Below are 57,671 nucleotides of genomic sequence, written 5' to 3'. Positions count from 1 at the left end.
GCATGAGCTGCCACTTCAGGCCAACCCGTGGCTCCAGGCTGCTCTTCCCGTTCAGGGCAAAGTAGGTGGCGTGCACACCCGAGTTCAGCGTCAGCTTTTCTGAAAGGCGGTACTTCCACTGGCTATAGGCTTGTACCATGCTGGTGCTGCCGTCCTGCTGTATAAAGCGCACAAACTGGTAATCGTCGTTCTGCCCTTCGGAGCTGGCATCGTAGCCCAGCTGGCTCAGGATGATGCCCGACCGCAGGGTATGCTGGTTATTGAACTTGCGGTTGTAGAGGGTAGAGAGGCGGGTAGTGTTGTAGGTTATACGATGCCGATAAATCGGGAACGGCTCGTAGCTGTTCGACAGCGAATCGAAATCGACTTTGGTGAGTTTGGCAGCGTAACTGAGGGTGGTCTCCAGGTAGTCGTCTTTGCCCAGGAACAGCATGTGCGTGAGGCCTGTGGCTCCCATGTTAGCCGTATACACATCGTCAAAGCGGTCGTAGTAATCTTCCCATTTAGCGGCGTCTCTTTCAGCCCGCAGGTTCTGGCTGCTCAGTCCGCCTAAGCCCCAGAAAGAGAAAATGCCAGTCTTTGCTGTAGGAATACGTGTCTTAAACGAAAAGTCCTGAAATACCGGGGTCGCGTCGCCTGCAATCTTAATGCCCGCCGCATTCAGCAAGGCGAGGGTAGAATAGCGGTAGTTGGCCAGGTAAGAAGCTTTGGAGCCCTGCTTAAAGGGACCTTCGGCCGCAAAATCAACGCCGAGCACACCTGCCTGAAATGCATACTCCCGCTTTTCGTTGTTGCCGTTGCGCAGCCTGATGTCGAACACGCCGGAGAGGGCGTTGCCGTACTCGGAGGGGAAGGCGCCCGTGTAGAAGTCGGAATTATCGAGCATGTTCACGCTCAGGATACTCACTGCGCCACCTGCAGCGCCTTCTTCGGCAAAGTGGCTCGGGTTGGGTACCTCCACGCCTTCCACACGCCAGAGCACACCTCTTGGGGAGTTGCCCCGCACAATTATCTCGTTGCCCATGTCCTGGCTGGCGCTTACGCCGGCATAGTTCAGGGCGGCGCGGGCCGGATCGTTTATGCTGGCCGCATAGCGTTTGGTTTCCTCCACCGAAATGGAGCGGGCACTCAGCGTGGCCATCTCATTCAAAGGAGCGCCCTTGGCCTGCTGCCCGGCGCTTACCACCACCTCTTTCAGGCTTCGGAAAGATTCGGTCAGGCCAATGGTCAGGATTATCTCCTTGCCGGAGCCCAGCAGCAGTTCGGGCAGCACCTGCTCCTCGTAGCCTACAAAGCTGATGCGCAGCGTATGCCGCCCCACCGGCACCTGCTCCAGCCTGAAGTTGCCGTCCAGATCGGTTGTGGTGCCTATGGCCGGGCTGAGGTTGTAGATGGCTACCGTAGCGCCCGGCAGCGGCTCCTGCGACTCTTTGTCGATGATGCGGCCGCGGATGGTCTGTGTAAGCTGCTGGGCAACAGAGAAGGAGGGAATGCCTGCGAGTAAAAATAGGAATACCAGCAGACGGAAAACGATTGGCTTTTGTAACAGGTTCATAGTTTTATTTTGTGTAGTGAATGGGTGCGTAACTGTGGTGCAAAGCTACAAAAACCATGCTTATATAGTAAAAATACTATGTAGTGAGTGGTAACTATTATACCAACAGCCGTCTTTTTCAGATAAACTCCCTTTTTAACAGGATAGAAAGTTTCGGATGGTAGCCGTTTTGCGCAGCGCAGGTGAGTGGCTGTTGAGCTGAACCTGTCTGATAATCAGTTGAAAGTGATTGAGGGAAAGCCTTTTATGTTTTTCCAGTTTTTAACATTCGCGCTCTGCTTCTCGTTTAGCAGCAAAGGCAATAACCAAATCTATATGAAATACACGGCATTGATTACAGGCGCGTCAGGTGGCATTGGCTACCAGCTGGCAAAGCTTTTCGCAAAAGACGGGCACAACCTGGTGCTGGTGGCACGGTCGGAAGACAAACTGCAGCAGATGGCGCTGCAGTTTGCCATCAAATACAAAATATATACAAAAGTGATCGCGCAGGACCTGGCAAAGCCGGAGGCCCCGCAGCTTATTTTCGATGAACTTAAGAGAGAAGGGCTGCAGCTGGATATACTGGTGAACAATGCCGGCTTTGCCAACTACGGCTACTTCCGCGAAACCGACGTGCAGAAGGAACTGGCCATGATGCAGGTGAACATGCTCGCCCTGACGCACCTCACCAAGCTTTTTCTGGCCCAGATCCGCACCGACAGACCTGCCAAGGTGCTGAACATTGCCTCTACGGCTGCTTTTCCGCCGGGGCCGCTCATGGCAGTGTATTATGCCACCAAGGCCTATGTGCTATCGTTTTCGGAGGCGCTGGCGGCAGAGCAGGAGGGAACTAACGTGAGCATTACCGTGCTGTGCCCCGGCGCCACCGCCACCGACTTTAAAGAGCGCGCCAACCTGGATGGTTCCGGCATATTCAGGGATTCGCTGCTAGCCGATGCAAACGATGTGGCCAAAGCCGGGTACGAGGGCATGATGGCCGGTGAGGTGCTGGTGTTCCCAAGCCTGAAAGACAAACTTACGGCTTTTTCTGTGAGGCTGGCGCCACGCAGGCTCGTCCGGAAACTAGTGAAGGTGATACAGGAAAAAAGGTAGGACGCTGTAAGAGCTAAAAGTTAAAAGTTGTGAGCTGACTGGTGTTCTCTGCTGGTGCGAGCTTGCAGCTCGTACTTTCATGCCACTGGATTAAAGATGGGCAATACCAGGTTATTTTGGGCTTGCTGGAACCGGAGGAGAAAAGCGATATGAATTGCAGGCTCGCACCAGCGGTTTTAAAAAATACACATTAACGGGTGTTTATTACCAGGTGATCTTCAAATCTCCATACCAACCATTCAACCAGCAACAATCAGCAATTATTCTAATGAAAATGCCCCTCCATAGATTCTGCTGCTGCTAAAGGACTCATGCCGCAGGACTCTCCTAAAAGGTGAGAGTAAATTTTATTCACTCACTGAAAATTTTTATGCTGGTAACGCTGGTCCATTAGCTCTAACTCCTGTGGCAAGAGGAACGTGGTTATGGCGACATCCGCTTAGCAGGCTGCTTCCTAAAATCAGGAAGCAGGCCTGAAGCATCAATATAGTTTGTCTCATGGCCTGTGGGGCACGCTTATAGCTGCTTGGTCATTTTGAAATGTTGAATGCTGCCAAACAGCAGATAGGTTTTTTCTACCACCTCATACTCGTTTCGGCGGTAAAAGTTTACGGCGTAGTCGCGGGCCTGCAGCGTCATCAGGGTAGCTCCCATGTTTCTGGCCTTCTCTTCCAGGTAGGTTAGCAGCAGGTTTCCGAGGCCCTGGCCCTGCATGTCTTCCCGGATGCCCATAAAGCGGAGCTGCCCCTCCTGCGGCGTGTTCAGGTGCAGGCGGCAGACACCGACCGGCTCTCCGGCATCGCTGAGGAGCATGGCGTGCAGCGCAGAATCGTCATCATCTGCACGCTCGCTGCCGGGCGGCTGGTTCCAGGGGCGACGCAGGGTGTCGTAGCGGAGCTGGTAGTATTGCGCCAGCTCTTCTGGGGTGCGGGGTTCTATAATGGTCATAAGGCAAGTTAGCTGATTTCGAAATTACCAGTCAATAATTTTCAAATTAGAATAACTTTGTCGACAATTACTCGTGTAATTCTAACCTTCTAACAAGAAAAAAACAGCTATGGCCTCTTTCGATATTGTAAGCAAAGTTGATCCGCAGATGATGGACAACGCTGTGAATACAGCCCGGAAAGAAATCATGAACCGCTACGACTTCCGCGACACCAAGGGCTCCTTGGAGTACGACAAGAAATCGAGCGAGGTGCACATTTCTATGGAAAACGAGATGCGCCTGCAGCACACCGAAGACGTGCTGATCGGCAAGATGGTGAAGCAGGGCCTGGACGCCACGGCACTCGACTTCTCGAAGGAGCATTACCAGTCGGGCGCGATGGTGAAGAAAGAAATCAAGGTGAAAGCCGGCATCGACAAGGAAACCTCCAAAAAGATCATGAAGCTCATAAAAGACAGCAAAGCCAAAGTGTCGGCCGCTATTATGGATGAGCAGATCCGGGTAACAGGAAAAAAAATAGACGACCTGCAGGAGGTTATCGCCCTGATGAGAAGCAAGAGCGATGAGATCGGCATGCCGCTCCAGTTCGTCAACATGAAGTCTTAAGATTTTGCCGATTGTTGATTTGCCGGATTTTTTGAACAGGTTCAAACGCCTTCGTTTTACAAGTTCATTTGGCCGGGTTTGCAAATCACAACAATCAGGAAATGGTAAAACAAGCAGCCATTAACAAGTAGCAAACAAAAACTATGGAAATATTCGCTAATCCCGACACCTGGATAAGCCTGCTGACCCTGACCTTTATGGAGGTAGTGCTCGGCATCGACAATATTGTTTTCATATCGATTATTGTGGGCCGGCTCCCGCCTTCGGAGCAGGGCAAAGGTCGAACCATTGGCCTAACCCTGGCCCTTGTTTTCCGTGTTATCCTGCTGTTGGGTATTTCCTGGATCGTGAGCGCCAACACGCCGCTGTTCACCATCAACCTGCCCTTCACGCCAGAAGATTTTCCAGTTTCCTGGCGCGACATCATCTTGTTTGCAGGCGGTTTGTTCCTGCTGGCGAAAAGTACCACCGAAATACATAACAAGCTCGAAGGCGAGGAGGAAGGGCATGGCGGCGCCATAAAACACGCGACCATGTCAAAGGTGCTCGTACAGATCGTGCTAATCGACATCGTGTTCTCTTTCGACTCCATTCTGACGGCCGTAGGGCTGGCGCAGCACGTGGAGGTGATGATCGTGGCCGTTATTCTGGCCATGGGCATTATGCTCATTTTCGCCAAAATGGTGAGCGACTTTGTGAACAAGCACCCGACTGTGAAGATGCTGGCGCTCTCGTTCCTGCTCCTGATCGGTTTCATGCTGGTTATAGAGGCCCTGCACATGCACATCCCGAAAGGCTATATCTACTTTGCCATGTTCTTCTCGCTGCTGGTGGAGTTCCTGAACATGAAACTCCGCAAGAAGACACCTCCTGTGCAACTGCGGCAGAACGAGGTAATAGAACCTGGCGTAACGAGTGCTGAGAAGTGATCTTTAGTTCTGGCATAAACAGCAGCGGCTCCACCTACGGCAGGTGGAGCCGCTGCTGTTTGCAGAAGCAATTGTAGCGTGCTTTTGTTTTGCGATAGTAAATTATTCTAATGAAAAAGGCCCTCCGGAGGTTCTGCTGCTCGTGTTGCTGCGCCAGTATTTTACAAACACCTATTCTCTTTTATATAGCATCGATAATTTGTAATATTAGAGCTTGCTGAAATTCCGTTTTTGCAAGCGCAAAAGATACCTGTTAAACGAGCTCTCAAATCAGCAGGCACAGGTAAGTAGCCGAAGGGCAGATGCTCGTTTCATTAAATTTTACAGTATTGCCGTGTGCCTCAAAATAGTTCAGCCACCGTTCAACGCTTTCCATGGCATTCCGAAACCACTCCCTCGCCGTTTTCCTCCTGCTGACCCTCACCGCTATCGGCTGGCTGAGTATATACCTGCTGCGGCCTCCGGAGGCCTTGCCTGCCGATGCGCCTGCCCGGGAGTTTTCGGCGATCAGGGCCATGCAGCATGTGCGGCAGATTGCCCAAAAGCCGCATGCCATGGGTACAGCAGCCCATGCCGAAGTGCGCGAGTACCTGGTGCGGGAGATGGAAGAACTGGGGCTGGAAACGCAGGTGCAGGAGGCGATGGTGCGCAGTGCGCTGGTAGGCGGGGCCATGCCGGGGTATGTCTACAATGTTGTGGGGCGCCTGGCAGGGAGTGGCGGCAGTGGCAAAGCAGTACTCCTGATGGCGCACTACGACTCGCAACCCAATACCCCTGGCGCAGCCGATAATGCCGCCGGAGTGGCAGCCCTGCTCGAAACAGCCAGGGCGCTGCAACAGGAGGAGCCTCTGCGGCACGATCTCATCTTTTTGCTCACCGATGGAGAAGAGTATGGCTTGTATGGTGCCTGCGCTTTCTTGCAGCACCCCTGGGCCAGCGAGGTAAGCGTCGTGCTCAACCTCGACTCCAGGGGAAACACTGGCCCCAGTATGACCTTCGAGATGAGCCCCGAAAACGGGTGGATGGTGGAGCAGTTTGCAGCGGCGGCCCCTTATCCTTTTACCAGTTCGCTGATGTATGAGGTGTACCGTATGCTGCCGAACAACACCGACTTTACGCCTTTCCGGCAGGCGGGCTATACAGGCTTAAACTCAGCAGCGGTTGATGGTTTTGTGCACTACCACAAAATGACCGACTCACCGGAAAACCTGGATCCAGGCACCTTGCAGCACCACGGCAGCAACCTGCTCGCGCTGGTGCGGCACCTGGGCCATATTTCTTTAGACAATACCAAAGCACAGGACAAAGTATTTTTTAACCCCGCAGGCAGCTGGCTGGTACAGTACCCGCTTTGGCTAAATTATGTGTGGGTGGCCCTGCTGACCCTGCTTTTTATAGTTACTTGGGTAGTAGGGGCAAAGCGGCAGGCACTGACGGGGCTACAGGTAACCGGCAGCTTTTTTATGTATCTGTTGCTGCTGGCCCTCCTAGCAGGGGCTATGTATTTGCTAAACAATTCTGTGAACAGCCAGCTGCCTTACGCGCATGGCTTTAACGGCATGTATAGTGCTGATCAGTTTTTTATGGCTTATCTGCTGCTCACACTTGGCCTGTTTCTGTTGCTCAGTTGGCTGGCCCTGCGCTGGGTAAGTCTGTTCTCCATGTTGATGGGCGTTTACCTGCTGCTGTTAGTGCTTGTGCTGGCGGTTTGTTTCTTGCTGCTCTCCGCCACGTACCTGTTGCTCTTTCCGTTGCTGTTTTGCCTGGCCGGCACACTGCTCATTTTTCTGCGCGGCCTGCACCAGCAGCCTGACCGTTGGGGCACCGTGCTGATTCTGCTGGTGGCAGCCCTGCCGGCTGTTTTTATGCTGATGCCTTATGTACACTTTCTGTTCGTGATTTTTGAGCTGCAGTTGCCGCTGCCCATGATAGGCCTGCTCCTGCTGCTGGCTGGCTTGCTGCTGCCTTTGCTGCACCTGTTGGAGCAAAGCTACAGCTGGCGCATGTGGCCTTTGCTGCCGTTTGCGCTGATGCTGGCCGGAGGCATCCAACTTCTCATCGCCATCCGCAGCGAAGCTCCTTCGCCACAACAGCCGTTGCACAGTTCTGTTTCCTATTATTTAAATGCAGATAGCGGAGAGGCTTTCTGGGTTTCTCCTTTTCAGAAAACAGACGAGTGGAACAGTCAGTTTTTCCCGAAGCCTACTACAGGTTCCTTAACGGCGCTCTATCCTTTTGCTTCCCGCACCTACCTCCTAAATGCTGCCGACTCTGTGGCCGTGCCAGTGCCGCTTGCGGAGGTGCTGCAGGATTCTGTTGCGGGGGGAGAACGGTTTCTGCAGGTCAGGTTGTCTTCCCCGCGCGGAGCCGCACACCTGGAGCTGGCGCTGCAACCACAGAACGACAGTTTACATAGTGCCTCCCTGAACGGCGTGTCGCTGGATCTGACACCTGTAGAAGTAGCAGAAGAGCTACCCTACTATTTTGCCAGACTGTATGGCTTGCCTGTATCCAAAGAGGTTGTGCTGGAGGTGAGGGTAAAAGAGTCCGATCAACTACGCCTGCTCCTCTACGACCAGAGCATTGGCCTGCCGCCGCAACTGGTTAAAAAGCCCATGCCCGCCCATGTAATACCAGAACAAGGCCGCGATAGTAACCTGCTGGTGGTACGGAAAGGGTATCTGTTTTAAAGGAATAAAAAAGAAGTGAATTTAACCACGCAAAACCCTGAAGCAGAAGAAAATATAACAACGCTCCGAAGGCTGCTGCTGCAGCTGCAATAGACTTTACTGCAGCTGCTTTACTTCCACAGTTCTGTGGCTTTTTTGGCCATCCGGAAGAATACGTCGCGCTCCAGGCTGGCTACTTGGCGGGCCTCTTCTTCAGAGTAGCCGTTCTCTATGGCGTTCAGGTAGTCGTAGTAGAGTTGTGCCAATTCCAGCGAATCATCTTCGAAGGCCTCTACAAACTTCTCGTGGAGCATTTTATCCGGTTCAAAAACCTTGGATGGGTAAAGCTTGTCGAGCTGGTAGATCAGGTGTTTGCGGGAGGTGCTATCAGGCTGGCTGCCAAACAATTGCTCTATCGGCAACTCGTCGTTATCTTCCAGTTCCTCGTCTGCGTCGTCTTCCACAGCTACCGGCTCGTACATGATAATGTCGAAGCCCAGCAGTTCCAGGTATTCCTCAAACTGCTCTTTTATCGGGATGAGCGTCGGGGTTTCGTAGGGGTTGTTCAGGACTTCGGCCAGGTGCAGGGCTATCTCTTTCCCCTTTTCGCCGGCTCCGATCAGGATCTGGTTAAACTGTGTAAAATCGCAGCCGAGATATATGAATTTATACTCCTCGTCGAGCAGGGTAAAGCACCAGAGGGTTAGAAACTCCGTATCGTCGATCACAACGGTGTCGATGTAGAGTTCATTTATTTGTACAAAGTGCGGTGTATATTCCGGAGCATCCATAGCTGTTCGGTCGTTCAATGGTTCAGAAAGCAGCCTGTCGGTCCGGGGGGCAGGATGCTGCATCTAATGTCAATTTGTTATACGAATGACTCCAAAAGGCAGTTCTCCGTCGTAAAAAAGCTCCAGAGCTAGTCGTCTCGGTAAACAAAGTAAAGTATGGCGCCCAGCACTACCGCACTAACACGAATAGCCCAGCTGGCAGCGCCGCCCCATTGGCTTAGGCAGTTGAGTACCACCAGGTTAACGCCTAAAAACTCCAGCAGCAGGGATACGAAACCAAGGGTCAGGAGGATCATACCCGGGAACTTCATGAGTGGCGGATGATAAGGTGAGGCCTAATAGTAAACTTTTTACGGAGGCCAACTTTATATATGAAACAAACCGCTGTCTAAATATATAAATTTTTATTTGAAAATAACAATTATTTAATTGTCTCTATTTACAGAGCGAAATTGTGCCAGACAGGTGTCGTTTTGCTGCTGGGCTTGTTACAAGGGCCCTGAATAAGGATGGGATTTTAAAAAAGCAAGGACGATAAAGTTGGATGGCCCACTCTTGCCGCAAAATAACTTTATACGGGGCCATTTACTGGTCCGGGCCCGGTTGCCTGCCACAACACAGGTCATAAGAAAACTGCCACACAAGCGGATTTTTCTAATGAAATAGTGCCTGCTGAGCTGCTGCCGAAGTACCTCCTCAGATGCCCGGCTGCAGCTCAGAGCCCGTCTTCCATATCGCTGGTATCGTCTCTGTCTTCCTGGTTGTCGCGGTTGCGTTGGTTGTTGCTTTCGCGGTTAATGCGGTATGTAAAGCCAACATACACCATCTGGGTCTGGCGCTTGTTCCGGTTCAGCATTTCGAAGTTAGGGCCAAAACTCAGAAAGTTAAATTCCCTGGTATCAAAAATGTCTGTTACGCGCAACGATACGGTTCCCTGCTTTTTCAGCACGTCTTTCTTTATCCCCAGGTCTACGCCGTACATCTGCTCCATACGGCCCTGTATAGTTACCATCGGGGCCCGGTACTGCGCAGATAGCTGTATGGACAGGTCTTTCCACACGTTCATGGAGGAGTTGAGCTTGGTGTTCCAGCTAAACTGGTTGGTGCTGAGTTCGGTGTCGCCCTGGCTGTCGTTCAACTCTGTGCGGAAGCCGGAAATGCTGCCGTTTAAGCGCCACCAGTCGGTTAAGGCATGAGTGGCCACTACCTCCACACCATAATTGGAACCGGTGCTCAGGTTGATAAAAGAAGTAGCCGTTACGCCGGTTTCAGGATCGAACTCCCGGAAACGTTGCACCTGGTTGGTGGTGCGCCGGTAGAAAACGGTAGAGTTAAGCGAGGAGTTTTCCCAGTACTTCAGGTGCCCCAGCTCCAGCGAGTTAATAAACTCCGGGTTTAGCATTGGGTTGCCAAACCGGATGTTGAGCGGATCGGTGTAATTGATGAATGGGTTCAGGCTGCGGCTTCGGGGCCTGTTGATGCGGCGGCTGTAGCTGAACTGCAGCTTGTTGTCTTTGTCGATATCGTGGGTGATGAACACGCTGGGGAACAGGCTGAAGTAGTTGTTGCGGTACACCTCCTGCTGCGTGCGCTGGTCCGAGGTGGTGTTCGTCTGCTCGGCCCGTAGCCCTACCTGGTAGCTGATGCTGTTCCACTTGTTACTATAGTTGCTGTACAGGGCATGCACATATTCATCAAACACAAAGTGGTTGCTGCGCCCGGCATCATTGGCCCACTGCCCAGAGGTGTGGTCGTAGTTAAAGAAGAGGTTGTCGGTGTCCATGCGCTGGATGGAGGTGCGGTAACCGGCTTCTATTTTACTGTTTTCGGAGATCGGGTGCACGTAATCCGATTGAATGACGATACGGCGGAACATGTTGTCGGCGCCAGTGTGCTGGAGCAGCGGGAGCCTGCCGGCCGCTTCGTACACTTCCTCAAAATTGCTGAACTCGTCTTCGAGGTGATTGGTGTAGATAAAATCGGCTGTCAGTTCCTGCCCCTTCCGATCGAAAGTCTGGCGGTAGCCTAGCACATAGTCCATCGAGAAGTCCTCTTCGCGGTCGGTGCTGTTGCGGGTCTGGGCAGAGTCCAGGGCCTGGCTTTCGCCCAGGAAGCGGTATAGAATACGGTTGGTGCCTCTTTCTTTGCTGGTCCGGAGCAGGGTGGAGGCCGAGAGCGTATGCTTTGGCGTAAGGTAATAATCGACACCAAACCGGATGTTGTGCGAAATGTCGAGGTTGGTTCTGCTCTGGTTCTGGTTCAGGAAGCTCAGGCGATCGGGGTTGTTGCCGTTCGGGTGATAGGTGGTCCGGAAGCTGGAGCTGGTGCCGGGGCGGTTGCGCTGCCTGAAGTCGTAGCCACCATTCAGCGAGAGCTTGTTGTAGCGGTAGTTCAGGTTAAGCGAGCTGTTGTAGTTGTCGTAGGTGCCGGCGTTAAGGGAGGCAATGCCGTTGAAGCCCGATGTTTTGTCTTTTTTCAGGATCAGGTTAATAATGCCGCCCGTGCCTTCGGGGTCGTATTTGGAGGAAGGGTTGGTGATAAGCTCCACACGCTCGATCATGTTGGCCGGAATCTGGTCGAGGCTGAGGTTGGCGAGGGCGGTGCGCTTGCCATCTACCAGAATTGTGACATTGCTGCTGCCACGCATGCTCACGTTGCCGTCAATGTCTACCTCCACCGATGGCGCATTTTGCAGGGCCTCTGCCACAGAGCCGTTTTCAGCGGCAATATCCTGGCTGATGTTTACTACTTTCTTGTCCAGGTCGTACTGCACCAGCTCCCGCTGCGACACCACCTCCACCTCTCTCAGGGTAGTAGCCTTGGGTTTTAAACGGATGGTGCCTGCCGCCACCTCAGGCGCACCCTGCGAAACAGAGATGCCGGAGAACCGCGTAGGGTAGCCCACCACCGTAATGCGCATAATATAGCGGCCAAAAGGCACGCGCTCCATCACGAAAAGTCCGTCGAAGTCGGTGTTGGCGCCAGTTACCAGGCTGGAGTCGTCTGGCGTTAAGAGCACCACACTGGCCATGCCCACAGGTTGTTTGGTAGTAGCATCTACCACCGTGCCCGATATCTTGCCGGTTGCGCTTTGTGGTTGTGCAGCAAGTAAGCCCGGCATGCTAAGGAGGAGGCAAAAGGTAAAAAAAGTATAAATCAGTTTCATAGTTTCATAAAATAGAAAGCTCTCTGGGAGAGCTGTAGTTTTACTAATAGGGGCAGGGTGTGGCTAAATAAAAAAGGTGTTTCTGGTTCAGCAAAAGGTCAAAACCTGGTCAGTTTCGGAATAAATGCTGCCCGCTGGATCTTCAGCCTGTGTAAGTAAGACAGCTTAGCGCTCCATAAGTTTAACGAGCGTATCAGGTTTTTGTGATAGTTTTTGGTGGCGGGCCGCTCAGGGCCTGTAAAGGTTAGAAGGGCCTGAGTGACAGGCGTGACACGTGGGCAAAAACGCTTGATGTGCCCACTGCTAAGTTCGGGCGGGTATAAGCCAGTTCAGCAGCAGGCGAATTAGGCTCTGGAGGGCTGATTTCATTGAAATAATCCGAAAGCCAAAATCGTTTTTTCGTTACGGACTCCCACAACAGAAGCGGGTGGACAGCCCCAAGAAGCTCCTAAGGGGTTGCCTGTTAGGTTTGATGGAATTATTCTAATCAAAAAGCCCCTCCAGCGGCATTTAGCGCTGCTGCTGCACACAAACCAACCTTTCGATCCTGCTGAGGCATCAGGAAATCGATTTGCTCAGAAAATCCCACACCACCACACCAGTGGCTACCGATATGTTAAGCGAGTGTTTGGTCCCGAACTGCGGAATCTCCAGCACCACATCCGAAAGGCTGACTACTTCCTGCTCCACGCCAAACACCTCGTTGCCCAGCACAAAGGCATAGCGCTGCTCCGGCTCCGGCACAAACTCGTGCAGCTTGGTGCTGTTCTCGGCCTGCTCCACCGCCACCACCTTGTAACCCTGCGCCTGCAGCTGCCTGGTCAGGTCCAAAGTATTGGGCACATGTTCCCATGCTACTGATTCGGTGGCACCCAACGCTGTTTTCTCTATGTCGCGGTGAGGTGGCGTGCCGGTAATGCCGCAGAGGTAAATCTTCTCCACCATGAAGGCGTCGGCTGTCCGGAACACCGAGCCCACGTTATTGAGGCTGCGCACATTGTCCAGGATCAGCGTGAGCGGCAGTTTTTCTTTGCTTCGGAAGTCCTCCACCGAATCGCGGTTGAGTTCCTCCATCGAGAGTTTTCGCATGGTTAAAAGGCACAGGTTTTAGAAGACACGAGTATCCAGAGGTAAGACACGAGGCTTCTTTTTGATAAACGATGTAGCGGCCATTGGCACAGCTACATGCTGCAAAGGTCAGGGGAACAGGGGAGAAATCATAATCCTGTAGGGAAGGAAAAGGAGCAGCCTGGCAACTGATAAATTATTCGAATGAAAATGGCCTTCCGGAGCTTTCTGCTCCTTCTGGTGCTGCTGCTCCTTTTGTAACTACCTCATCTGTCAAAATTCAATTCTCCTCATGTCGCCCAGGCTGTAAATTCTGATTCAGACAAGCAGCAGCACCAGAAGGAGCAGCGCCTCCGGAAGACCATTTTCATTCGAATAATTTCCCTCAAAAACCCCTCATTTCATTCCGATGCTCCTGTAAGCCTGTTATCTTTGTAAGCTAAGCTGTGCAAATGCAGCCAACAATCATCAATCAACAACCAACAATCAATCGCATGAAAGGTGGAGATAACAGTACCGTAACCCCGCTGATGAAGCAGTACAACGCCATTAAGGCGAAGCATCCGGGCGCGCTGCTGCTCTTCAGGGTAGGCGATTTTTACGAGACCTTTGGCGAAGATGCCATCCGGGCCAGTAAAATTCTCGACATTGTGCTCACCAAGCGCGGTAACGGCTCTGCCTCCGAAACGGCGCTGGCCGGTTTCCCGCACCACTCCCTCGATACCTACCTGCCCAAGCTGGTGCGGGCGGGCGAGCGCGTAGCCATCTGCGACCAGCTAGAAGATCCGAAGTCGGTGAAAGGCATTGTGAAGCGGGGCGTAACGGAGCTGGTAACACCCGGCGTGTCGTTTAACGATCAGGTGCTGGAGCGGCGCAGCAATAACTACCTGGCGGCCATCCATTTCGGCAAAAACGAAACCGGCATCTCCTTCCTCGATATTTCTACCGGCGAGTATATGACCGCCCAGGGCGATAAAAGCTACATCGGGAAGCTGCTGCAGAGTTTCTCTCCGGCCGAAGTGTTGTTCTGCAAACGCGAGAAAGAGACCTTTTTTGAGAACTACGGCCCCGACTTCCGCTACTATGCGCTGGAGGAGTGGGTGTTCAGTCACGACTTTGCCTACGAGTCGCTGACCCGCCACTTCGGCACCACCTCGCTCAAAGGCTTTGGAGTGGAAGGCATGTCGGCAGCTATTATCTCGGCAGGTGCTATTTTGCATTATCTTTCTGAAACGCACCACAAGGAAGTCAGCCACATCGCCACCCTCTCCCGCCTCGAAGAAGACAAGTACGTGTGGCTCGACCGATTTACAGTACGTAACCTGGAACTGATTTTTACGCAGCATCAGGAGGGGGTGCCGCTCATTCAGGTGCTCGACCAGACCGTGACGCCAATGGGGGCGAGGCTGATGAAGAAGTGGGTGGTGCTGCCGCTGAAGGATGTAGCCCAGATAAAACGCCGCCTCAACACCGTGGAGGCGCTGACGCAGCACAGCGAACTGCTGGGCGAACTGACGCACCACCTGAAGCAGATAAACGACCTGGAACGCCTGATCTCGAAGGTGGCCGTGCGCCGCGTAAACCCCCGGGAGCTGATGCAACTGGTAAAAGCCCTCGATGCCATTGAGCCGATCCAGCAAAGCCTCGCCATGAGCGATATCCCCGCCCTGCAGAAGCTGGCCGCCCAATTAGCCCCCTGCGACGGGCTGCGGCAGGAGATCAAGAAAATACTGCGCCCCGATGCCCCGATGCTCACCAACCAGGGCAACATGATCAACGAAGGGGTGCACGAGGAGCTGGACGAGCTGCGGGCCATCGCTTTCTCGGGCAAAGATTACCTGGCGCAACTGCAGCAGCGCGAGATGAAGAACACCGGCATCAGCTCCCTAAAAATAGCTTACAACAAAGTGTTCGGCTACTACCTGGAAGTAACACACGCACACAAGGACAAGGTGCCCGCCTCCTGGATACGGAAGCAGACACTGGTGAACGCAGAACGCTACATCACCGAAGAACTCAAAACCTATGAGGAGAAGATTCTGAATGCCGAGGAACGCATCTACACCATCGAGTTCAGCCTTTTTAACGAACTGGTGCTCTACGCCGTGGACTTTGTGGCGCAGGTACAGCAGAATGCCCGTGTGGTCGGCATCATCGACTGCCTTAGCTCCTTTGCCAGCATCGCGTTAACAAATAACTACGTGAAGCCCGAGGTAAGCGAAGCACACGTGCTTGACATCAAAAAAGGTCGCCACCCGGTGATAGAGAAGCAGCTGCCGCTGGGCGAGAGCTACGTGCCCAACGATATTTACCTCGACAACGAGGTGCAGCAGATCATTATTATTACGGGGCCTAACATGGCCGGAAAAAGCGCCCTGCTGCGCCAGACAGCCCTGATCGTGCTGATGGCCCAGATCGGTTCTTTTGTACCTGCAGAGGCAGCTACTTTAGGTATTATCGATAAGATCTTTACACGCGTGGGGGCTTCCGATAACCTTTCCAAAGGCGAGTCTACGTTTATGGTGGAGATGACGGAGACAGCCAGCATCCTGAACAACCTCTCGGACCGCAGCCTGGTGCTGATGGACGAGATCGGCCGAGGCACCAGCACCTACGATGGTATTTCCATTGCCTGGGCCATTGTGGAGCACCTGCACAATCACCCCAAATGCAAAGGCAAGACCTTGTTTGCCACGCATTACCACGAACTCAACCAGCTGGCCGAAGACTTGCCGCGTGTGAAGAACTACAATGTGTCGGTGAAGGAGGCGAACGGCAAGATCCTGTTTATGCGCAAGCTCGTGGAGGGCGGCAGTGAGCACAGCTTTGGTATTCATGTGGCGCAGATGGCCGGTATGCCCAACAGCGTGGTGCTTCGGGCCAACGAGATCATGCATCACCTGGAGCAGGACAAGATCTCGCACCCCGAGCAGCAGCCCGACATGCAGGCCCTGCCCAAGAGCAGCTACCAGCTCAGCATGTTCGAGGCCCAGGACCCGCAGCTGCAGCGCCTGAAGGAAACGGTGGAGCAGCTCGACATAAACACCATAACCCCGGTAGAGGCGCTCCTGAAGCTAAATGAGCTCAAGCTGCTGCTGGATAAGAAGAAGAAAGACAAGGTACGGTAACAGAGGCAAGGCATTTCAGGCACAAGCAAGCCCTGGAAGGCCTTTTTCATTAGAATAATTGACAGGCTGCGCCAGATTAGTAATTATGGGCGGCCTGCTAGCTGAAGCTGTCAGAACCGCTTCAGCAGCTTCCAGCTGAAAAAGGCCCGGAAATGCATCTGTAAGGGGCAGTACGATCCTATTTCGAGAATTCTAATTTTGTATTTCTAGTTTTGGATTTGGTGAAGCCTCTTCATGTCCCGATTCAGGTAATAAAGCTAGCATCTAAAATCTCACTAGAAGGCCGATTTCATTAGAATAATTTGCCTTGCTACCTGGTGGAGGCAAGGTAATGGCGGTGTCGCTAAATTTTTCTTCCTGAAAATCAGCGAAAAACGAAAAAGTGAAGAAATTTTTTGCCCAGACTCTTGACAAGTGAGATTTTGTCTATATCTTTGCATCACTAAATCATTAGAACGGTTTAGGAAATGACTAAAAGCGGGAGTAGCTCAGTTGGTAGAGCGCGACCTTGCCAAGGTCGAGGTCGCGAGTTCGAACCTCGTCTCCCGCTCAAGTAAAATGTAAGATAAAGACGTTGTGCTGAACAACGTCTTTGTTTTTTAAGGAAACCACTTCGGACCTTGCTCCGAATGGCTGCCGGGATGGTGGAACTGGTAGACACGCAAGACTTAAAATCTTGTGAGCGCAAGCTCGTGCGGGTTCGATTCCCGCTCCTGGTACAGAACCCCTCAAAAAGGGAAACCAACAGAAAAGAAAAACCCGCTTTAAACACTGTTTGAGCGGGTTTTTTCATTTTCAGCCCTTTCTTACTTTCCTTTGTTTAGCTCATGTTTTGTTACTTTTTGTTACTCGTTTGTTACTCGGGTAACATAGCCTATCAACTATTTTATTATATTTGATAACAAGTGAATACAAAAGCATAGCAAGTGAAAAAGAAAGCCACAAAAGAACCTGTAAGGCTTAGAGAGAAAAAGCTGACTAATGGAAACCTGAGCCTGTACCTGGATTACTACAATGCAGGGGAAAGGCAGTATGAGTTTTTAAAGCTCTATTTAATGGATAAGCCTAAAACAGCCTTAGACAAACAGTCTAATCAGGCTACTTTAGAACTTGCACAAAGGATAAAGGCCAAAAGAACAGAGGAGGTACTGCTGGGAAATTTTGACCTGCAATCAAAGAGCCTAAGCTCAACCGATTTTATAAAGTTCTATCAGGCTTACATCACGACCTACACCAAAGCTGATAACAGGGTTCTGTCTGCCAGCCTGAACAAATTTAAAACCTACCTGAAGGAGGCACACGGCAAAGAAAAGCTATCCTGTAAAGATCTTACCCAAAACCTGATTCTAGGCTACAAAGATTACCTAGAGGCAAAGCTAACAGGTGAAGGCCCACAGACCTACTATAACCGCTTTAAGAAAGTAGTAAAGCATGCCATTAGGGAAAATCTGTTTTCCAAAAGCCCGCTGCCTGAAAACCTGAAGTTCAAAGGCGGGGGCATGAATAAAGGTGTGCTGAGCCTGGAGGAGGTAAGCCTGCTTTACAAAACCTCATGTGGCAACGAGGTAATAAAAAGAGCCTTTCTATTTTCCTGCAATACCGGTTTAAGGTTTGGAGATATAAAAGCCCTGCAATGGCAGGATATAAGCGGTACTGAGCTTGCCATTAAGCAGAATAAGACACAGGAGGTAAACCGCCTTAGTCTCAATAAGAATGCCATAGCCCTTATAGGGGAGCGGGGTAATGGCAAAGACCTTGTATTTCCTTTACCCTCTTTTGAAGGCTCAGCCAAAACTATAAAGAATTGGGTAAAGCGGGCGGGCATAGATAAGCGCATAACATGGCACAGTGCCCGCCATTCCTTTGCTACCAATATCCTACTCTTAGGTTATGACATTAAAACCCTTTCTAAGCTCTTAGGGCACACTTCTATACAGCACACTCAGAAGTACCTCAGCATAGCAGATGAGAGAAAGACACAGGCTGTAAACGCTTTACCGGACTTGAATTTCTAGATATGGATATAGCAAAGTATACCTATCAGGATTGGGCAAATGGAAAAATAGAGCCTTTTAACCTTATTTCATTGTTCCTTAAGAAAGAAATTAGTGAGGAAGACTTTGGGAAAATTGCAACACAGCAGCATAAAGCCTTTTTATATTATCTGGATATAGCTTTTGATGCCTTAAAACGCAATTTTTTAGAAGAGTATAATGAAAGTCTATTAAAAGAGGAATTCTTAGACTATAATATTAGTGGTTATAAGCATATCCTAGACACAATAAGGTCTGAACATGAGGAAATAATTACAAGTGCACTAAATACTGGATATGATGGTAGATTTGAGCTAACAAAATCAGAAGTAGACACCTACTTATCAGCAACGGTTGATAGTAAACAAATGGAAATTTTTGTTTTTCATTTCACTACAGATCTTGATGATGCAGGGATAGAATTTGAGAAAGAACAAAAAGCTCCTTTTAGATATATTTTAAGGTCTAACTTCTACAAATGGCTTGTTTGGTTTAAAGGGCAGCAAGAATCTAAGAATAGTGAACCAGGCTTGAAAATTAACTCTGAGAGTATGCCTAAAATTGTAGAAGAGTTGATGAGTAGTCATGTAAACTATACTTGGAAAGATTTATTTATAGATAAAGAACAGGCAGATATTATTTTAAATACTATTTCAGAATACATTTCAGATACAGGCCAATGGTTAGAAGAACCTAAAGGCAGGACTTTACAAGCTTTATGTTCTGAGTTAAAAAAGAAGGGATATCTAAAACTTGTCCTTTCAGCGAATCAAATAGCTAATGCTTTTAACACTGAGTTTGGAACAGATTTAACATCAAGGAATTTCCAGCCTGGAGAACTGGCAAAAGGCGATATTTATAGGGATAAATTTCACCATATCCCCATTTTCAAGATCAAATCTAAATTATAAAGAGTTCCAGAGTTCTTATTTTGTTCCATTAGAACAGTTAGAACAAGTTACTTTCTTTGCTTGCTTATGTTTGTAATGTTATAACAGACATAGGATAGCTATCCATTTCACTAACTTTTAAAATTAGTAGTAATGGAAAAAAGAGAAAGTACCATAGCTGAATATTTACAGCGGATTGATGAGAGGCAAAGGAACATAGAAACATTGCTCCTTAGCCAAAAGATTGTATTGAATTTTGATGAGGCGGCAAGCTATACAGGCTTATCTAAGAGCTACCTGTATAAGCTAACATCTACAGCGGGTATACCTCATTTTAAGCCACAGGGTAAGCACATCTACTTTAATAAGGCTGAGGTAGACCAATGGCTGCAAAGGAATCCTACAAAGCCCTTAGATCAGGCCGATTTAGAGGAGCAGGCACAGACTTACATCACACTCAAAAAGATGGGAGGTGTAAGATGATAGCAACCTATTATTTGTTTGAATGCCTACCTGATGATATAAAGGCTAAGCATGGTATAAAAGCAAAAAGCCGTTTAGATTGCACCGCTTTTGCTAATCCTACAGGCTATACTGGTTTGAAGGATTTTGTTAATAACAAAGGGCAAATGTACCTATACAAGCTACCTGCCAGAGAGTTTATAAAGGCAAATAGCAAGCGGTTGTCAGAATGGGCGCTATCTAACGGTAAGTTAAATCTTTCCAGCATCTACTTTGAGGATACAGATTTTCCTGAATATGGCTATGGCTATCCTAATGCTAACAGGCTACTGAGCAACAGAGAGCCAAACCCGCTGTTCCCTTTCAGGAATGATTGCTACCTGTTTATAGCCAATGCAGACCTTACCCGGGTTGAAGTACTTGTTTTCATTAATGGCAGGAACCTGGTAACGGCCTATTATCCTAATTTGATAGATGGGCATTTAGATAAGGAACTGCAAAGCCTGAGAGCACAGGCAAAGCCTTTCTATAATTATGAAAGTGCTTTATAGTAAGTGGTACACATTGATAGATTTTATCAAAAGCAATGTATGATACTACTAAGCTATTCATAAGCCAGGAGCAGGCAGGCAGTAAATTAGTAGACTGCCTGCCCTACCTTACCAACCTATCAGAAACCTATAAGGAGCACAGCGGGCAAACTTATGTTACAGGCAATGCAGGTAATTTAAGAGTATGTGTATCAGGGTATGGTATAAGCATAACAGGTAGTTTACCTAAGTTTTATGCTGGTACTAATCTGCACACTCTGAACAGAGGAGACTGTAAGCGGGCATTTGAAATGATGGCCGATACATTGCACCTGCCTATACAGAAAGCCAATGTATCAAGGGTAGATTTTGGACTGAACCTGATAACCCAATATAAGCCAGAGCTGTACTATCCTTATTTGGGGCAAAGCAGCTACTATAACCGCCTTACACAGCCAAAGAGTATAAGCTATCAGAATAAGCTCAGGAGTAAGAAGTTTTACAACAAAGTTGCAGAATGTAAAAGTACAGGAGTGGCTATACCTGAAGTGTATCAGGGTAAACACCTGCTAAGGTATGAGGTATGCTATATGCAACGCCTGCCAAAGCAGTTTAATCAGGCAGCCATAACACCCGACACCCTGACAGATGAAAGCTTTTATATGGGCATGTATGACCGTTGGTATAGAGAGTATAGTGTAATAGAAAAGAAAGGATTGTTAAATATGGATACCAGAAAGATAAACACCCCTGATGATTATTTAAAGCAGCTACTAGGTTTAGCAATACAGGAAAAAGGCTTAGAGGCAATCCTGCATCATGTGGAGGTACTAAGAGAGCAAAACACCTTTAAACATGCTGCCTACTATTCAAACCTTAAAAAGACACTTAAGCAGCTGTCTAGTAGCAGCATTTACACAGAAACGCCTGAGCTGCTTCAGGAGCTAAATAAGAAAGTAGCCAGAGCAAAGCAAAGCTATAGGTAAGGCAAAAGCAGCTAACAACTTAGCAGAACTTAACATTTGCTCATGTATAGGGGGGAGGTTAGTTACTTTTCCTGCTCCTAAAGCTATACCGCATGGTAAGCCCTTGTGTGTGCGTGCAATGGTGAAAGTTTTTTTATGGCAGGGGGGCATCTGCTTAAGTCCTGCCTGTAAAACCTAATACCGCATGTTAAAGATTTTTACCTGCAGCCAATAAAAAAGAAAAGGGGGAACAATAACAGTGAAAAAACAGTGAAAGACTGCCAAAGTTCCCTAAAGATTTAGGTTATAATTTTCAGCAAAAACTCCTGCAAAATGGCAAAATTTCCAACATTCCCGACCTTGTATGATAATGTAATAGCCGTTTCTATAATGAAGCTCAGAGAGTGGGGCTACTTAAAGCCAGATCAGTATAAAGCAGGTACTTTAAGCTGGAGCACCAACGGCAGAGAAACAGGCAGTATAAGTATTAGAGTAAACACCCGCACCGATGGCCCTTACCTAGAACTGGATTACAAGCACAGAGATAAGCCAGTAAATTATACAGTAGGTTTAGTTTCTGTACCCTCTAACATTGGTAAAGGGGTGGTGTGGTATTTTCTTTGCCCTCATACCGGCAAACGGTGCAGAAAGCTCTATTCTGTAGGTGAACGGTTCCTGCACCGTGAAGCCTATACAGGCTGTATGTATGAATCGCAGACCTACAGCCATAAAGCCAGAAAACTAAATACTCTGTTTGATAAGATATATGGAACAGATAAGCTCTATGAGCAGCTATACCAAAAGCATTTTAAAAGCCACTATGCAGGCAAGCCAACTAAGAAGTATTTGAAGCTGATGCAGAAGATAAAGCAGACTGAGAATGTAAGAATTACACGGACAGAGTTGCTAGCCCTTTATTAGTGAACCATATTTATTTCTTACTATATAAGCTAAGCGTAATGATTAATATGTTAAAGGATTATAAGATTAATTATTGAGATATGATATTGTTTTACTACTCAATTCTTTCTATCAACTTAAATCTCGATTTTACTTTTTATTTCTTTTGCAAAGCGCTTTGTGAAAATTGTCGCTCCTCTTTTATTTAAATGATTTTGATTATAAAAGAATTCTGTGCTATCACATATAGTTGACTTTGAATAGTCAAAGAATAGTCCAGAGTCGGCAAGAGAACTTGCCTTTTGTATGATATCATCTAAGTTTGTAAATCTTCTTTGCCCTGAAATGTGCATAGGCATAAATACTACTATTACTTTTCGCCCGTTTTTGTTTAACTCTTCCTTAATCAGCCTGAAATCTTCTAAAAGCTCATGTGAATGTGTAATTTCTGCAAAATCTATCGCTTTGGTTGTGTCAACATTCCATTTTGTATCATGAGGTACAAAACCTTTTAACGAGTCTATAGTAATACCTGCATTTTGTGTCAAGTAATTTAGGAAGCCTTTTGCAGCGTTTTGATAATATACATGTGTATATTGAGTATAGCCATAAAAAGGAACATACTTCATTTTAAGTGTTAGATTAGAATCAATCTCGTAGAGTGCCTTGAAAACATTCTCGTTTCTTAGATGAGGATAGAATCGAATTGGTTCTGTTAGCTGTGTTGTTTTCATAAAATCAAAATATGTTACTCCAAATACAACATATTTAATGTTTTCACTGTAAGTATTTATTTCTTTTACTAAACACTTATATTGCTGAAATCTTGTTCCATCAAGAGCTCCATTAAATGTAGATAGACTCAATTCTTGATCTAATACTGGAGTATTGAAACCTACTTCAGCTACAGATGAACCAAAAATAATCAAATCGGTATCCACCTTCTTGCGAAAAATTAGATTTACTTTTCCTACTTGTGAATAGGAGGAGTTACTCACTCCGAACTCTAGAATATAATCAAAGGCTGTTCCTAAGAAATAGAATATGATTAAAAAAAATAGTGGCTTTATAAAAGAGGAAGAAAGCATAGTTAAAACTGGAAATAGATAAATACATTAGTTTCAAAATATCCAAAAACTAGGATTAGTAATAAGAACATATAAAAACTAGCCCAGCGGATTATAATAGGATAGGTATTCAAAGAAGTTGCTGGTGTAGGCTTATGCCTAGTTTTGAACTCTACAATTAGGAGGAATAAAATACCGATGCATGTAAGTATAAATTTCCATTGTGGTAATCCAAGATATAGAACAGAGTTTCTCACTACTTTATAGATTTGGTAATTATTGAAATTAAAGTGATTTATTATATACCAAGCGTCCGAGATGCTATTGGCCCTAAAGAAAACCCAGGCCAGGCACACCAGTGAGAAAGTGGTGCCCACTTGTAGGCACCTGTAGAAGCCTTCATGTCTGTTGAGACCTAGCCTTTGCACCAACATATCTCTTTTTTTAGCGGTCATAAGGCCGAAGACCTGGTAGAAGCCGTGCAGGGCACCCCACACGATAAACGTCCAGTTGGCCCCGTGCCATACCCCGCTCACCAGGAACACGATAAAAAGGTTATAGTACCAGCGCCACTTCAGCACCCGGTTACCACCAAGGGGAATATAGAGGTAATCACGGAACCAGGTGGAGAGGGAGATGTGCCAGCGGCCCCAGAACTCACGGATAGACTTGGAGAAGTAAGGCCTGCGGAAGTTCTCCATGAGCCGGAAGCCCATCACCTGGGCCGCCCCGATGGCAATGTCCGAGTAGCCAGAGAAGTCGCAGTAGATCTGGAAGGCGAAGAACACGGTGGCGATGATAAGGGGGATGCCCTCATAGTCCGTCGGGTTGTTGTACACCTGGTTGACCATCACGGCCAGCCGGTCTGCGATGACCACCTTCTTGAACAGGCCCCAGGCCATGAGCTTGAGGCCATCCGTCGCACGCTGGTAGTTGAACTCGTGCCTTTCCCTGAGTTGAGACAGAAGATTGCCGGCCCTTTCAATCGGCCCGGCCACAAGCTGAGGGAAAAAGGTAACGAAGAGGGCAAAGATGCCAAAGTGCTTCTCTGCCTTGATCCTGCCATAGTACACATCAATCGAGTAGCTCATGGTCTGGAAGGTGTAGAAGGAGATACCCATGGGCAGAAGTAGCTCAAAGGCCGGGGCGGCATAGGGAACGTCCAACACCTGTGCCAGATCCCTGGCAGCCGTGTTGAAAAAGTTGTAGTACTTGAAGAGGAACAGAATCCCCAGGTTGGTGATGAGGCTGAACCAGAGCCACGGTTTCTTTTTCTCCTTCTCCTCGTACCGATCCATCATGTTGCTGCAAAAGTAGTCCAGGAAGGTGGAGATCACCAGCAGCAGGGCATAATCCACGCGCCAGAACATGTAAAAGGTGTAGCTGGCAATCAGCAGCATCAGCCATCTGAACCGGTGGGGAAGCAGGAAGTAAAGCAGAACAACTGTCGGGAAGAAGACAAGGAACTCGAAAGAGTTGAAGAGCATAGGATAAAACAATAAAGAAACCGCAAATCTGAGGTAATAATATTTGAAATCAAAGCACCTTGATCTAAAGAAGAAAAATTTATCTTGTGGCGGGTAGATAACCCAAATCTGAAGATGTGGCAAATGCACTTTAGTTTTATCAAAGCTCTATGTGCATACCTTTATCAAAGCAGGAACACGAGCGCCTAAACGCCAAGTTTGATAAAATTGAAATGGAGGGATTAGGTAAAACTTGATATTCAAGCATATTAATAGAGGAAATAAAAAGCAGTATTTTCTGTTACTTTATGCGTTTTTGTTACCAGTTTGTTACTTGTTGTTTTAAAAGCCTTGACAAGTATTTGATTTTTAATGCATTATATGTATTGTTGCATACCCGCTCCTGGTACAGAATTTATAAATAAGGCCCTGTAAATCAAATATTTACAGGGCCTTATTTATAACGCAAACTTCTTACGTCAGTAGGCGCCATATCGTCACTTTTCTACTCAAAAAGCCCCTTCGGTTACTTTGCAGCACCTGCTGCTGATCAACTTTTATCTGAAATCTCCCCTGGCTCTATACATACTACTGCACTTTTTACGCCACGTCAATTCTGCTGCTTATCTTGCACCATGATCTTCGACTTCCGACTGAAAGTGTTTTACACCGTTGCCCGCAAACTCAGCTTCACCAAAGCTGCCAACGAGCTGTTCATAACACAGCCTGCCGTAACCAAGCATATCAACGAGTTGGAGCAGCAGTTGGGGGTAGGCCTGTTTAAGCGGCAGGGCAACAGTATCTCCATTACCCCTGCCGGACAAATTTTGCTGGAGCATGCCCAAAAGATTTTTCAAATCTATGCAACTCTGGAAAACGACCTGGTGCAGCTGACGAATACCTCCGGCGGCAACATTCACATCGGGGCCAGTACCACGCTGGCGCAGTACGTGCTGCCCCGGATTCTGGCGCGTTTCAAATCGGCCCACCCTGCCATTCACTTTACCTTTACTACCGGAAACAGCGAGCAGATAGAGCACCAGCTGATACACGAGGAGATCGATATCGCCATTGTGGAAGGTATTTCGCACCACCCGCAGATCATGTACGAGCCTTTCGTGAAAGACGAGATTGTGCTCGTAACCCGCTCCAATGGCAGGCTCGCCAGAAAAAATGAGATCAAGCCGGAGCACCTGCTCACCCTGCCGCTCATCTTGCGGGAACACGGCTCCGGCACGCTTGATGTTATTTACAATGAACTCTCCAAAGCGGGCATTCACCCCAAAGACCTGCTCATAGAAATACAGCTAGACAGCACCGAAAGCATTAAACAGTACCTGCTCCATGCCGACTGTGCCGCCTTCCTGTCTATCCACTCCATTGAAGAGGAACTGCAGCAGAACAAATTGAGTATTATCGATATCAAAGGAATTGATATCTACCGCTCCTTCCAATTTATCACCCTGCATGGGCAAGCTTCCAGATTAATCCAGATTTTTAAACGCTTTTGCGTAACACAATATAACTTAAAGTAATACCGCATGAGGTAATGTGATTGGGAAAGGTGCTGCCAAAGCAGGAGCTTTGTAGAGTTTATATATCACACAAAGCCATGAAGCGTTTAGCAGGATGTCCGGAGATAGTGCACAGGCTTACTTTTGCAGCGGCTTTGCTGCTATGTCTCAGCCCGGCGGTGTGTGCTCCGGTGGCGCTGGTGCTTGGCTTCTGCTTTTCGGTTCTGCTGGGCCACCCGTTTGAGCGCCATAACCAAAAGGTTATCAACTGGCTGCTGAAGGCATCGGTGGTAGGGCTGGGCTTTGGGATAAATGCGGCTGGGGCTCTGGCTGCCGCTAAGCAGGGACTCGGAATTACATTGCTTTCAGTGCTGATAACCCTTTTGCTGGGAGCTGCTATCGGGAAACTGCTGCATCTGGGGCCTAAAGTGTCGCATCTGATCGCTTCTGGTACTGCTATCTGTGGCGGGAGCGCCATTGCGGCGCTGGCGCCGGTGCTGCGGGTCAACGAAAAGGAAATGTCGGTTTCGCTAGGCACTGTTTTTCTGCTGAACGCCGTGGCCCTTCTCATTTTCCCGGTGCTGGGCCACTACCTGCAGCTCAGCCAGTTTCAGTTTGGCTTGTGGAGCGCCATAGCCATACACGATACAAGTTCGGTAATAGGGGCCGCCAGCGCCTTTGGAGCAGAAGCTTTGGAGGTGGCTACTACCGTTAAGCTTGTCCGTGCCTTATGGATTGTGCCAGTTGCCTTTGTTTCTTCTTTTGCCTTTCGGGTGGGTAACCAAAAGGTGGAGTTGCCGTGGTTTATCGGGTTGTTTGTGCTTGCCATGCTCCTGCACGGCTACCTGCCAGTGGCCGCAGAGCTTGGCCGGCCGGTAGCCATGGTTTCAGAAGCGGGGTTAACAATTACGTTGTTTTTAGTGGGAGCTGGCTTGTCTCTTGAAAAGATAAAATCCGCAGGCTGGCGTCCTCTGCTCCTGGGCCTCACGCTCTGGGTGCTGGTGGCAGCCGTCTCCTTGTGGGGGATACTCCTGCTATAGTTAAAAGTTTAAAGTTAAGAGTGAAGAGTCGCTTTTGAGGAGTGATTATTCTAATGGGAAAGGCCCTCCGGAGTGTTAATGAATTGCTGATGCTCCTGCTGCTGGTTTGTCTGAATCATGATTTTCAGGATTAGAGGATTTTCAGTATTTAAATGATTTTAAATTTAATCGGTGAAATCCGGTTAATCTGTGATTTAGAAATTATTTTAACCCAAGTTGTGCGGTAGCAGCCCACAATGAATGTATTGCGGCGGGTAGCTACGAGGCAGATAAAGTTGCCAAGTGCAGAAAGTGACGATTTTTTGTTTGAGCGTTCAGCGAGTTCAAAATCGTCTTGATTTTTTGGTTCTTTTTGTATCAAGACAAAAAGAACAAAGACACCGGCAATGAAATAAAAAGCCTCTGCTGTCACAGCTGTATCAGAGACTATGCTAACTCAGACAACAAGCTTCTGTTGTTGCCTCTCGCCCACAAGATCCTTCCAGGAAGACAAAGGGGCAAAGTCAGAAAGGCTCTCTATCGCACAAATAAATTATTCTAATGAAAATGCTCCTTTAGACCTGTTGTACGCTGCTGATGTTGCTGCTGTCGCTACCTCACCAGCTCCTGCGTCTTATTCGCATCGATGGCCAGCAGGATAAAGAGCAGGATGGTGAAGGACCAGAGCGAGGAACCGCCGTAGCTGAAGAAGGGAAGCGGAATGCCTACGACCGGAGCCAGGCCGATAGTCATGCCCACGTTCACCAGAAAGTGAAAAAAGATAATGGAGGCCACACAGTAGCCATAGGTGCGCCCGAAAATGGACTTCTGCCGCTCGGCAATGGTAACGATGCGGATGAGCAGCAGCATGAACAGCGCGATCAGGAGGGTGCTGCCTATCCAGCCGTGCTCCTCGCCAATGGTGCAGAAAATAAAGTCGGTACTTTGCTCCGGCACGAAGTCGAATTTGGTCTGCGTTCCTTCCAGGAAGCCTTTGCCCCAAAAGCCACCGGAGCCAATGGCAATTTTAGACTGTGTTACGTTCCAACCATAGCCCAGCGGGTCTGCCTCCGGGTTAATAAGGGCCTTGATGCGGTTCTGCTGGTGCGGCTGCAGGATGTCGTTCACGAAATAGTCTACGCTAAAGATCATCCCCACAATCAGCAGCAGCAGGGCGATCATGGTTTTAAACCGCTTTAGCAGGCGGTAGTCCAGCCAGGTGGCCAGGGCCATCACGGCCGTTATGCCTATAATGAGGTACAGCTTGGGCACCAGCAGCGTCATGATAAAGATAAAAGCGGCGGCTCCCCCGATAATCAGAATCAGCGGCGACATGCCCTCACGGAAATAGGCCAGCACAAAAGCAGCAAACACAAGCGCAGAGCCTGTTTCGTTCTGAAGCACAATAATAGCCGGTGGTACCAGGGTAATAGCGGCCAGGATCATGTGGTCTTTGAACTGCTGTTGCCGTAGGCTGGCACTGCTCAGGAACCTGGAGGCCGCCAGGGCGGTGGCAAACTTGGCCAGCTCGGCCGGCTGCAGGCGCACGCCTCCCCCCAGGTCGAGCCACGACCTGGAGCCGGCTATCGGGTTAGCCACCGCCAGTGTAAAGAGCAGCAGCAGGATCACGAAGCCATAAATAGGGTAGGCCAGGTGCTCGTAAATTTTATAGTCAACCACCAGCAGAATAATGATGAGCAGCACCGAGGTCCCGATCCAGACCAGCTGTTTGCCTGAGTTGATATCGAAGCTGAAGATGTTCACGATATTGTCTGGGCTGTACACGGCGGCATAGATGTTCATCCAGCCCAGGCCCACGAGCAGCAGGTACAGCAATATGGTCAGCCAGTCGAGGTTGCTGGTAATGCGGCGCGAGGTGCGCTTGCTGCTGGGAGTAACAACCTGATATTTTGATGCTCTCGTCTCAACACCCATGGCCTATTTCGATTTGATGTTCATGTATTCCCGGCTCAGCACCCATTTCTCCTGCTCTTTCATGGTCACGGTGTCTGTCAGGTACTTCTCTATCATCAGGCCGGCTATGGGAGCGGCCGACTGGCCTCCCCACTTCCCGTGTTCCACATACACCACAATGGCAATTTTAGGGTCTTCTTTTGGGGCGAAGGCCACGAACACGGCATGGTCAGCCCCCTGCGGGTTTTGTGCCGTGCCCGTTTTCCCGCAAACCGTAATGCCTACTTTCTGCAGGTTGGCTCTGCGGGCCGTACCTGACTGCACCACCGCTGCCATGCCTTCAATGATCGGGTCGAAATGGCGGGCATCCACAGTCGTGTAGTTTTTCTTTTGGTACTCGGGCAGTGGTTTGCCGTCGTCTCCAACAGCTCTGATAATATGTGGGTCTATGTAGTAGCCCCTGTTGGCGATGGTCGCCATAAAGTTTGCCATTTGCAGTGGCGTTACCCCCAGCTCTCCCTGGCCTATGCTCAAGGAGTAAATGGTAGAGTATTTCCAGCGATTCTGGCCGTATACCCTGTCATACAGGGCCGGTGAGGCAATGATGCCCGTTTTTTCGTTTGGCAAATCGATGCCCAGTTTCTTGCCAAAACCGAAACTCAGCACCTGCTCCCGCCATTCGGCCAGCCCGATAGAGGTGTCGCGGAAGGTGTTTTTAGATTTGCCCTGGTTTATAAGTGCCCGGTAAGCCTGGTAAAAGTACGGGTTACAGGAGTGCTGTATGGCCCCATACAAATCCAGCGGCGAAGGGTGATTGTGGCAGTTAACCAACGATCTGATACAGGCATACTGCGTTTTGGGGTTGATTACGCCTTCTTCGAGTGCAATAAGCGCCTGCGTGAGCTTAAAGATGGAGCCGGGCGGGTTCTGGTCGGCCATGATCGGGCGGTTGAACATGGTCTTGTCCTTGTCGCTCAGCAAGGCCATGTAGTTGGCGCCATACTCTTTCCCCGTCAGCAGGTTGGGGTCGTAATACGGTGCGGAGACGTAGGCCAGTATTTCGCCGGTAGCGGGCTCTATAGCCACAATACTGCCCTTGGCGCCGTTCATCAGGTGCTCTCCGTAGGCCTGCAGGTCCAGGTCTATGGTGCTCACCAGGTTCTGCCCGGCAATGGCCAGTGTATCGTAGGCGCCATCCTTAAAGGAGCCTTTCTCGATGCCGCGCACATTTACCATTTTATACTTTACCCCACGCTTACCCATCAGGTACTTCTCGTATTCCAGCTCTATGCCGCTCTTGCCTATGTAGTCGCCTGGGCGGTAGCCCCGGTAGGAGGTGTCGGCCAGCTGTTTGGGGCTGATCTCGGCAATATAGCCCAGTGCGTGTGCTAAGCTCTGGTGCGGGTAACCGCGCATAGTGCGGGCATTGATGTAAAAACCCGGGAAATCGATCAGGTTATCCTGGATTTGGGCAAAATCCTGGGTGCTTAGCTTCTGGAAAAAAATAGAGGGTTTTACCCAGGAGTAGGCTCTGGCCTTTTGCAGGCGATCGCGGGCATCTTCCAGCGGCATGTTAAGCAACTGGCAGAGGCGCAGCGTGTCTAGTTGCTTTGCTTCTTTGGGCACCACCATCAGGTCGTACACGGGGGTGTTCTGCACCAGCAGTTTCCCGTCCCGGTCATAGATAAGGCCCCGGAAAGGGTATTGGATAATGGTCTTGATGGCATTTGTCTCGGCCGCCTGTTTGTAGCTGCTGTCCACCACCTGTATGTAAAACAACCTGATGGCGAAGACGATGCCTACAATCAGGAAGATAGTCTTTATAACGTACTTTCTGTTTTCCAAATAATTCATCTATTCGCTCTCTTTACCGAGAAGAAAAGAAGTTGAATAATTAACATGCCTACTGTGGTATAGAGCGTGCTTGTTATTATTTTAACTAATGTGAACCACGCCTCCCGCAAGGTGAATACCTCCATAAAAAAAACAAAGGTATGGTGAATCAGGATCAGAATAAAGGCGTAGGCCAAAAACCAGCGCCATCCCATCAGGTGTATGTTCACGGTGTCGTTGGTGTCATAACCATCGCGTGGCGTCAGAAGGTTCAAAACGGGAGCTCTTAAATACGCCAGCAGCACACTGGCCCCGGCGTGTATGCCCATGGTGTCGTAGAAAATATCGACCGAAAAGCCTACGGCAAAGCCAAGCAGCAAAATCCAGGTGCGGTTGGTGTAAATGGGCAGGAAAAGCAGGAAAGCCACATAAATAAAGCAGAAAGCCGTGCTGTATAGCACCAGGCTATCCATGAGGAGCACCTGCAGGGCCACAAACAGAATATACTGAACGATATGTGTGAGTCCGAACTTACTGGTCATGGGGAAGTATGCCTGCATTATTTTCCAAATTTTCCCGTTCCTCACGAAGCGGGCTCTCCACTACATACACATAAGACAGCTGCGCAAAATCAACCGATAGCTCTACCTCGATCGTATAGAAACTCCGATCCGGTTCCTGCTCCACGGCACTGATTGTGCCTACCACAATGCCTTCCGGAAACACCGTAGCAAAGCCACTGGTTACAATCGTGTCGCCAACCACAGGCTTAATGTGCAGCGGTATGTAGTCGAGCATCGCCTTCCGGTAGTCTCCCCCGGTCCATTTAATGGTGCCCATGGTGTTATCTTTTTTGATCTTGGCCGAGATGAGCATCTGGGAGTGTAGCAAAGACGTGACGGTGGCATAATGCTCCGACACTGTTTTGATGCGCCCTACCACCCCGTTAGCAGCAATTACGCCCATGCCGGGTTTTATGCCGTCGGCACTTCCTATAGATAGCGTAAGGTAGTTGTTCGTGCGCCTGATGGAGTTGTTGATTACCCGGCTGGCATGCAGGATATATGGGTAAGCCATGGCGCTGTCGGAGGCGGCATAGAGCATGCCGGAGAGCTCGGCCGTGCTATCGACCTGTTCTGCCAGCTTTTGCCGGAGCAGCTCTTCGCGCATAGCTGCGTTATCGCGGGCCAGCATGCTGTTGATGGTGGCCAGCCTGAAATAGTCTGTCACGCTGCTCTGCACCTCCAGTACACGGCCTACATAGGTGCTGGCGGAGTTAAAGAATGCGGCTCCCTGGTAAGTGTTGTAGCGCACAACCATGTACACGCAAAGGATCTCCAGCAACACGAACAACAGGAACGCACGGAACCGATATATAAAAGCAAAGAGATTCCGCATGTGCGCCTGTTATGTCAGCAGTACGTTTTTAAAGCCGTCGATATCCTTAATGGCTGCTCCCGTGCCTCTTACTACCGCCCTGAGCGGGTCTTCGGCAATATGAATAGGAAGTTTAGTTTTAACGGCCAGGCGCTTGTCGAGGCCACGCAGCAAGGCACCCCCGCCTGTCAGGTGGATGCCGTTGTCGTAAATGTCGGCCGACAGCTCCGGCGGGGCGATCTCCAGCGCCTTCAGTACCGCTTCCTCAATTTTGGAGACAGACTTGTCGAGGGCAATAGCGATCTCCTGGTAGGTCACCTTGATCACTTTCGGAATGCCTGTCATCAGGTCGCGGCCACGGATCTCGTAGTCGGCGGGCGGGTTCTCTATTTCGGTGAGGGCGGCGCCCACTTCAATTTTAATCTTCTCGGCCGAGCGCTCCCCGATCAGCAGGTTGTGCTGGCGGCGCATATAGTCCAGAATGTCTTTGGTGAACACATCGCCGGCTACGCGTATAGACTGGTCGCACACAATACCCGACAGGGCGATGACGGCAATCTCGGTGGTGCCGCCGCCAATGTCCACGATCATGGAGCCGATGGGCTGCTCCACATCGATGCCGATCCCTATGGCGGCAGCCATTGGCTCCTGGATCATCCACACTTCTTTGGCGCCGGCGTGCTGGGCAGAGTCGCGCACGGCCCGCTTTTCTACCTCGGTAATGCCCGAAGGAATGCAAATTACCATGCGGTGCGAAGGCTGAAACAGGCGGCGACCCGTATCGATCATCTTGATCATGCCCCGGATCATCTCTTCTGCCGCATGAAAGTCGGCGATTACCCCATCTTTCAGCGGACGGATGGTGCGGATGTTCTCGTGCGTTTTTTCGTGCATCTGCATCGCGTTCCGGCCAATGGCAATTACTTTGCCGCTGGTGCGGTCCACAGCGATGATCGAAGGTTCGTCAACTACAATTTTATCGTTATGTATGATCAGGGTATTGGCCGTACCCAGATCTATGGCTATATCACTAGTCAGAAAATTAAATAGTCCCATCTTAAAGAAGTGCAGGCATGCAGATACCTCTGTTATATATAAAAGATACGATGTTCGTAAACAAAAACTTGCGGCAAAATTAGTGAATTTAAGCGGAATTAATAACCAACATTACCTTTGGGACTTATTTATTAATTATTTATCCTCCGTATTTGCCGCAGGAGGCAATGCTATTGCTTCAGAAAGACTCCTTTTCCCTGAAAAATTCTATTTCAGACTAGGCCGGGAAAGGCTATCTGCTGTGCAGCAGCAACCGCAGCACCAGTTGGAGGGGCTTTTTGATTGGAATAATTTGGTGGTTAATTGCTGCTAGTTAAATAGTTGATTTGGAGATGTGAAAATTTGAAAATTTGAAGATGAGCTGTGTTAATTGGAAATGAATTGTCAGAGCAGATTCTAAAAGCTATCAACTTTTAACTCTCTCAGAATGTCCTGGGTCTTATGTCCTGTGTCCTGTGTCCTTTAATGAGCAGCAGCAGCAGCAGCAAAAGCCCTAAAGGGCTATTTTCATTAGAATAATTTGAGTGAATAACATATTTTGGGGTATACTCTATAGCAAACATTAGTTTTGCTTACCATTGCCCGGCATCAGAGCTGGCTATCTGAAAAATCCCAGTCTCTGGCTTGAGGCGCCGGGGAAAGGGGCCCTCTATTTGAAAGGTCCGGTGCCGCAGGCAGCCTGAGCGTTAGCGAGTCAAAAAGCGGCCCTGCACCCCTGGCAGGAGCGAACACAGCGCCGATGGCCAGAGACGAGGCCTCGCTTATATAGGGCCCCTTCCCCAGCCGTGAGCGCTCAGTGCCTTACCTATGTAACATAAAAGTAAGAGGTCCTCGCAGCGAGCAGCAGCTAAGAATGGTGGTATAGATGTATTACGATAGCAATACCCCAAAATATGTTATTCACTCGAATAAATCAGAATCAAGTGAATTCTTAAAGCAAGGTTCAGGTAGACTAATCCTCATCATACAGCCGCACCTCGGCTTTGGGGTAGGTGTCGAAGTGGGCGGGGCGCTGGGTGATGTCGTGATAGCAGATCACGTCCTTGGCGTAGTAGTGGATAACCATGCTCTTGCGCGTGAGCTCCGGGTTCAGCACCGGGTTGCCACCGTGCAGCAGGTTGGCGTGCCAGATAAACACATCGCCTTTTTTGGCGAAGAAGTTCTTTTTCTGCAACTGCTGCTCCTGTATCACCTGCTCTATCTTTTCCTCATACTTTTTGTAGGCATTGTCGCCGATGCGGAAGGTGGTGGAGCCGCTGTCGAAGTCTTTGCTCAGCACATAGGGGAGGGTGTGGCTGCCGGGGTAGTAAAAGAGGGCTCCGTTCTCCAGGGTGGTATCTTCCAGGGCAATCCAGGCGGCCAGCAGGTTGCCCAGCGGGTAAGTGGTCATATGGATAGAGTCGGAGTGAGCTTTCTGCTCGCTGCCCTTCAGGAAGTTGATGGTCTGGAACGGGATGACCTGCCTGCCCAGGATAAACTGCAGCACCTGGAGCAGCTCCGGCGTATAAAGCACCTTTTTCAGCGCCTTGGAGTGCTTAAAGGCGAACATGATCTTTTTGTTGGTGTAGTTAAAACCCACCTCGTGTTGCTGCAGCAGCCGGTCTATCTCGCTGTTGATGGTGGCTACGATGTCATCTTTAATAAAACTCTCCAGCACCAGGTAACCCTGCTCCGGCCAGGCCTTGAGCTGCTGCTGTATGCTCTCCGGAAAAGTCTGTAACTGCTTGTTCTGCTGCAGTTCCTGCACGGCCGTTGGCTGGTCGAGCCAGGGGGCCGGCTGTGGTGGGAGTTGGGCCAGCTGCCTGCTGGAGATAGGGCCGAAAATGGATTTGTCGAGGTGGAACCGGCGGTATAGGAGCTTGTTGTGCCGCAGTTTTTTGTAGTTGATCAGGTTGTGCAGCACATACACGGCTTTGTAAGAGCGCAGCTTGCCGGTATACTTGTCCAGAAATCCCATTGGTATGCTAATTTGAAATCAGCTCTCAATATACAGCATTATCTGCGAAGGAACTGTGGCAAATTCAAAATTAGAAATGGGAAGAATAAGTTCAGATGGTTTTTTCAGAAGTCTGCTTGCCGGTTTTTCATTTAGGAGTGGCTGAAGTTGTTTTAACAGCTTCAGGAAGAATGGGTGTGAGATGAGGCAGGCTTGATGGCAGCAAAAAAATAGCCCCTCCCGACAGCAGAAGCGGGAGGGGCTACAGAAGGGCTTTCTGATTCTGAAAATCAAGTAAAAGAACAGAATAAGCTTCAACAAAACTTCGCAGAATTCAATACAGGACTTTTTTTACCTCCCGCAAAAGGGAAAAAGTCTTATGTCTGACGTCTGGTGTCCTTCCTTAGTGTTTGAAATGGCGCACGCCGGTCATGACCATGGCCATGTCGTGGGCATCGCAATAGGCTATAGAATCTTTGTCTTTGATAGAGCCGCCTGGCTGTACTACGGCTTTAATGCCTGCCTGGTCAGCTATTTCCACACAATCCGGGAAAGGGAAGAAGGCATCAGACGCCATCACGGTTTTGCTTATATCAAAGTTGAAGCTCTTCGCTTTTTCGATGGCCTGACGCAGGGCATCTACCCTGGAGGTCTGGCCCACGCCGCTGCTGAACATCATTTTGTCGGTAGCCAGCACAATAGTGTTCGACTTGGTGTGCTTGCACACTTTGGCGGCAAACACAAGGGCCTTTTTCTCTTCGGCTGTCGGCTCACGCTTGGTAACAGTCGTGAAGTCGGCCTCTGTTTCGGTTTTCAGGTCTTTGTCCTGCTCAATTACCCCGTTCAGGAGCGTTTTAAACTGCTTTTTAGAAAGCTCTACCGGCTTTTGCTTCAGCAGGATGCGGTTTTTCTTGGAGCGGAGCAGTTCCAGCGCCTCAGCCTCAAATTCGGGCGCAATCAGCACTTCAAAGAACAGCTGGTTCAGTTCTTCGGCAGTGCCCAGGTCTATGGGCCTGTTCGCGATGATCACGCCGCCAAACGCTGAAACCGGGTCAGAAGAGAGAGCCAGCAGGTAGGCTTCTTTTATCGTGTCGGCAGTGGCGCAACCGCAGGCGTTGGTGTGCTTGAGTATAGCCACGGCAGGTTCTTCGAACTCAGCTCCTAAGGCTACGGCAGCGTCTACGTCCACGAGGTTGTTGTAAGAAAGCTGCTTGCCGTTGAGTTGCTCAAACAGGTCCTCTAGCTTGCCGAAGAAAGTGCCCTGCTGGTGCGGGTTCTCACCGTAGCGCAGCGGGGTAGCCTGGCGCATGCTCTGCTTAAACACCTGCTCCTGCCCCTCCTGGTTCAGGTAGTTAAAAATATGGGTGTCGTAGTGCGACGAAATGTCGAAGGCTTTGGCGGCAAAGCGCTTGCGGTCTTCGAGCGTAGTAGCGCCATCTTTCGATTGCAGCAATTCTACCACCTCGTCGTACTGGTCGCGTGACGACACGATGAGCACATCTTTAAAGTTTTTGGCGGCCGCCCGGATCAGGGAAATCCCGCCAATGTCGATCTTCTCAATTACATCAGCCTCAGCTGCTCCCGATGCCACTGTTTCCTCGAATGGGTACAGGTCTACCACCACCAAATCAATAGGCGGGATCTCGAACTTCTCGCGCTCGGCCAGGTCGGAGTCGTTGTCGCGGCGGTGCAGAATGCCTCCGAACACTTTGGGGTGAAGCGTTTTTACACGACCTCCGAAAATAGAAGGGTAGGCTGTTAAATCTTCTACAGCTACCACGTTAGCACCTTGTTCCTCTAAGAAGGTTTGGGTGCCGCCGGTAGAGTAGATGGTTACACCGTTGGCTTTGAGCAGCTCTACAAGCGGCTCCAGACGGTCTTTGTAATACACTGAGATAAGTGCTGATTTAATTTTGGTAGTCTCCATATAGTCGGATATGTTATGTGCCTTGTTTTTAATTTTGATTGAGGCGTGATGAGTGAATTATTCTAATGGTTTTGCCCCTCCGGAGGCTTTGCTGCTGCTCTTTAAAGATGCTGGACGTTCAATCAAGTTAAAAGTTAAGACTTAAAAGTGCCTGCTCTTTAGAAGCTGCTCTGACAATTCATGGCCAATCAGCACAGCTCATCATCAAATCTTCACATCTCCAGATCAACCAGTTAGCAATCTTATAAACGAGCGTAATCTTTAAGCAGAGGTGCCAGCGCTGCCTGTTTCTTTTCTGCCATCAGCCAGCAGCAGTTCTTCCACTACTTTGGGCAGGTGCTCGTGCTCCAGCTGTAGTACGCGGGCTGCCAGTTCCTCGGGGGTGTCGTGGGGCAGCACCGGACAACGGAACTGGCGCACCAGGTCGCCTTTGTCGTACTCCTCGTTCACGAAGTGGATCGAGATGCCAGACTCCGGCTCTTTGGCCTGAACCACCGCTGTGTGCACATGTATGCCGTGCATGCCTTTGCCACCGTAACTGGGCAACAGGGCCGGGTGTATGTTCACGATCTTGTTCGGGAAGGCCTGCACAATGTGCTGCGGCACAAGCCACAGGAAGCCTGCCAGCACGATCAGGTCTGGCTTAAACTGCCGGAGCTGCTGCAGTACTTTGTCGGTGTTAACAAATTCATCTCTGGTAAACAAAAGAGCCGGGACATTAAATGTCTCGGCTCTTTTCAGGGCATACGCATTCGGGTTGTTAGAGAATAGAGCGGCCACACGTATCGTGCTGTGGTGCTCGAAGTACTCCATCAGGCGCTGTGCGTTGCTACCTGAGCCCGAAGCCAAAATAACTATATTTTTTTTATCTGGTTGTGCCAAGGGTTTTAATCGTGGATTTTGGCGCAAAGATAGTGTTTATCTTTTAAGTTTAGGAGATTTGAAAAGCCGAAGAGCCGGAAAATTGAAGCGTTAGAGACATACCGGCTGCCTGGCTCAGGTTGTCAAGACCATTTCTGCAGCGTCCTTAATGATAAACCAGATGAAAATGCTTCTATTGTTAGCAGGCAGCAGACCGGTGAAAATTTCTGATTTTGAGTTTCTGATGTCGAATTTGGCGAAACGCATGACCGCTGCCCGGAAATAAAAAAGGCCGGAATAGTCCCGGCCCTTTTCATTAAAACACAAAAATTATTTTACGATAAACCGGCTTACGGCTACCTCGCGGCCTTTCAAGACCCTGATGAAGTAAGTGCCCTTGGCGAGTGGCTGCGTGTTTATTTCGGCAGACCCGGAGGCGCGCTCAATGGTCATCACGGTTTTGCCCAGGATATCAACTACCGAAATTTGCGCCTCGCGCACATGGCCAAGATCTACTCTTACAGTCCCGTTCGAGATGGTAGGGTAGGCCACAATCCGGCTGTTCTCGATTTTGTCTTTAGCGCTGGCTACTGTTACCACTTCCACTTTTTCGTCTGATTCTGCCACCACCCGGTTGCTCGTCATTTTTACCAGCTCTATGGTGTAGTTGTAGGTGCCAGGCTCAGCAAACGCAACTCTGAAGTTGTAGCTGGCATCTGCCAGCGCAAAACCGGTCTCTGGGCCATACCATAAGGCGCCATCCTGCGAAGTAAGGGGAGCATATTCGCCTGCAGTGGCCGTTTCGGCCTGCAGGGTTACTGCCGATGCCTGCTCCGGATCAGCAAGTGTGAACTTGATACGCACCGGGCCAACCGGCTCTCCGCCTTGTGTAATGGCTACGCTGAAATCTGTTGCGGTGGCTCGTACTACATTTACCTTGTTGTGCAGGGAGCTCGCAATAGTAGCGCCTGCTGAAATGGTTACGGTTTCGTCAACAAAAGCTACTACCACGCCATTGGTGTGCACCAGCTGCACCTGGTAAGCATAGGTGCCTGCCTCAGAGAAGTTTACACGCATAAGCATAGAGGCCTGGCTGGCAGATGTGCCTGTAAGCGGGAAGCCGCCTTCTGGCCAGTACAGGAAGCTGCCTTCCTCATCTTTGGTAAGTTCTATAAACTCTACCGGTTCTTCTTCGCTTGGAGCAGCAAACAGACGCACCTTATCGCGCTGCTCGGCATTTGCAAACACATATTTTACATACACCAGGTCAGCGGTTCTGTCGCCGGCTGAATAGTAGAGGCGATATTCTCTGTTGCGGCCTGAGGTGATCTCGCCGGGAGCGTACTCATCAAGAGAGGTGTTAACAGTTGGCGAAGAGATTGCATTCACATTAAATATCTCGGTTACGCCGGCCAGTGGGTTGCCTCCTGCTGCCGGCACAATGTCGATCCGGTAGCCAAGGTTACCGGCCGCCTCAAAAGTGGCTCTGAACTTTCTGGTGGCATCGGCCAGCGGAAATCCGGCTTCGGGGCCAAAGGTGGCCACGCCGTTTACAAACGGAAGGTTGACCCAGTTGCTGCCTTCCAGGTATTGCATCTGTATTTTGGACCCCAGCACCGTGGCATTATCGCCTTGCAGGGTAAATCGCAGCCTTACGTTGGTATTGGCGGGTGCTGTGCCTTGTGTGGTTACCACATCAAATTCAACCTGCTCGCGCACATTGAAACTTCTGTCTTTAAGCGTGCTGGAAACACTTTGAGCTGTTATGTCCGGAACAAAGCCTACCAGCAGGAGCAGCACCAGCAAAGCAGGCAGATAAAAGGGGCGTACATTTGTCATCATTCGATTTAGATTTAATAAAAGCTTAAACATATTTTAGTCCAATATCCAGGAAAGTCTAAAATCCGGCGGGGAAAGGAATTTTCGGAGGAATCATCCTGAATATAACAATCCTCCTATACGAGCGTTTTTAGTATCAGTATGAAAGAAGTGCAATAATTTTATTTCAAAAATTTGCCTGTTTTCGCAACTTTCTCAGACAGAATGCACAAAGGCTTTTTAAGCCTCCCTGAATGCTCGTATATTTGCACTGCCGGACCCGAAAAAACATGACAAAGCAAGCGCAGGAACTGATAAAAGCATACGGACTTCGTAAAACAAGCTGCCGCCTGGATATCCTGCATTTATTCCTGACGAACGAGCACGCCCTGGCGCACGCCGACATTGAGCAGACCCTGAACGACCGCTACGACAGGGTAACTATTTACCGGACCCTGTATGCCTTTAAAGAGAAGGGGCTGCTGCACAGTATCAACGATGTTAGCGGTGCTATAAAATATGCGCTCTGCCAGGAGGCCTGTGACCAGCACCAGCATTACGACAACCATATTCATTTTAGCTGCACTGCCTGCGGGCAAACCTTTTGTATAAGCGAGGTGCATATTCCGCCAATGCAACTCCCGGCAGGTTACAAGGCTGATAAACTGCATTTTTCTGCGGAGGGGCTCTGTAAAACCTGCAGCCAGGCAACGGCGCAAAACTGACCTCTGTCCGGCAGCACTTTTGCAGCAGGATTCCGTATCTCTTTCAGGAGCCACTTCATAGAGCGCCCTTTCACCGGTACACAGCGCCTTTTTTACCTGACTGTATGACTCAATCAAAAGCAGCGGAGGCATTTATCAGCATGATAAGCTCTCCTATGAAGATGCGCCTCTTTATGCTGACCAAGCTGCCCATGGCTTATCTGGCCGATGTACGTGTTGCCGCTGTTACAGCAGAGCGCGCCGCTGCCACCATTCCGTTCAAGTACCTGAACAAAAACCCGTTCCGGTCTATTTACTTTGCCTGCCTCAGCATGGCTGCGGAACTCTCTACAGGAGTGCTCTGCCTGCTGCACATTCATCAGGCGCAACCAGCCGTTTCTATGCTGCTGGTGCACATGGAGGCTTCCTTTACCAAAAAGGCTGTGGGCAAAATTACGTTTGTGTGCAACGAGGGCGAACAGATAAGACAGGCAGTAGCAAGCGCGAAAGCCACCGGAGAAGGCCGGGCCGTTACCGTAACCGCCCTGGGAACCGACGAAGCCGGCGAACAGGTAGCCAGCTTCCGCTTTACCTGGTCTTTTAAAGTCAGGAGAGGGAAGCAGTAGGCTGCCTAAGAGAACTTAACAACTAGCAGAATGAGGGGGCAGTGCCTGGCCAAATTAGAAATTCTAGGCGATATGCTTTCTGGCAGCTAAACAGGCAGTAATCTTTTCTACAAATAAAATTGGAGGAGCACAGGAAGGAATACGAGCTGGTGCTAAGCTCCGCAGGCCGATTATTCTAATGATTTTGCCCCTCCGGAGGCTCTGTTGCTCCTGGTGGTGCAAACCATGATAGTTAATTGACAAGCAGCATCGATAAGATACCGGTCAGCATCAGGAATTTGCCAAGGTTGCTGAGAAACGTGAAATCGCGCTTTCGGTCTGCCCGCACCAGTTTTAGCAGGAACCAGATGCCCGGCACAAAGACCAGCAGCAGCATGTACCCTTCAAAGAGGGGGCCTGTGGCCGGATGGAAAACGACCAGGAGTATAAAGGCCATAAAAATGCCGATGATCGGGTACAGCACCAGCTTGGTGTTGGCCAGGCCCGCTACGATGGGCAGGGTGCGGCAGTCGAAGGAGGCATCGCCTTTCACATCTTCCATGTCTTTGATGATCTCCCGGATCAGCGAGATCAGGAAGGCGAACACGGCATAGCTAATGGTTACTTTGTTCAGCTTATCGGCATACACGGCCACCACCAGTAGCATGGAGGCTCCCAGCAGCGCAATGGCAAGGTTGCCAATCAGCATCATTCTTTTGAGCTGGGCGGAATAGCCCCAAAGCAGCAGCACCGCCCCCAGGTTGATGAGCCCTACCGGCAGCGACAGCCAGAAGCCCATGAGCACGCCCAGTATGGAGAACAGAAAGTGCCAGCTCATGGCAGGGCGCCGCCTGATCGATTTGCCAATAACCAGGCGGTCTGGCTTGTTGATGGCATCTATCTTTACATCGTAGTAGTCGTTGATGATGTAGCCGGCAGCCGCCACAAAAACAGTAGAAAAGGTAAGGGTAATAAAACCGGGCTCCAGCAACCGGCCCCACTGGATGTGGCGCGACAGCAGGCATGCCTGTACCAGTGCCTGACAAAGTATGATCAGGACAAGGTTCGGAAACCGGATAAGACTCAGGAACTCTTTCAAAGCAGCCTTCAGAATAAGATCAATGATGAGGAAGCAAAGGTAAAGCAGCCGCCACTGCCTCACAAGCTATTTGTACGCTCATAAAAAAAGCCCCTTTCAGAAGGAGCTTTTTTCTAAACGGATGAGTATAAGTATTCTATAACCGCTGTATGTTTACGGCATTCACACCCTTTTTACCCTCCTGGGTATCGAAAGCAACACGGTCATTTTGCTGAATTTCCAATCCGTTTAATCCGGTAACGTGCACAAAGAAATCTTCGTTGGTCTCGTCTTCTGTAATAAAGCCGAAGCCTTTTGATTCAATAAAGAATTTAACTTTTCCTGTTTTCATAAAAAAAATAAAATTTAATAATTATTAATTCCGGGTAAAATTAGAATAAAAAACTATATATGCAAGCGCTATTATAAAAAAATTTGCATTAGCTTAAGAAAATTTATAACTAAGCTACCATGCATCCTGCGCCTTCATTATCTTCTCGATCAGTTCGCGCACTGCTCCCCGGCCCCCGTCTCTGGTCGAGACAAAGGTGCTGATGGCTTTTATATCGTCGGCAGCATCGGCTGGGCAGGCGCGTAAGCCGCAGCGCTGCATCACTTCCAGATCCGGCATGTCGTCGCCCATGTAGGCTACGGTGGCCGGGTGAATTCCTTGCATATAAATATAGTCTTCGAACACGTCTACCTTGTCGTCGATGCCCAGAAAAATATCCTCAATATCGAGCGATTCCAGCCGGACGCGGACGCCAGGCTCATTTTTTCCGGAGATAATGGCAACATTATAGCCTTGCCGGATGGCATGCTTAATGGCAAAACCGTCTTTTATATTGAAGGCGCGCACCTGCTCTCCGTCGGCAAAAGCATAGAGCAAGCCATCGGTGAGTACGCCATCTACGTCGAATACAAAAGTTTTGATGCGGGTAAGGTCTGTTTGAGTGATAGACATGGGAGGAGACTGGATGTTAGATAACAGGAAATTCTGATCAGCGGGTATAACAAACGCACTGGTTACTGCCTGGTGTAGTGGTGGTTAGCCGGTTATTATTTCTTAAAATATGAGCAAAAAAATAAAGGTCCTTTACTGGAAAGAACCTTTAAATATAATGAGAAATCTCTAATTTCATATATTATGGGAAAGCGTACAGAGGAGTACTAGGCCTCGTTGTTGTCGCGCCACTCGTACACCCACTTTGCCTGTATCTGCTCCAGGTGGCCTTCGTTGGCGCCGTCGCGCTTTCCTTCGAAGTTTGGCAATTCGAGCACCCACTCGATGAGGTCGGTAAACCGGATGCGGTAAATTTTAGACTCTGTAAAATCATCGCCAAACTTTTCGTACAGGGCCATGGCAATATCTTCATGGTCTGACCAGTTCATGGGCGGTTCATAGCTCTTATTCATATTATTTTTAATTTTATTTAAGTACTATACCACGTAAGTTAACATGCTTTTACACCAGAAAGCAAAAAGATTGCTAAGTACCTTTGTGTAAATACTGCCGGGGCCGTTTGAGAGGAGCAAGAAGTCTGTCTATCGGAATTATTCTAATCAAAACAGCCCTTCGGAGACCTCTGCTGCTGATCTGGCTCGCAAACGGCAGATTTTGCAGGTACTTAGTGACCCAGAAAGTCCTGCTCCGGTATGGTAATTACCAGGTCTTCGTTGCCCTGCACCACACACTGGCAAGCCAGGCGCGAGTTTAGGCGTGGGTCTATGGCGCGGTCTATAAAGTCTTCTTCCTTGTCGGTAATTTCGGGCAGGTCGTCCATGCCGGCCTCTACATATACGTGGCAGGTGCTGCAGCCACACACGCCGCCGCAGTTGTGCTGCAGTTTTATATTGTTGTTGAGGGCCACATCCAGCACCGATTCGCCTTCTACGGCGGCGTGTGTCTGGTCGGGGGCACCGTCAGCAAACTTAAAAGATATATTGATAACTTTCATTCTTCATTTGGTTTTAGACTACAAAGTTATGAAACAAGCCGTCGGAATCAAAACCGGCCTGTTTTATAGCGCCTGCTGATGCCGCTCATCCTCTTTCTGTTCAGGAGGATTGTTCCGGCTGTTGCCTGGCTGTAGCCTGTATGCTGCTGGACAGCACTTCGTAAATTTGCCTGTAGGTTGGCTGTTGCTGCAAGAGCTGCAGGTGCTCCTCCAGCACGTTCTGGTCGCCCCGGGCGGCAGGCCCTGTTTGTACGGAAAACGGGTGGTAAGCTGCTGCCTTGGCCATGGTCTCCTGGATCAGGGGCTGCAGCAGCGTATCGGGCAGGCTGGCCTGCCGGAGCAAGTCTTTGCTGATGCCCAGCAAATGGTTGGTAAAGTTGCAGGCAAACACTGCCGCCAGGTGCAGCTGCTTTCGTGCCTCCGACGTAACGGTGTGCACGGTTTGGCTCAGGCTGCCGGCAAGTGCCCTTAGTTCCTGCAGCGTCTGCTCCTCGGTGGCCTCTATCAATATAGGGATGGTTCCGAAGTTTACCGGTTTTTCTTTGGAGAAGGTCTGGAGCGGGTAAAGCACGCCGGCACGAACGCCTGGTTTCTCCGCAAGCGCCTGCAGCGGCTGCGAGCCGGAAGTATGCACTACAATGGTATTTGCCGGTACCTGTAATGCACGTGCCACCTGGGCCAGGGCAGCATCAGGAACAGCCAGAATGGCTATATCTATTTCATGCTTTCGCAGGTCGGGATGAGCGAGGGGGTTTGCTGCCAGCTTAGCTGCCAATGCATCGCGGTGAGCTGCCGTGCGGCTATACACGTAACTGATGGTATGACCTGCCGCTGCTAACGCCTGCCCGAGGTGCCAGGCTACATTGCCCGCTCCGATTAACGCTATTTTTTTGCTGCTGTACTGCATAGTATTACTTTTCAGGAGCTAAAATAAGGTTTTTAGATCGGAGATGTCTGGCTTTTTGTCTTCTTCGCGGCAGTTGCTGTTTTTAATTTTCCTCATTTCCAGATTTACGTTTGCTTCGTCACATTAAACACCAGGAAATAGATTCCAATGCCTCATTTACTTAACAGCAGCAGGCTCCGGAGGGCCATTTTCATTCAAATAATTTGAGTGCGCAGTGTACGAAGTAGTATCTATATAGCCATTACCAGTTATGCTTACCAATCCACGGTATCAGTCCTGGCGACCGAATAATTTCCAGCCCCTTCCCCAGCCGTGAGCGCTCGACCCCCAACCCTGCAATAAGATAGCAAGGACACCGTATAGAGCAGCAGCTAAGACTGTTGGAACCTTCTTGATAGGAGTATTATTAGATCGATCGCTTCCCCTGCCTATAAAGGCGACGTCTTAAATTCCTGAAATCGAATTTGTACTGCCATTTGCTACAGGACACAAAACGCAGGATTTTTCATAATTGGTACAAATTAAATATTGAGCCCAGATAAGTTCTGTCACTGGCTGTATTATGCACTCAAATTATTTGAATGAAAATGGCCCTCCGGAGGATCTGCTGCTCTTTTGTTGCCACCTGGCAGGGTGAGTTGTAAGGGTTGATATAATAGTAGGCAACAAAAAAGCCCTTGCATCGGCAAAGGCTTTTTTGGTAGGTTATGGTAAGTGCTTAGGCTGCCTGTACTTTTCGCTTGTTTTTTCGATCAGTAGCAGGAGCTTTGCCATCGGAGCCGTTCTCCTGCTTGCGTCGCATAATAGCCATCACGAACCCGATCGACATGACGATGGAGCCGATCCAAAGGATATTTACAAATGGCTTTTCGATTGCTTTCAGAATGATCCAGTCTTTTTGGGACGCATTTACGCCAATGGTAAAGCGGTTATTCTCAGTGTCGATGTTCATGAAGGTGATGCGCAGGCCCAGGTCTTCGATGGTTTCCGGCAAGCGGCCCATCATCTGGTCTTTGATCATCAGCACTGGGTGCGCATGGTACTCTTTTCGCTCACCCAGGATTTTCATGTCGGCCTGTACGGCCACATCTCCGTCGGCCAGCACTACGCCCGGCACCTGCGGTATGCGTTCAATGCCATTAAATACGGCTACATAGTCGTTCAGGATAAGCGTATCGCCTGCCGCTACCTCGTACTCCTGTAGTTGTCCCCATTCTCTTTCTTCCGGAGCAATAGACGAAACGTGTGTGTACAGGTCTTTGTCGGCAAAATGCTGGATGTCAGGGGAGGCAAGCAGCCCCATGTTTTCGTTTACCTGCGCCCGTGGGTAGAGCGTAAAAGATTCTTCCTCGTTGCTGTACTCTACTTCGAAGAAGGTGTTCTCGGGCGAGTGGAGGTCCAGGGTATCGCCGGTTTTATAATATATCTTGTTTTTGGCTTTAATGTCACCACGCGCAATGGCTACGTACTCATCGTCGGTTCGGAAAAGCAGCTCTTTGCTGACATAGCCCGGCACACCTTTCACTTCCATAAACTGGCCGTGATAGCTCACTTTGTATTTGCCCATTTGGGTGGGGGCATTGCGCCACAGGAGCACGTTATCGCGGTTTATCTCGTCCGGGAACTCGCGTGAGTAAAGCAGCCCGGAGTGGTTTTGCGAAATAATATTATCGTAGCCAGAGGAGAACAGGATACCAACCAGCATAAGGGCAACACCGATGTGTGCCACCGCACCACCCGACAGGCTCACCTTTTTCTGAACCAGTCCTGCGATAATACTGCCGTTGGCAAGCACCGCAAAAAGGGACGAAACAAATAAGGTAATGTAAACCGGGTTGTCCAGTTTAAAAGCAAAAACATCGAACTTGTTAGACAGGATAATAACCAGGCTGGAGAGCAACAGCGTGAACATGAGCGGAAGCGTAATAGCATCCTTAAAGCTGCTCTTATTTGCTTTTTTCCACCACAGGAGCTGGCCTACACCCGTTAGCACGGCAATAGCCACACCGGCCCATAACTGGAATTTAGTGTAGTGCGCGATCTGGTCGGCAGGCAGGGCTGCATTAGACTCGATGCCGATAAAGCCCAGGAAGGCGTTGTAAACCGGGATAGAGGTAGTAGCCAGCACCTGGAAACCTGCCAGGCAAAGCACAGCGGCCCCAATAAACACCCAGAATTCTGCACTGTACGTAGAAAGCTCTTTCTCTGTGCTCGGAATCTGCTTCCAGCGGTACACCAGCAGGGCGATGGAAAGCACCATAAAAGCTGCCAGGTAGGTAAATAATTGCCCGGACAGACCTAAGTCGGTGAAGGAGTGTACCGAGGCATTGCCCAGAATACCGCTTCGGGTCAGGAAGGTGGCATACAGGATCAGGATGAAAGAAGCGATGATCAGGATAAAGGAGGCGCTCAGCCCCTGCTTGCTGCGGCGGTAGGCGATCATGGTGTGGATAGCTCCCACCAGCACCAACCACGGAATGTACACCGCGTTTTCTACCGGGTCCCAGTTCCAGTAGCCCCCGAAGTTAAGGGTTTCGTAGGCCCAGTAAGCGCCCATCATCGTACCGATGCCCAAAGACAAGGCAGCAAAATGGGTCCAAGGCAGTGCAGGCTTCACCCACTCCGTAAACTTGCCTTTCCAGAGGCCGGCAATGGCAAAAGCAAACGGTACCAGCGTAGCCGCAAAGCCCAGGAAAAGGGTCGGCGGGTGAATGACCATCCAGTAATTTTGCAGCAGTGGGTTAAGGCCTGTGCCGTCGGTCGGCACAAAGTTCGGGTCCATTTTAAACACGGGCGCATCCGTCATGAAGTCGCGCATGAGAATAAAAGGGGAGGAGCCAAGCTTGAAATCGCCAATAACTACTCCCAGGATCATGGAGGTAAGGAATATCTGCACAAAAGAGAAGGTCGCCATAACCGGGGCCTCCCAGGTCTTGTTTTTGCGACTGGTGCGGATGAGCGCCAGTCCCAGGGCCACGTGCCAGAAAATCCAGAGGAGGAAAGAGCCTTCCTGGCCTTCCCAGAAGCAGGAGATCATGTAGTAAACAGGCAGGTGGTTAGAGGAGTGGCTCCAGGCGTAATAGTACTCGTAGCGATGCTCGTAAATGATATTGAACAAGCAAAAGATAACGGCCAGCACAGCAAAGGAGTGCACATAAAAGGCTCCTCTTGCCAGCCTGCGCCAACTGGTGTCGCCAGAGGCCTCTACCTTGTTGCCGGAAGCCATGAAGTAGGCATACGAGGCTACCATGGCTGCCACAAACGCAATAATCACACTCACATGACCAATGTCCCCGATCAGCGTATTTATCATTTCTAAGAGTTAAAAGTTAAGTTTATGAGTTAAGAGTGGAACCGGGAAAAGAGCCAAGTGTGAAAAGCGAGTCTTAAACTCATAACTTTCAACTCTTAGCTCTTATGCTAGTCTACAGGCTTGCTGTTACTTCCTTCTCCACGTACTTAGAAGGGCACTTGAGCAATATCTTGTCGGCCACAAACACCTGGTTCTGCATATTGCCGGTAATTACCACCTGCTCCGACCGTTCGAAGTCCTGTGGCTTTGGCTGGAAATAAACCACGCGCTGCTCCACACGGTTCGTGTCTACTAAGGTAAAGGCGAAGTAGTTGGGATCTATGGTGGGGTCGTACTGCATGCCTATAATATGGCCCTTCGCATCTTTTTTGAGGCGGCCCACTACGTGTACCTTGGTGTCGTCGCCGTCTTTGGCGCGGGCAATGGCCTCGCCGAAAGAAACATACGTGCTGGCATCGCCGGCAGTAGACATAATAATGCCGATAGCCATGGCAATTACGATCATGCCCATGATATGTGACTTTTTCATCTATCTTTAATTTAGTGGAAACTCTCGCTTCGATTGCCTAACACACAGGTTTAGAATTTAAATCCATGAGTAGAGGCATTTTTAATAATTTCTTGTTTCTTGCCAGGACTGCTTTTAGCAGGGTGATCTGAGGCCGCTCTCCGACAGCGGAATCTTCAGGCTTTTACCGGTTCACCATCTCGTCCTTTACCTGTTTCTCCAGTTTGGCGACCTTGCGGTCCAGCGAGATCAGGTAAGCCAGCACGCCGCCCAGCAGGGTTAGCAGCACAACGATCACTACATAAATTTTCCCGTCGCGGCGCAGCAGGTCGGCCATCTCCACTTCGGGTTCGGCAATGATGGTGGTGCCCTGGTTTTGGGCGGGTTGTGCCTGCGTGGCTCCCGGCCCGAACAAAGCAATCAGCAACAGGCTCTTCAGGGCCAGTAGTCTAAGCAATTTCATATAGGCGTTGTCTTAGTAATTCAAGTCTTGATTTAATGTTCACGATCCAGATGCCGAGCAGGGTCCAGCCCAGCACGGCCGGGTAAAACACCAGGCGCAGCCGGCTGTCGAGGTCGTAGGCGTTAAAGCCGGGGTTGCCGCCATTCCCTGGATGTAACGAGTCGGTGAGGCGGGGCAGTATAAAAAGTAGCGGAATAAGCGCTGCAAAGGCGAAAATGTTATAGACCGCGCTTATCCGGGCCCGCTGCTGCTGCTCTGCAAAGGAGCTGCGCAACACCAGGTAGGCAAAATAGATCAGTAGGCCAATGGCAGCAGCATTTTGTTTGGGGTCGTTGCTCCAGTACTCTCCCCACGTAAAACGGGCCCATTCCATGCCGGTCACGATGCCGAGCACGCCGAACAGGATACCCACCTTGGCTGACTCATGGGCAATAATGTCGTTTTTGATGGTGGGCTTGCGCAGGTACCGGATGGAGTACACCACCGACACGAGCAGAATCAGGATCATGCCAAACCACATGGGCACATGGAAGTACAGGTTCCGGATGGTCTCGTTCAGGATGGCCAGCCGCGGCACCTCCGAGAGCAGGCCCGCCACCACCGTGAACACCAGCAGCAGCACTGTCAATATTTTCCACCAATTTTTCATTTCAGATACTGTTTTTCAGATGTTATACACAGCACGGGTTCTCCTGCCTTATCACAACAACATCTCTTCTTATTTTATTCAATTTATTTACCTGCTTGTTCTTGTATCTGCTCCCTTAGTGCCAGCTTATGTAGCTGTGTTATAATAATTTCAAACCTTCTTTAATGATGTAATCGCTTACTTTACAGTATTTTACGATCTCCAAAGGTACGGGAATAAGATGTAAGAAACAGTGACAACAATCATATTTATAGCCAGTATGGTGAGCAACTCGTCGAGGCTTACGCTACGATCTAATCCATCCAGGGCATTTTTAGACATTTTTATGAGCATGAGCAGCATCGGCACGATTACCGGAAAGCTGAGCACCGCCATCAGGGTTCCGTTGTTGGCGGCTTTGGAGGCGATACCGGAAATCATGGTAAGCGAGGTGGAAAAGCCAATGGCTCCTAACAGAATAGTGAGCAGGAACATGGGCACATCCTGCACCGGGTTGCCCAGCACAAAGGCGTAAAACACAAAGCAGATGAGGGCCAGCACCAGCATCAGGCAGCTGTTATACAGGATCTTGGACAAGATAACTCCCTGCGGACTTACGATAGAGTAGAAGTACAGCAGCCGCCCCCTGTTCTCCTGCACAAAGCTCTTGGCAATGGCGTTAACCGACGTAAAAAGTAGAATAATCCAAAGTACGGCATTCCAGACGGGCACGGTGAGCACATTGGAGCGGAGGCCAAAGCTGAGGTAACACACAAACACGGTGCTACTCACATACAGCAGCATGCCATTAAAAGCATACTTCTGCCGCATCTCCAGCAGGAAGTCCTTTCGCATCAAGAACAAGATCTCTTTAAGCAGCACTTTTGGTAAGTTTTACACAAAGTTACAACACAAAAGATTGCTTTGGTACTTTTTGTGCTAAAATCGGAGAGTTAGGGCAGGAATGGGGAAGAAATGAAGGTTATAGGTACTAGTTTGCGGTTTTCAGGAAATTATTCTAATCAAAAAGGCCCCTGCGAGCCCTTTGCTGCTGCCTGGCCTATCTGGCGCATAAGCCGGTTCCGCACCAGATAGGCCAGGCAGCAAAGCCTGGTGAAGCAGGTGGCAAGCAAGGTATTTTGCTATTTTATCACTCCTTCTTTTTCTTCTTTCTTTTGTGGCGGATCACTTTGGCATCGCGGTAGAAGACAATTTCTTCGGCAATGTTCGTGATCTGGTCGCCGACACGCTCTATCTTCTTGATAATGGAAAACAGCACTAGCCCCTCGCCTATTTTAGAGATATCTTCAGTGAGGCATCTGGCAATGATAGTGTCGGCTTTGGCGTAGATCTTGTTTAGTGTTTTGTCGCGCTTTATCAGTTCCTTGGCCAGCTCCGTGTCGTCCTTCATAAAGGCTGTGCGGCAGTCGGCCAGCATGGCTTTGGCTGCCTCGTACATTTCGATGACCCTGGTTTCTTCCACCAGCTCCGGGTTGAGCGGGGCCGACAGCTTCTGCACAAAATAGGCAATGCCTTCTGAGTCGTCGCCGATGCGCTCCAGGCTGGCGTTTATTTTAAGCGTAGCCAGCATCAGGCGCAGGTCTATGGCCACCGGCGTAAACAGTGCCAGCACATTCTCACTCATCCGGTCGATCTTCACATCGTAGTTGTTCACCTTCCTGCCTAGCTTTATAACCCGCTTGGCCAGCTCATGGTCTATGGTGGCCATGGCCTCCTGGCCGCTCTGGAACTGGTAATCAACCAGATCCCACATCTCCAGCAGCTTTTCCTTGATCCGTTTTACTTCTATATCTATATGCGACATATTTTTGAATTTTGAATGAGAGAACTTTTTAACTGTGGATGCGCAACTTCTGAATGGTGATTGATGGGAGATGTAAAAAATTAACTGAAAAATCTGCCAAATAGTGTATTCAATTCTAATGAAATGGCTTCGGTTGATTTCTGTCATTTACTCAATCAAAATTCAAATCATCCAAACCGGCCTGTAATGTAATTTTGCGTGCGGGTGTCTTTGGGGCTGGTGAACAGCGTTTTTGTTTTGGCGAATTCTACCAGTTCTCCCATATAGAAGAAGGCGGTATGGTCGCTGATACGGCCGGCCTGTTGCATGTTGTGCGTTACAATCACGATGGTGTAATTCTTTTTCAGCTCATAAATCAGCTCCTCAATTTTGGCTGTGGAGATAGGGTCCAGGGCCGAAGTGGGCTCGTCCATGAGCAAGACCGAGGGTGAGATAGCCAGTGCGCGCGCAATGCAGAGGCGCTGCTGCTGCCCCCCCGACAGCGCCAGCGCCGATTTGTGGAGCTTGTCCTTCACCTCTTCCCAAAGGGTGGTTTGCCGCAGTGTATTCTCGGCCGTCTCCATCAGCAGTTCCTTGTCTTTGATGCCCTGAATCTTAAGCCCGTATACCACATTTTCGTAGATCGTTTTGGGGAACGGGTTTGGCTTCTGGAACACCATGCCCACCTGCTTGCGCAGCTCATCTACCCGCACTTCCTTTCTGTAGATGTCCTGCTCGTCGAGCAATATCTCGCCTTCCACCCTGAACCCGTCAATATAGTCGTTCATGCGGTTTAAGGTGCGCAGGAAGGTGGATTTGCCGCAGCCAGAAGGGCCGATAAAAGCCGTTACCTGGTTCTCTTCCATGGCAACACTAATATTTTTAAGGGCAAGGAAGTCGCCGTAGTAGGCGTTCAGGCCAATGGCCTCCAGCTTGTTCTTTTTATTCTTCATGGGCTCAGTTACCACTTTATACGCTTCTGCCACTTATGGCGAAGGTAAACAGCGATTCCGTTTAAGATAAAGGTAATTAACAGCAATACAATAATAGCCGCGGCGGCATTGGTGGCAAAGGCTGCCTGTGGCCTCGATATCCAGTTAAAGATCTGGATGGGCAGTACCGTGAACTCATCCATGGGGGAGGCGGGGGCGAAGGGCACATACGCCAGCGCACCGATCACGATAAGGGGAGCCGCCTCGCCCACTGCCCGCGACATAGCCAGGATCACGCCCGTCAGGATACCGCCAAACGAGGCGGGCAGCACCTGGTGCCACACCGTTTGCCACTTAGAGGCGCCCAGCGCAAAGGAGCCCTCGCGGATGCTGCGGGGCACGGCTTTTATAGCCTCGCGCGTGGTTACGATCACGATAGGCAGAATCAGGAGCGACAGCGTAAGGGCACCTGCCAGCAGGCTGCCACCCAGCGCCATCAGCCTTACAAAGATCTCGAGCCCCAGCAAACCATAGATAATGGAGGGTACGCCTGCCAGGTTGGCAATGTTTATTTCAAGGATAGTGGCCATGCGGCTCTTTTTAGCATATTCTTCCAGGTAAATACCAGCCGAAATGCCCAGTGGGAAGGCGATAACCGTTGTCAGGAGCAGGATCCAGAGGGTGCCGATCCAGGCAGTGTAGATGCCGGCCCGGTGCGCCCTGCGCGATGGCAGGTTGTTGAGGAACTCCCAGTTGATGCGGCCGAGGCCATCTATCAGGATATCGATGAGGAAAATGGCCAGCACCGCCAGCCCGATAAAGGTGCAGAAGACGCCAAAAACCTGGAAAGCCTTATCCTTGAGCCTGTTTCTGTCTGAGTTAGTCATATTTCTCCTGATATTTCTTTTTGATCCAGAAACTGATGTTGTTGAGGGCAAACGTAAAAACAAAAAGCGTGATGCCTACAGCAAAAATAGTCCGGTACTCCAGCGACCCGTGCGGCACATCGCCAAGGCTCACCTGCACAATGTAGGTGGTCATGGTCTCGATGGGCACGAGCGGGTTGAGGGTGAGGCGGGGCTGCTGCCCGGCCGCAATGGCTACCAGCATGGTCTCGCCCACAGCGCGGGAGATGGCCAGGATAATAGAAACCAGAATGCCAGACGAGGCGGCCGGCACCATCACGCCGAAGGCGGTCTGCAGGCGGGTGGAGCCCATGCCGTAGGCGGCCTCACGCAAAGACTTGGGCACGGCACTAATGGCATCCTCGCTGAGGGAAGAGATCATCGGTATAATCATGATCCCCATCACCATGCCTGCCGACAAGGCATTGAAGCCAGCCAGACCCGGAATAATCTGCTGCAGGAAGGGTGTTACGACCGTGAGGGCGAAAAAGCCATACACCACCGTAGGGATGGTGGCCAGAATTTCCAGCAAAGGTTTCACAACGGCCCGGAAGCTGGCATTGGCGTACTCGTTCAGGTAGATGGCGATGGTCAGCCCGATAGGGAGCGCTACGGCTATGGCAATGGCGGTGGTCAGAAAGGTGCCGGCTACCAGGGGGAGTATGCCAAATCGTTTCACGGCAAAGAGGGGCGTCCATTCGGTGTCGGTAAGGAACGACATAATCGACACTTCGGAGAAAAAGGCCACCGTTTCTGAAAGCAGCACCCAGATGATGCCTGCTGTTACCAGAATGGTAATGGCAGCCGACAACCAGAGCAGGCCTTCTATTATTTTTTCGGATGTTCTCACCAGGGTTTAGTTTTTTGGGTTGTTGATCGCTGATTGTGGGGTAGACGTATCTAAAGCATCCCTGCCATCCACAAGAGGCAAATTATGCTAATGAAAAAGCCCCTCCGGACACACTAACTGCTGCTGCTGCACCTGCCCGGCTGTTATTCTTTTTGAGATACTGATTTTCTGGCAATAAGATACTTTAGCCATTTGGTGCGGGTGTATTTCAGCAGTAGGAGCCACTTACTCCTGAGCCTACCTGCTGGCTGATGCCGCTATAAAAGCTGCCAGCTTCTCCTGCTCCTCCCTGTAATTTTCCGGCGGCATCGGAATGTAGCCCACTTCCTGGCTAAGTACTGGCACCTGCTCAAAATAGAACTGCAGAAAATCGACCACATGCTGCTTTCGTGCCGCTACGGAGTTTATATAAATAAAGAGTGGGCGGGAGAGGGGCGCATAGGTGCCGTCTTTTACGGTTTCTATAGTGGGCAGAATAGCTCCGGCTCCGTTGCTGTCGTCTTCGTCGTTTATAGGCACGGGCTTTAGTTTTGCCTTGTTTTCTTCGTAGTAAGCAAATCCGAAAAAGCCTAGTGCATAGGGGTCGGTAGACACGCCCTGCACGAGCACATTGTCGTCTTCGCTGGCGGTGTAGTCGCCGCGGCTGGAGTGGCTCTTGCCCACAATGGCCTCTGTAAAGTAGTCGTAGGTGCCAGACTCCACGCCGGCGCCGTAGAGGTGCAGTTCTTTATCGGGCCACTCTGGCCGTATCTGGTTCCAGCGGGTTATTTTGCCCTGCGCCTCCGGTTCCCAAATTTTTTTTAGCTCGGCAGCCGTCATTTCTTTTACCCAGTCGTTGCCGGGGTGCACCACCACGGTCAGCCCATCGTAGGCTACCGATAGCTGGAGATAGGTGATGCCGTTGGCCCTGGCATCGTTGGCCTCTGCTTCTTTTATGCTCCTGGAGGCGTTGGCGATGTCGATCTCGCCACGCGAAAATTTCTTGAAACCGCCACCTGAGCCCGACACGCCGATGCTGGTGCGCACGTTGGGGGCATGGTAGCGGTACTCTTCTGCCACCGCCTCCGTAATAGGGTACACCGTAGAGGAGCCATCTATAGAAATGCTGCCGGTAAGGCTAAAGTCGGCATCTTCGCTGTACTGAGGCCCGCAGCCACTCAAGAGTAAAACACTGATAAGGGTGAAGGCAAACAGCCTCACATGTCTAAGCCTGAAAGGTTCCATAAAGTAGCGGGTGAAATTCTGTAATTATTCTTTAAATAGAACATTAATGCCTGATGTCCGGAATTTACTACTCTGATACTGCAAGGGATGCCGAGTAGTTGTGCATAGACTAGCGGTTTGCCAGGAGATTTAGATCGATAGTGCCGGTTTTTAGGATACTAAATGCCCGCTTTATGGTCTGATGCACAACTTAGCCGCTTGAGAGTCTAAAGTTAAAGAGTATATATTATGAGCTGAACATTTTAATATCTTATTAGTGAATTAATTACTAAATCTTCAGATTCCCCGTCCACCAATTTAACTGTCAGACAATCAGCAATTAAATTATTCTAATCAAAATGCCCCCCCAGAGGCGCAGCTGCTCTGCCTTAGAAGTTGAACTGGGCCTGTAGTCTTAGCCTGCTGCCGAACTGCCTGTTAAAACCATTTCCTGACGCATCGCCGGGGCCATTGTAGAGGGTGCTGGCATTGGCCGTGGTTCTATCGCCGATGCTGTAGTCGGCCACCAGCTCGAAGTTGCGGAAAGGCTGCCACTCTGCGCCTATTTCTGTTTCGTAAACCTGGTGTGCAGTAGCGTCGCGCTCATGTTTTTTGCCACCCTGATAGTACTGTACTTTCACGAAGGGCAGCAGCAGTTGGTCGCCTACTTCTATTTTATAGATGGCCTGAGCATAACCACCTTTCAGCGGCTTAACCTGCACCGATCTGGTAGCAACATCGTACTCGGGGCCACGGCCAATGTTATATTCTGCCTGAAAGCCGAACGGCTGCGGATAAACTGCAATAGAGGCGGCCACACGTTGGTCTGTGTACTCTGGCAGAACTGTTACGCCGGAAGAAACCTGCTCGGGGGTAACTACATACTTGCCGGTATAGGCCTGGATGCCTGGCTCTATAAACTGGCCGCTTGGCAGTTTAAACGGATAGGTCATGCGGGCTACCATGTGCAGGCTGTTGTTGGCTTCCGGGCGGTTGGCCGTCTGGCCATTGTACACCCCGAAACCAAACATGCCATAATCGCCGGCACCTTTTAGCTCAGAGTTTGTCAGCTCCTTCAGGCGGGCCCGGATCTCGGGAGGAGTCCAGTAAAAGAATACGCCCAGGTCGCGCTCGTTGGCTATGGCGCTGTTCAGGGCATCGTTCCGGTCGAGCACAATGCGGTTGCTGCTCGATTGCATGTTTTCGTAACCATAAGGCACCTTGCTCTGGCCTATGCGCAGCCTGAATGCCTTTTGTTTATCGAGTGCCACATCAAAGTAGGCATCGCGGAGCTGCAGAAAGTTATGTTTGCCGGAACCCGGTGACGAAGCCAGGTCAGGCTGCACATAAAAATAAACGCGCTCATGCACATTGCCACTGAAAACGAGGCGGGCTCTTCTAAGAAATACACCTCCGCCTTCGCCTAATGATTTATCGCACTGGTCGCACTTGAGCAGGGGGTTGGTTTCGAGCAGGCGGTTGTACCGCACCTGGGCATAGCCCCGAACGCTAATGATCTCTGACCAGTTTCTTTTACCAGGTTTTTTCGCAGCCTTAGCTGCTATAACAACTGATTGGGCCGTGTCGGTTTGAGCAGCCGCCTCGGTTGTGGAACCTGCCACATATACCATGGCTAGCGCCAGGATAGTGCGTACTACCTTCTTTACATTCATGGTGGGTGAGATTTATTAATTTTTAATCTGTTTATCGCTGCTCCGGGGTCCAGCCGCAGCAGCGATAAACACCAAAGCCAGCTCAGTTAGTCAGACTGCCCTAGCTTTAGCACCACAAAGGTCCTGCTTCTATATTAGTTGTTTGTTATGCCAATGTTAAGTTAATGTTAAGCTTCAGCAGCAGGAGCCTTAGCGTAGCCTGCTGCCTGGCCCTTTATACTATATAAGAGTGGTAGCGAAGTGCTTGGCGTTGCAAGTTGCTGATAATAAGGTTTTTAACAATTGAGTAATATTAAGCGTGGCAAATTAACCATATGTTAATGTTGGGGTAAACATGGGGTAAACCATGGCATCTACTTTTGCAGCGAGACTAATCAAAAGTAGAAACATGAAATTCTTATTTACACTTCTCACCATTATTACTACTTCTTTTACCGCCTTCGCCCAGCAGGGCACATTGGCCGGAACCGTGACAGATAAGAACAGCGGAGAGCCAATTATCGGAGCGGTCGTTTTTATCAAAGGATCTTCTAAAGGAACTGCCACCGACCTGGATGGCAAATACGCCTTGCCCTTAGATGCGGGAGTTTACCAGATTTCCATAAAGTCTGTTTCT

Annotated in this window: 52 protein-coding genes and 2 tRNA genes (2 of these 54 cut by a window edge); 19 read left to right on the top strand and 35 right to left on the bottom strand. The window is 49.8% G+C overall.

The annotated features are described in order from the left end of the window. Nucleotides 1-1,555: the 5' portion of a TonB-dependent receptor gene (locus FJM74_RS11015; protein ID WP_187262645.1), read on the bottom strand. It extends 821 nt beyond the left edge of the window; 1,555 of the gene's 2,376 nt are visible here — the first part of the coding sequence; its start codon is at nt 1,553-1,555; its stop codon lies beyond the left edge, outside the window. A 315-nt stretch (nt 1,556-1,870) separates the two neighbouring features. Here FJM74_RS11015 and FJM74_RS11010 point away from each other — a divergent pair, with 315 nt between their 5' ends. Beyond that, on the top strand, nt 1,871-2,650 hold the full coding sequence (locus tag FJM74_RS11010; protein ID WP_187262644.1) for an SDR family NAD(P)-dependent oxidoreductase: 780 nt from the start codon (nt 1,871-1,873) through the stop codon (nt 2,648-2,650). Between the two features lie 516 nt (nt 2,651-3,166). Here FJM74_RS11010 and FJM74_RS11005 read toward each other — a convergent pair. Continuing rightward, the gene (locus tag FJM74_RS11005; RefSeq protein ID WP_187262643.1) at nt 3,167-3,598 is read right to left on the bottom strand and encodes a GNAT family N-acetyltransferase; all 432 of its coding nucleotides are present in this window, start codon (nt 3,596-3,598) and stop codon (nt 3,167-3,169) included. Between the two features lie 109 nt (nt 3,599-3,707). On the opposite strand from FJM74_RS11005, the gene FJM74_RS11000 reads away from it, so the two are divergent. The 3 genes from FJM74_RS11000 to FJM74_RS10990 all read left to right on the top strand — a co-directional run bounded on the left by FJM74_RS11000 (nt 3,708) and on the right by FJM74_RS10990 (nt 7,824). Beyond that, on the top strand, nt 3,708-4,205 hold the full coding sequence (locus FJM74_RS11000) for a YajQ family cyclic di-GMP-binding protein (RefSeq protein ID WP_187262642.1): 498 nt from the start codon (nt 3,708-3,710) through the stop codon (nt 4,203-4,205). 143 nt (nt 4,206-4,348) lie between these two features. Continuing rightward, on the top strand, nt 4,349-5,134 hold the full coding sequence (locus FJM74_RS10995; RefSeq protein WP_187262641.1) for a TerC family protein: 786 nt from the start codon (nt 4,349-4,351) through the stop codon (nt 5,132-5,134). Nucleotides 5,135-5,508: 374 nt separating this feature from the next. Further along, nucleotides 5,509-7,824, top strand: coding sequence for a M20/M25/M40 family metallo-hydrolase (locus FJM74_RS10990; RefSeq protein ID WP_187262640.1), 2,316 nt, complete (start codon nt 5,509-5,511; stop codon nt 7,822-7,824). A gap of 110 nt (nt 7,825-7,934) precedes the next feature. Here the strand turns inward: FJM74_RS10990 and FJM74_RS10985 are convergent, their stop codons facing one another. The 4 genes from FJM74_RS10985 to FJM74_RS10970 all read right to left on the bottom strand — a co-directional run bounded on the left by FJM74_RS10985 (nt 7,935) and on the right by FJM74_RS10970 (nt 12,849). Continuing rightward, on the bottom strand, nt 7,935-8,657 hold the full coding sequence (locus FJM74_RS10985; RefSeq protein WP_241739070.1) for a hypothetical protein: 723 nt from the start codon (nt 8,655-8,657) through the stop codon (nt 7,935-7,937). 65 nt (nt 8,658-8,722) lie between these two features. Next, nucleotides 8,723-8,905 (bottom strand): hypothetical protein, encoded by a 183-nt coding sequence (locus FJM74_RS10980; RefSeq protein WP_187262639.1) that lies wholly within the window; start codon nt 8,903-8,905, stop codon nt 8,723-8,725. A 404-nt stretch (nt 8,906-9,309) separates the two neighbouring features. Then, on the bottom strand, nt 9,310-11,760 hold the full coding sequence (locus FJM74_RS10975; protein ID WP_187262638.1) for an outer membrane beta-barrel family protein: 2,451 nt from the start codon (nt 11,758-11,760) through the stop codon (nt 9,310-9,312). Between the two features lie 558 nt (nt 11,761-12,318). Beyond that, complete coding sequence (locus FJM74_RS10970) at nt 12,319-12,849, bottom strand: RNA methyltransferase (RefSeq protein WP_187262637.1); 531 nt, start codon at nt 12,847-12,849, stop codon at nt 12,319-12,321. 473 nt (nt 12,850-13,322) lie between these two features. Here FJM74_RS10970 and mutS point away from each other — a divergent pair, with 473 nt between their 5' ends. From mutS to FJM74_RS10925, 9 genes are all read left to right on the top strand, one after another. Next, the gene (gene mutS, locus FJM74_RS10965) at nt 13,323-15,956 is read left to right on the top strand and encodes a DNA mismatch repair protein MutS (RefSeq protein ID WP_187262636.1); all 2,634 of its coding nucleotides are present in this window, start codon (nt 13,323-13,325) and stop codon (nt 15,954-15,956) included. A 477-nt stretch (nt 15,957-16,433) separates the two neighbouring features. Next, nucleotides 16,434-16,506, top strand: a tRNA-Gly gene (locus FJM74_RS10960). Between the two features lie 85 nt (nt 16,507-16,591). Next, nucleotides 16,592-16,675, top strand: a tRNA-Leu gene (locus tag FJM74_RS10955). A 207-nt stretch (nt 16,676-16,882) separates the two neighbouring features. Then, nucleotides 16,883-17,971 (top strand): tyrosine-type recombinase/integrase, encoded by a 1,089-nt coding sequence (locus tag FJM74_RS22660; protein WP_187262635.1) that lies wholly within the window; start codon nt 16,883-16,885, stop codon nt 17,969-17,971. Nucleotides 17,972-17,973: 2 nt separating this feature from the next. Beyond that, the gene (locus FJM74_RS10945; protein WP_187262634.1) at nt 17,974-18,900 is read left to right on the top strand and encodes a hypothetical protein; all 927 of its coding nucleotides are present in this window, start codon (nt 17,974-17,976) and stop codon (nt 18,898-18,900) included. Nucleotides 18,901-19,032: 132 nt separating this feature from the next. Further along, nucleotides 19,033-19,362 carry a helix-turn-helix domain-containing protein gene (locus FJM74_RS10940; protein ID WP_187262633.1) on the top strand — a complete coding sequence of 110 codons (330 nt, stop codon included), beginning with the start codon at nt 19,033-19,035 and terminating at the stop codon, nt 19,360-19,362. Then, entirely contained in the window at nt 19,359-19,892 is a 534-nt protein-coding gene (locus FJM74_RS10935) for a hypothetical protein (RefSeq protein ID WP_187262632.1), read from the top strand. The genes FJM74_RS10940 and FJM74_RS10935 overlap by 4 nt, the downstream gene beginning before the upstream one ends. A 35-nt stretch (nt 19,893-19,927) precedes the next feature. Further along, nucleotides 19,928-20,857: a phage/plasmid replication domain-containing protein gene (locus FJM74_RS10930; protein ID WP_187262631.1), complete on the top strand. Its 930-nt coding sequence runs from the start codon at nt 19,928-19,930 to the stop codon at nt 20,855-20,857. Nucleotides 20,858-21,169: 312 nt separating this feature from the next. Further along, nucleotides 21,170-21,757, top strand: a complete 588-nt coding sequence (locus tag FJM74_RS10925; RefSeq protein ID WP_187262630.1) for a hypothetical protein — start codon at nt 21,170-21,172, stop codon at nt 21,755-21,757. Nucleotides 21,758-21,873: 116 nt separating this feature from the next. On the opposite strand, the gene FJM74_RS10920 is transcribed toward FJM74_RS10925, so the two are convergent. Continuing rightward, a complete protein-coding gene (locus FJM74_RS10920; protein ID WP_187262629.1) occupies nt 21,874-22,677 on the bottom strand; it encodes a hypothetical protein in 804 nt (267 codons plus the stop codon). Nucleotides 22,678-22,826: 149 nt separating this feature from the next. Then, complete coding sequence (locus FJM74_RS10915) at nt 22,827-24,290, bottom strand: MBOAT family O-acyltransferase (RefSeq protein ID WP_187262628.1); 1,464 nt, start codon at nt 24,288-24,290, stop codon at nt 22,827-22,829. Nucleotides 24,291-24,904: 614 nt separating this feature from the next. Between FJM74_RS10915 and FJM74_RS10910 the strand changes: the two genes are divergently transcribed. Both FJM74_RS10910 and FJM74_RS10905 read left to right on the top strand, forming a co-directional pair. Continuing rightward, complete coding sequence (locus tag FJM74_RS10910; protein ID WP_194349982.1) at nt 24,905-25,804, top strand: LysR substrate-binding domain-containing protein; 900 nt, start codon at nt 24,905-24,907, stop codon at nt 25,802-25,804. Between the two features lie 77 nt (nt 25,805-25,881). Further along, nucleotides 25,882-26,823: a YeiH family protein gene (locus FJM74_RS10905; RefSeq protein WP_187262627.1), complete on the top strand. Its 942-nt coding sequence runs from the start codon at nt 25,882-25,884 to the stop codon at nt 26,821-26,823. A 148-nt stretch (nt 26,824-26,971) separates the two neighbouring features. Here the strand turns inward: FJM74_RS10905 and FJM74_RS10900 are convergent, their stop codons facing one another. From FJM74_RS10900 to FJM74_RS10875, 6 genes are all read right to left on the bottom strand, one after another. Continuing rightward, nucleotides 26,972-27,235, bottom strand: coding sequence for a hypothetical protein (locus FJM74_RS10900; RefSeq protein WP_187262626.1), 264 nt, complete (start codon nt 27,233-27,235; stop codon nt 26,972-26,974). A gap of 179 nt (nt 27,236-27,414) precedes the next feature. Then, nucleotides 27,415-28,737, bottom strand: a complete 1,323-nt coding sequence (gene rodA, locus FJM74_RS10895; RefSeq protein ID WP_187262625.1) for a rod shape-determining protein RodA — start codon at nt 28,735-28,737, stop codon at nt 27,415-27,417. A gap of 3 nt (nt 28,738-28,740) precedes the next feature. Next, nucleotides 28,741-30,570: a penicillin-binding protein 2 gene (gene mrdA / locus FJM74_RS10890; protein ID WP_187262624.1), complete on the bottom strand. Its 1,830-nt coding sequence runs from the start codon at nt 30,568-30,570 to the stop codon at nt 28,741-28,743. After that, nucleotides 30,567-31,091 (bottom strand): hypothetical protein, encoded by a 525-nt coding sequence (locus FJM74_RS10885; RefSeq protein WP_187262623.1) that lies wholly within the window; start codon nt 31,089-31,091, stop codon nt 30,567-30,569. Before FJM74_RS10885 ends, mrdA begins: the two co-directional genes overlap by 4 nt. Further along, the gene (mreC, locus tag FJM74_RS10880) at nt 31,081-31,947 is read right to left on the bottom strand and encodes a rod shape-determining protein MreC (RefSeq protein WP_187262622.1); all 867 of its coding nucleotides are present in this window, start codon (nt 31,945-31,947) and stop codon (nt 31,081-31,083) included. The genes FJM74_RS10885 and mreC overlap by 11 nt, the downstream gene beginning before the upstream one ends. 9 nt (nt 31,948-31,956) lie before the next feature. Continuing rightward, nucleotides 31,957-32,982, bottom strand: a complete 1,026-nt coding sequence (locus FJM74_RS10875) for a rod shape-determining protein (RefSeq protein WP_187262621.1) — start codon at nt 32,980-32,982, stop codon at nt 31,957-31,959. On the opposite strand from FJM74_RS10875, the gene FJM74_RS10870 reads away from it, so the two are divergent. Beyond that, on the top strand, nt 32,945-33,295 hold the full coding sequence (locus FJM74_RS10870; protein WP_187262620.1) for a hypothetical protein: 351 nt from the start codon (nt 32,945-32,947) through the stop codon (nt 33,293-33,295). The genes FJM74_RS10875 and FJM74_RS10870 overlap by 38 nt on opposite strands. Nucleotides 33,296-33,934: 639 nt before the next feature. Here FJM74_RS10870 and FJM74_RS10865 read toward each other — a convergent pair. From FJM74_RS10865 to FJM74_RS10850, 4 genes are all read right to left on the bottom strand, one after another. After that, nucleotides 33,935-34,939 (bottom strand): phytanoyl-CoA dioxygenase family protein, encoded by a 1,005-nt coding sequence (locus tag FJM74_RS10865; protein WP_187262619.1) that lies wholly within the window; start codon nt 34,937-34,939, stop codon nt 33,935-33,937. A gap of 382 nt (nt 34,940-35,321) precedes the next feature. Beyond that, the gene (purH, locus tag FJM74_RS10860) at nt 35,322-36,845 is read right to left on the bottom strand and encodes a bifunctional phosphoribosylaminoimidazolecarboxamide formyltransferase/IMP cyclohydrolase (protein ID WP_187262618.1); all 1,524 of its coding nucleotides are present in this window, start codon (nt 36,843-36,845) and stop codon (nt 35,322-35,324) included. Nucleotides 36,846-37,106: 261 nt separating this feature from the next. Continuing rightward, entirely contained in the window at nt 37,107-37,727 is a 621-nt protein-coding gene (gene purN, locus FJM74_RS10855) for a phosphoribosylglycinamide formyltransferase (protein WP_187262617.1), read from the bottom strand. A 309-nt stretch (nt 37,728-38,036) separates the two neighbouring features. Continuing rightward, entirely contained in the window at nt 38,037-39,548 is a 1,512-nt protein-coding gene (locus tag FJM74_RS10850) for a T9SS type A sorting domain-containing protein (protein ID WP_187262616.1), read from the bottom strand. Nucleotides 39,549-39,814: 266 nt separating this feature from the next. On the opposite strand from FJM74_RS10850, the gene FJM74_RS10845 reads away from it, so the two are divergent. Beyond that, on the top strand, nt 39,815-40,249 hold the full coding sequence (locus tag FJM74_RS10845; protein WP_187262615.1) for a Fur family transcriptional regulator: 435 nt from the start codon (nt 39,815-39,817) through the stop codon (nt 40,247-40,249). A gap of 104 nt (nt 40,250-40,353) precedes the next feature. Then, on the top strand, nt 40,354-40,854 hold the full coding sequence (locus FJM74_RS10840) for a DUF4442 domain-containing protein (protein ID WP_241739069.1): 501 nt from the start codon (nt 40,354-40,356) through the stop codon (nt 40,852-40,854). A gap of 232 nt (nt 40,855-41,086) precedes the next feature. Here FJM74_RS10840 and FJM74_RS10835 read toward each other — a convergent pair whose 3' ends face one another. The 17 genes from FJM74_RS10835 to FJM74_RS10755 form a co-directional block, all read right to left on the bottom strand. After that, nucleotides 41,087-41,995: a geranylgeranylglycerol-phosphate geranylgeranyltransferase gene (locus tag FJM74_RS10835; RefSeq protein WP_317175551.1), complete on the bottom strand. Its 909-nt coding sequence runs from the start codon at nt 41,993-41,995 to the stop codon at nt 41,087-41,089. Nucleotides 41,996-42,068: 73 nt separating this feature from the next. Beyond that, nucleotides 42,069-42,263: a cold-shock protein gene (locus tag FJM74_RS10830; protein WP_147922285.1), complete on the bottom strand. Its 195-nt coding sequence runs from the start codon at nt 42,261-42,263 to the stop codon at nt 42,069-42,071. A 114-nt stretch (nt 42,264-42,377) separates the two neighbouring features. Continuing rightward, nucleotides 42,378-42,875, bottom strand: coding sequence for a KdsC family phosphatase (locus tag FJM74_RS10825; protein WP_187262614.1), 498 nt, complete (start codon nt 42,873-42,875; stop codon nt 42,378-42,380). A 206-nt stretch (nt 42,876-43,081) separates the two neighbouring features. Continuing rightward, nucleotides 43,082-43,327, bottom strand: coding sequence for a Fe-S cluster assembly protein IscX (iscX, locus tag FJM74_RS10820; RefSeq protein WP_187262613.1), 246 nt, complete (start codon nt 43,325-43,327; stop codon nt 43,082-43,084). Nucleotides 43,328-43,539: 212 nt separating this feature from the next. Further along, complete coding sequence (locus FJM74_RS10815; RefSeq protein WP_187262612.1) at nt 43,540-43,869, bottom strand: 2Fe-2S iron-sulfur cluster-binding protein; 330 nt, start codon at nt 43,867-43,869, stop codon at nt 43,540-43,542. A gap of 100 nt (nt 43,870-43,969) precedes the next feature. Beyond that, a complete protein-coding gene (locus FJM74_RS10810; protein ID WP_187262611.1) occupies nt 43,970-44,776 on the bottom strand; it encodes a Rossmann-like and DUF2520 domain-containing protein in 807 nt (268 codons plus the stop codon). 718 nt (nt 44,777-45,494) lie between these two features. Beyond that, nucleotides 45,495-48,089 (bottom strand): cytochrome c biogenesis protein CcsA, encoded by a 2,595-nt coding sequence (ccsA, locus tag FJM74_RS10805; protein ID WP_187262610.1) that lies wholly within the window; start codon nt 48,087-48,089, stop codon nt 45,495-45,497. Nucleotides 48,090-48,201: 112 nt separating this feature from the next. Further along, nucleotides 48,202-48,618, bottom strand: a complete 417-nt coding sequence (locus FJM74_RS10800; RefSeq protein ID WP_187262609.1) for a cytochrome c maturation protein CcmE domain-containing protein — start codon at nt 48,616-48,618, stop codon at nt 48,202-48,204. A 163-nt stretch (nt 48,619-48,781) separates the two neighbouring features. Further along, nucleotides 48,782-49,060, bottom strand: a complete 279-nt coding sequence (locus tag FJM74_RS10795) for a CcmD family protein (protein WP_187262659.1) — start codon at nt 49,058-49,060, stop codon at nt 48,782-48,784. Further along, the gene (gene ccsA / locus FJM74_RS10790; protein WP_187262608.1) at nt 49,047-49,709 is read right to left on the bottom strand and encodes a cytochrome c biogenesis protein CcsA; all 663 of its coding nucleotides are present in this window, start codon (nt 49,707-49,709) and stop codon (nt 49,047-49,049) included. The genes FJM74_RS10795 and ccsA (FJM74_RS10790) overlap by 14 nt, the downstream gene beginning before the upstream one ends. A gap of 192 nt (nt 49,710-49,901) precedes the next feature. Next, nucleotides 49,902-50,543, bottom strand: coding sequence for a heme exporter protein CcmB (locus tag FJM74_RS10785; protein WP_187262607.1), 642 nt, complete (start codon nt 50,541-50,543; stop codon nt 49,902-49,904). A 295-nt stretch (nt 50,544-50,838) separates the two neighbouring features. Beyond that, the gene (gene phoU, locus FJM74_RS10780; RefSeq protein WP_187262606.1) at nt 50,839-51,513 is read right to left on the bottom strand and encodes a phosphate signaling complex protein PhoU; all 675 of its coding nucleotides are present in this window, start codon (nt 51,511-51,513) and stop codon (nt 50,839-50,841) included. A 167-nt stretch (nt 51,514-51,680) separates the two neighbouring features. Continuing rightward, on the bottom strand, nt 51,681-52,445 hold the full coding sequence (gene pstB, locus FJM74_RS10775; RefSeq protein ID WP_187262605.1) for a phosphate ABC transporter ATP-binding protein PstB: 765 nt from the start codon (nt 52,443-52,445) through the stop codon (nt 51,681-51,683). An 8-nt stretch (nt 52,446-52,453) separates the two neighbouring features. Beyond that, nucleotides 52,454-53,311 carry a phosphate ABC transporter permease PstA gene (pstA, locus tag FJM74_RS10770; protein ID WP_187262604.1) on the bottom strand — a complete coding sequence of 286 codons (858 nt, stop codon included), beginning with the start codon at nt 53,309-53,311 and terminating at the stop codon, nt 52,454-52,456. Next, a complete protein-coding gene (gene pstC / locus FJM74_RS10765; protein ID WP_187262603.1) occupies nt 53,304-54,179 on the bottom strand; it encodes a phosphate ABC transporter permease subunit PstC in 876 nt (291 codons plus the stop codon). Before pstC ends, pstA begins: the two co-directional genes overlap by 8 nt. A 237-nt stretch (nt 54,180-54,416) precedes the next feature. Beyond that, the gene (locus tag FJM74_RS10760; RefSeq protein WP_187262602.1) at nt 54,417-55,403 is read right to left on the bottom strand and encodes a PstS family phosphate ABC transporter substrate-binding protein; all 987 of its coding nucleotides are present in this window, start codon (nt 55,401-55,403) and stop codon (nt 54,417-54,419) included. Between the two features lie 368 nt (nt 55,404-55,771). Beyond that, a complete protein-coding gene (locus FJM74_RS10755) occupies nt 55,772-57,055 on the bottom strand; it encodes a porin (RefSeq protein WP_187262601.1) in 1,284 nt (427 codons plus the stop codon). 388 nt (nt 57,056-57,443) lie between these two features. Here FJM74_RS10755 and FJM74_RS10750 point away from each other — a divergent pair, with 388 nt between their 5' ends. Continuing rightward, on the top strand, nt 57,444-57,671 hold the beginning of the coding sequence (locus FJM74_RS10750) for a TonB-dependent receptor (RefSeq protein ID WP_187262600.1). 2,574 nt of this gene lie beyond the right edge of the window; the window shows 228 of its 2,802 coding nt (coding positions 1-228); the start codon lies at nt 57,444-57,446; the stop codon falls past the right edge of the window.

This window comes from Pontibacter beigongshangensis (assembly GCF_014332515.1).
GTDB classification, from domain to species: domain Bacteria; phylum Bacteroidota; class Bacteroidia; order Cytophagales; family Hymenobacteraceae; genus Pontibacter; species Pontibacter beigongshangensis.
The sequence above is the reverse complement of the archived record's forward strand: the minus strand, read 5'-3'. Positions and strand labels throughout refer to the sequence as shown.

Excerpts from the sequence above, each read along its gene's own strand:
- FJM74_RS11010 (WP_187262644.1), top strand. The coding sequence starts at position 1,871 with ATGAAATACACGGCATTGATTACAGGCGCGTCAGGTGGCATTGGCTAC.
- FJM74_RS11005 (WP_187262643.1), bottom strand. The coding sequence starts at position 3,598 with ATGACCATTATAGAACCCCGCACCCCAGAAGAGCTGGCGCAATACTAC.
- FJM74_RS11000 (WP_187262642.1), top strand. The coding sequence starts at position 3,708 with ATGGCCTCTTTCGATATTGTAAGCAAAGTTGATCCGCAGATGATGGAC.
- FJM74_RS10995 (WP_187262641.1), top strand. The coding sequence starts at position 4,349 with ATGGAAATATTCGCTAATCCCGACACCTGGATAAGCCTGCTGACCCTG.
- FJM74_RS10990 (WP_187262640.1), top strand. The coding sequence starts at position 5,509 with ATGGCATTCCGAAACCACTCCCTCGCCGTTTTCCTCCTGCTGACCCTC.
- FJM74_RS10985 (WP_241739070.1), bottom strand. The coding sequence starts at position 8,657 with ATGCAGCATCCTGCCCCCCGGACCGACAGGCTGCTTTCTGAACCATTG.
- FJM74_RS10980 (WP_187262639.1), bottom strand. The coding sequence starts at position 8,905 with ATGAAGTTCCCGGGTATGATCCTCCTGACCCTTGGTTTCGTATCCCTG.
- FJM74_RS10975 (WP_187262638.1), bottom strand. The coding sequence starts at position 11,760 with ATGAAACTGATTTATACTTTTTTTACCTTTTGCCTCCTCCTTAGCATG.
- FJM74_RS10970 (WP_187262637.1), bottom strand. The coding sequence starts at position 12,849 with ATGCGAAAACTCTCGATGGAGGAACTCAACCGCGATTCGGTGGAGGAC.
- mutS (WP_187262636.1), top strand. The coding sequence starts at position 13,323 with ATGAAAGGTGGAGATAACAGTACCGTAACCCCGCTGATGAAGCAGTAC.
- FJM74_RS10945 (WP_187262634.1), top strand. The coding sequence starts at position 17,974 with ATGGATATAGCAAAGTATACCTATCAGGATTGGGCAAATGGAAAAATA.
- FJM74_RS10940 (WP_187262633.1), top strand. The coding sequence starts at position 19,033 with ATGGAAAAAAGAGAAAGTACCATAGCTGAATATTTACAGCGGATTGAT.
- FJM74_RS10935 (WP_187262632.1), top strand. The coding sequence starts at position 19,359 with ATGATAGCAACCTATTATTTGTTTGAATGCCTACCTGATGATATAAAG.
- FJM74_RS10930 (WP_187262631.1), top strand. The coding sequence starts at position 19,928 with ATGTATGATACTACTAAGCTATTCATAAGCCAGGAGCAGGCAGGCAGT.
- FJM74_RS10925 (WP_187262630.1), top strand. The coding sequence starts at position 21,170 with ATGGCAAAATTTCCAACATTCCCGACCTTGTATGATAATGTAATAGCC.
- FJM74_RS10915 (WP_187262628.1), bottom strand. The coding sequence starts at position 24,290 with ATGCTCTTCAACTCTTTCGAGTTCCTTGTCTTCTTCCCGACAGTTGTT.
- FJM74_RS10910 (WP_194349982.1), top strand. The coding sequence starts at position 24,905 with ATGATCTTCGACTTCCGACTGAAAGTGTTTTACACCGTTGCCCGCAAA.
- FJM74_RS10905 (WP_187262627.1), top strand. The coding sequence starts at position 25,882 with ATGAAGCGTTTAGCAGGATGTCCGGAGATAGTGCACAGGCTTACTTTT.
- rodA (WP_187262625.1), bottom strand. The coding sequence starts at position 28,737 with ATGGGTGTTGAGACGAGAGCATCAAAATATCAGGTTGTTACTCCCAGC.
- mrdA (WP_187262624.1), bottom strand. The coding sequence starts at position 30,570 with ATGAATTATTTGGAAAACAGAAAGTACGTTATAAAGACTATCTTCCTG.
- FJM74_RS10885 (WP_187262623.1), bottom strand. The coding sequence starts at position 31,091 with ATGACCAGTAAGTTCGGACTCACACATATCGTTCAGTATATTCTGTTT.
- mreC (WP_187262622.1), bottom strand. The coding sequence starts at position 31,947 with ATGCGGAATCTCTTTGCTTTTATATATCGGTTCCGTGCGTTCCTGTTG.
- FJM74_RS10870 (WP_187262620.1), top strand. The coding sequence starts at position 32,945 with ATGGCTATATCACTAGTCAGAAAATTAAATAGTCCCATCTTAAAGAAG.
- FJM74_RS10875 (WP_187262621.1), bottom strand. The coding sequence starts at position 32,982 with ATGGGACTATTTAATTTTCTGACTAGTGATATAGCCATAGATCTGGGT.
- FJM74_RS10865 (WP_187262619.1), bottom strand. The coding sequence starts at position 34,939 with ATGGGATTTCTGGACAAGTATACCGGCAAGCTGCGCTCTTACAAAGCC.
- purH (WP_187262618.1), bottom strand. The coding sequence starts at position 36,845 with ATGGAGACTACCAAAATTAAATCAGCACTTATCTCAGTGTATTACAAA.
- FJM74_RS10850 (WP_187262616.1), bottom strand. The coding sequence starts at position 39,548 with ATGATGACAAATGTACGCCCCTTTTATCTGCCTGCTTTGCTGGTGCTG.
- FJM74_RS10845 (WP_187262615.1), top strand. The coding sequence starts at position 39,815 with ATGACAAAGCAAGCGCAGGAACTGATAAAAGCATACGGACTTCGTAAA.
- FJM74_RS10840 (WP_241739069.1), top strand. The coding sequence starts at position 40,354 with ATGACTCAATCAAAAGCAGCGGAGGCATTTATCAGCATGATAAGCTCT.
- FJM74_RS10830 (WP_147922285.1), bottom strand. The coding sequence starts at position 42,263 with ATGAAAACAGGAAAAGTTAAATTCTTTATTGAATCAAAAGGCTTCGGC.
- FJM74_RS10825 (WP_187262614.1), bottom strand. The coding sequence starts at position 42,875 with ATGTCTATCACTCAAACAGACCTTACCCGCATCAAAACTTTTGTATTC.
- iscX (WP_187262613.1), bottom strand. The coding sequence starts at position 43,327 with ATGAATAAGAGCTATGAACCGCCCATGAACTGGTCAGACCATGAAGAT.
- FJM74_RS10815 (WP_187262612.1), bottom strand. The coding sequence starts at position 43,869 with ATGAAAGTTATCAATATATCTTTTAAGTTTGCTGACGGTGCCCCCGAC.
- FJM74_RS10810 (WP_187262611.1), bottom strand. The coding sequence starts at position 44,776 with ATGCAGTACAGCAGCAAAAAAATAGCGTTAATCGGAGCGGGCAATGTA.
- ccsA (WP_187262610.1), bottom strand. The coding sequence starts at position 48,089 with ATGATAAATACGCTGATCGGGGACATTGGTCATGTGAGTGTGATTATT.
- FJM74_RS10800 (WP_187262609.1), bottom strand. The coding sequence starts at position 48,618 with ATGAAAAAGTCACATATCATGGGCATGATCGTAATTGCCATGGCTATC.
- FJM74_RS10795 (WP_187262659.1), bottom strand. The coding sequence starts at position 49,060 with ATGAAATTGCTTAGACTACTGGCCCTGAAGAGCCTGTTGCTGATTGCT.
- ccsA (WP_187262608.1), bottom strand. The coding sequence starts at position 49,709 with ATGAAAAATTGGTGGAAAATATTGACAGTGCTGCTGCTGGTGTTCACG.
- FJM74_RS10785 (WP_187262607.1), bottom strand. The coding sequence starts at position 50,543 with ATGCGAAAGGACTTCCTGCTGGAGATGCGGCAGAAGTATGCTTTTAAT.
- phoU (WP_187262606.1), bottom strand. The coding sequence starts at position 51,513 with ATGTCGCATATAGATATAGAAGTAAAACGGATCAAGGAAAAGCTGCTG.
- pstB (WP_187262605.1), bottom strand. The coding sequence starts at position 52,445 with ATGAAGAATAAAAAGAACAAGCTGGAGGCCATTGGCCTGAACGCCTAC.
- pstA (WP_187262604.1), bottom strand. The coding sequence starts at position 53,311 with ATGACTAACTCAGACAGAAACAGGCTCAAGGATAAGGCTTTCCAGGTT.
- FJM74_RS10760 (WP_187262602.1), bottom strand. The coding sequence starts at position 55,403 with ATGGAACCTTTCAGGCTTAGACATGTGAGGCTGTTTGCCTTCACCCTT.
- FJM74_RS10755 (WP_187262601.1), bottom strand. The coding sequence starts at position 57,055 with ATGAATGTAAAGAAGGTAGTACGCACTATCCTGGCGCTAGCCATGGTA.